The sequence below is a fragment of the Snodgrassella sp. ESL0323 genome, assembly GCF_013346865.1.
GTDB classification, from domain to species: Bacteria; Pseudomonadota; Gammaproteobacteria; order Burkholderiales; family Neisseriaceae; genus Snodgrassella; species Snodgrassella alvi.
On sequence record NZ_JAAEDT010000019.1, the window covers coordinates 1 to 57,671 of the forward strand.

The 57,671-nt window shown below is 39.6% G+C and carries 51 protein-coding genes, 2 tRNA genes and 1 pseudogene; 30 read left to right on the plus strand and 24 right to left on the minus strand.

What is annotated here, in order from left to right; translation table 11 throughout:
• A partial coding sequence (locus GY065_RS07340) for a calcium-binding protein (RefSeq protein ID WP_305852052.1) occupies positions 1–2,768 on the plus strand: 2,768 nt, incomplete at its 5' end.
• A 127-nt stretch (positions 2,769–2,895) separates the two neighbouring features.
• Here the strand turns inward: GY065_RS07340 and GY065_RS07345 are convergent.
• Both GY065_RS07345 and GY065_RS07350 read right to left on the minus strand, forming a co-directional pair.
• Positions 2,896–4,101, minus strand: coding sequence for an acetate kinase (locus tag GY065_RS07345; RefSeq protein WP_025330927.1), 1,206 nt, complete (start codon positions 4,099–4,101; stop codon positions 2,896–2,898).
• A 55-nt stretch (positions 4,102–4,156) separates the two neighbouring features.
• Complete coding sequence (locus tag GY065_RS07350; RefSeq protein ID WP_174833642.1) at positions 4,157–4,687, minus strand: C40 family peptidase; 531 nt, start codon at positions 4,685–4,687, stop codon at positions 4,157–4,159.
• Between the two features lie 339 nt (positions 4,688–5,026).
• Between GY065_RS07350 and GY065_RS07355 the strand changes: the two genes are divergently transcribed.
• Positions 5,027–6,196, plus strand: coding sequence for a nitronate monooxygenase family protein (locus GY065_RS07355; protein ID WP_025330929.1), 1,170 nt, complete (start codon positions 5,027–5,029; stop codon positions 6,194–6,196).
• 153 nt (positions 6,197–6,349) lie between these two features.
• Complete coding sequence (dapC, locus tag GY065_RS07360; protein WP_174833643.1) at positions 6,350–7,537, plus strand: succinyldiaminopimelate transaminase; 1,188 nt, start codon at positions 6,350–6,352, stop codon at positions 7,535–7,537.
• A gap of 104 nt (positions 7,538–7,641) precedes the next feature.
• On the opposite strand, the gene GY065_RS07365 is transcribed toward dapC, so the two are convergent.
• Positions 7,642–8,514 carry a YicC/YloC family endoribonuclease gene (locus tag GY065_RS07365; protein WP_174833644.1) on the minus strand — a complete coding sequence of 291 codons (873 nt, stop codon included), beginning with the start codon at positions 8,512–8,514 and terminating at the stop codon, positions 7,642–7,644.
• 162 nt (positions 8,515–8,676) lie between these two features.
• Here GY065_RS07365 and rph point away from each other — a divergent pair, with 162 nt between their 5' ends.
• The 8 genes from rph to xerD all read left to right on the plus strand — a co-directional run bounded on the left by rph (position 8,677) and on the right by xerD (position 15,432).
• Positions 8,677–9,414, plus strand: a complete 738-nt coding sequence (gene rph, locus GY065_RS07370; protein ID WP_174833645.1) for a ribonuclease PH — start codon at positions 8,677–8,679, stop codon at positions 9,412–9,414.
• Between the two features lie 203 nt (positions 9,415–9,617).
• On the plus strand, positions 9,618–10,859 hold the full coding sequence (locus GY065_RS07375) for an aspartate kinase (protein ID WP_174833646.1): 1,242 nt from the start codon (positions 9,618–9,620) through the stop codon (positions 10,857–10,859).
• 109 nt (positions 10,860–10,968) lie between these two features.
• On the plus strand, positions 10,969–11,898 hold the full coding sequence (gene ttcA, locus GY065_RS07380; RefSeq protein ID WP_041880387.1) for a tRNA 2-thiocytidine(32) synthetase TtcA: 930 nt from the start codon (positions 10,969–10,971) through the stop codon (positions 11,896–11,898).
• Between the two features lie 11 nt (positions 11,899–11,909).
• Entirely contained in the window at positions 11,910–13,148 is a 1,239-nt protein-coding gene (locus GY065_RS07385; RefSeq protein WP_202984073.1) for an MFS transporter, read from the plus strand.
• Between the two features lie 73 nt (positions 13,149–13,221).
• Positions 13,222–13,605 carry a hypothetical protein gene (locus GY065_RS07390; protein WP_084547264.1) on the plus strand — a complete coding sequence of 128 codons (384 nt, stop codon included), beginning with the start codon at positions 13,222–13,224 and terminating at the stop codon, positions 13,603–13,605.
• A gap of 36 nt (positions 13,606–13,641) precedes the next feature.
• Positions 13,642–14,088 carry a peroxiredoxin gene (locus GY065_RS07395; RefSeq protein WP_084550013.1) on the plus strand — a complete coding sequence of 149 codons (447 nt, stop codon included), beginning with the start codon at positions 13,642–13,644 and terminating at the stop codon, positions 14,086–14,088.
• On the plus strand, positions 14,081–14,539 hold the full coding sequence (locus GY065_RS07400; protein ID WP_174833647.1) for a methylated-DNA--[protein]-cysteine S-methyltransferase: 459 nt from the start codon (positions 14,081–14,083) through the stop codon (positions 14,537–14,539). The genes GY065_RS07395 and GY065_RS07400 overlap by 8 nt, the downstream gene beginning before the upstream one ends.
• Entirely contained in the window at positions 14,533–15,432 is a 900-nt protein-coding gene (gene xerD / locus GY065_RS07405; RefSeq protein ID WP_174833648.1) for a site-specific tyrosine recombinase XerD, read from the plus strand. The genes GY065_RS07400 and xerD overlap by 7 nt, the downstream gene beginning before the upstream one ends.
• A gap of 337 nt (positions 15,433–15,769) precedes the next feature.
• On the opposite strand, the gene GY065_RS07410 is transcribed toward xerD, so the two are convergent.
• Positions 15,770–15,985: a hypothetical protein gene (locus tag GY065_RS07410; RefSeq protein WP_037473124.1), complete on the minus strand. Its 216-nt coding sequence runs from the start codon at positions 15,983–15,985 to the stop codon at positions 15,770–15,772.
• Positions 15,978–16,193 carry a DUF4177 domain-containing protein gene (locus tag GY065_RS07415; protein WP_174833649.1) on the minus strand — a complete coding sequence of 72 codons (216 nt, stop codon included), beginning with the start codon at positions 16,191–16,193 and terminating at the stop codon, positions 15,978–15,980. Before GY065_RS07415 ends, GY065_RS07410 begins: the two co-directional genes overlap by 8 nt.
• 394 nt (positions 16,194–16,587) lie before the next feature.
• Between GY065_RS07415 and GY065_RS07420 the strand changes: the two genes are divergently transcribed.
• The 3 genes from GY065_RS07420 to GY065_RS07430 all read left to right on the plus strand — a co-directional run bounded on the left by GY065_RS07420 (position 16,588) and on the right by GY065_RS07430 (position 20,343).
• Positions 16,588–17,790, plus strand: a complete 1,203-nt coding sequence (locus GY065_RS07420; protein ID WP_174833650.1) for a hypothetical protein — start codon at positions 16,588–16,590, stop codon at positions 17,788–17,790.
• 304 nt (positions 17,791–18,094) lie between these two features.
• A complete protein-coding gene (locus GY065_RS07425; RefSeq protein ID WP_174833651.1) occupies positions 18,095–19,321 on the plus strand; it encodes a hypothetical protein in 1,227 nt (408 codons plus the stop codon).
• Positions 19,322–19,611: 290 nt separating this feature from the next.
• Positions 19,612–20,343, plus strand: a complete 732-nt coding sequence (locus tag GY065_RS07430) for a hypothetical protein (RefSeq protein ID WP_174833652.1) — start codon at positions 19,612–19,614, stop codon at positions 20,341–20,343.
• A 170-nt stretch (positions 20,344–20,513) separates the two neighbouring features.
• Here the strand turns inward: GY065_RS07430 and argH are convergent, their stop codons facing one another.
• Together argH and tgt are read right to left on the minus strand one after the other, a co-directional pair.
• Positions 20,514–21,896, minus strand: coding sequence for an argininosuccinate lyase (gene argH / locus GY065_RS07435; protein WP_174833653.1), 1,383 nt, complete (start codon positions 21,894–21,896; stop codon positions 20,514–20,516).
• Positions 21,897–22,019: 123 nt separating this feature from the next.
• Entirely contained in the window at positions 22,020–23,135 is a 1,116-nt protein-coding gene (gene tgt / locus GY065_RS07440; RefSeq protein WP_174833654.1) for a tRNA guanosine(34) transglycosylase Tgt, read from the minus strand.
• A gap of 240 nt (positions 23,136–23,375) precedes the next feature.
• Between tgt and thrS the strand changes: the two genes are divergently transcribed.
• From thrS to GY065_RS07485, 9 genes are all read left to right on the plus strand, one after another.
• Complete coding sequence (thrS, locus tag GY065_RS07445; protein WP_174833655.1) at positions 23,376–25,283, plus strand: threonine--tRNA ligase; 1,908 nt, start codon at positions 23,376–23,378, stop codon at positions 25,281–25,283.
• Between the two features lie 22 nt (positions 25,284–25,305).
• The gene (gene infC, locus GY065_RS07450; protein WP_100116503.1) at positions 25,306–25,824 is read left to right on the plus strand and encodes a translation initiation factor IF-3; all 519 of its coding nucleotides are present in this window, start codon (positions 25,306–25,308) and stop codon (positions 25,822–25,824) included.
• Positions 25,825–26,111: 287 nt separating this feature from the next.
• A complete protein-coding gene (gene rpmI, locus GY065_RS07455) occupies positions 26,112–26,309 on the plus strand; it encodes a 50S ribosomal protein L35 (protein WP_025330522.1) in 198 nt (65 codons plus the stop codon).
• Positions 26,310–26,321: 12 nt separating this feature from the next.
• On the plus strand, positions 26,322–26,678 hold the full coding sequence (rplT, locus tag GY065_RS07460) for a 50S ribosomal protein L20 (RefSeq protein ID WP_025330521.1): 357 nt from the start codon (positions 26,322–26,324) through the stop codon (positions 26,676–26,678).
• 276 nt (positions 26,679–26,954) lie between these two features.
• A complete protein-coding gene (pheS, locus tag GY065_RS07465) occupies positions 26,955–27,944 on the plus strand; it encodes a phenylalanine--tRNA ligase subunit alpha (protein ID WP_037392933.1) in 990 nt (329 codons plus the stop codon).
• A 340-nt stretch (positions 27,945–28,284) separates the two neighbouring features.
• Positions 28,285–30,642, plus strand: coding sequence for a phenylalanine--tRNA ligase subunit beta (pheT, locus tag GY065_RS07470; RefSeq protein WP_174833656.1), 2,358 nt, complete (start codon positions 28,285–28,287; stop codon positions 30,640–30,642).
• Positions 30,643–30,745: 103 nt separating this feature from the next.
• The gene (locus GY065_RS07475; RefSeq protein WP_025330518.1) at positions 30,746–31,048 is read left to right on the plus strand and encodes an integration host factor subunit alpha; all 303 of its coding nucleotides are present in this window, start codon (positions 30,746–30,748) and stop codon (positions 31,046–31,048) included.
• Positions 31,032–31,358 carry a hypothetical protein gene (locus GY065_RS07480; protein ID WP_174833657.1) on the plus strand — a complete coding sequence of 109 codons (327 nt, stop codon included), beginning with the start codon at positions 31,032–31,034 and terminating at the stop codon, positions 31,356–31,358. Before GY065_RS07475 ends, GY065_RS07480 begins: the two co-directional genes overlap by 17 nt.
• A gap of 35 nt (positions 31,359–31,393) precedes the next feature.
• Positions 31,394–31,470, plus strand: a tRNA-Pro gene (locus GY065_RS07485).
• 118 nt (positions 31,471–31,588) lie between these two features.
• On the opposite strand, the pseudogene drt2 reads toward GY065_RS07485, so the two are convergent.
• Together drt2 and recO are read right to left on the minus strand one after the other, a co-directional pair.
• Positions 31,589–32,851: pseudogene (gene drt2, locus GY065_RS07490) on the minus strand (antiviral reverse transcriptase Drt2); the annotation flags it as partial.
• 702 nt (positions 32,852–33,553) lie between these two features.
• A complete protein-coding gene (recO, locus tag GY065_RS07495; RefSeq protein ID WP_174833659.1) occupies positions 33,554–34,285 on the minus strand; it encodes a DNA repair protein RecO in 732 nt (243 codons plus the stop codon).
• Positions 34,286–34,464: 179 nt separating this feature from the next.
• Here recO and yegQ point away from each other — a divergent pair, with 179 nt between their 5' ends.
• Positions 34,465–35,832, plus strand: a complete 1,368-nt coding sequence (gene yegQ / locus GY065_RS07500; protein WP_078474241.1) for a tRNA 5-hydroxyuridine modification protein YegQ — start codon at positions 34,465–34,467, stop codon at positions 35,830–35,832.
• Between the two features lie 72 nt (positions 35,833–35,904).
• On the opposite strand, the gene hemH is transcribed toward yegQ, so the two are convergent.
• Together hemH and thiE are read right to left on the minus strand one after the other, a co-directional pair.
• Positions 35,905–36,912: a ferrochelatase gene (gene hemH, locus GY065_RS07505; protein WP_174833660.1), complete on the minus strand. Its 1,008-nt coding sequence runs from the start codon at positions 36,910–36,912 to the stop codon at positions 35,905–35,907.
• Between the two features lie 213 nt (positions 36,913–37,125).
• On the minus strand, positions 37,126–37,752 hold the full coding sequence (gene thiE, locus GY065_RS07510; RefSeq protein WP_174833661.1) for a thiamine phosphate synthase: 627 nt from the start codon (positions 37,750–37,752) through the stop codon (positions 37,126–37,128).
• Between the two features lie 117 nt (positions 37,753–37,869).
• On the opposite strand from thiE, the gene GY065_RS07515 reads away from it, so the two are divergent.
• Both GY065_RS07515 and GY065_RS07520 read left to right on the plus strand, forming a co-directional pair.
• Positions 37,870–39,465: an inorganic phosphate transporter gene (locus GY065_RS07515; protein ID WP_100116511.1), complete on the plus strand. Its 1,596-nt coding sequence runs from the start codon at positions 37,870–37,872 to the stop codon at positions 39,463–39,465.
• A 301-nt stretch (positions 39,466–39,766) separates the two neighbouring features.
• Complete coding sequence (locus tag GY065_RS07520) at positions 39,767–40,744, plus strand: bile acid:sodium symporter family protein (RefSeq protein ID WP_025330957.1); 978 nt, start codon at positions 39,767–39,769, stop codon at positions 40,742–40,744.
• 290 nt (positions 40,745–41,034) lie between these two features.
• Here GY065_RS07520 and GY065_RS07525 read toward each other — a convergent pair.
• Positions 41,035–41,110, minus strand: a tRNA-Thr gene (locus GY065_RS07525).
• Between the two features lie 564 nt (positions 41,111–41,674).
• On the opposite strand from GY065_RS07525, the gene GY065_RS07530 reads away from it, so the two are divergent.
• Both GY065_RS07530 and GY065_RS07535 read left to right on the plus strand, forming a co-directional pair.
• A complete protein-coding gene (locus GY065_RS07530; protein WP_174833662.1) occupies positions 41,675–42,190 on the plus strand; it encodes an RNA polymerase sigma factor in 516 nt (171 codons plus the stop codon).
• 99 nt (positions 42,191–42,289) lie between these two features.
• Positions 42,290–42,622, plus strand: a complete 333-nt coding sequence (locus GY065_RS07535; protein WP_084562332.1) for a carboxymuconolactone decarboxylase family protein — start codon at positions 42,290–42,292, stop codon at positions 42,620–42,622.
• A 165-nt stretch (positions 42,623–42,787) separates the two neighbouring features.
• Here the strand turns inward: GY065_RS07535 and GY065_RS07540 are convergent, their stop codons facing one another.
• A complete protein-coding gene (locus tag GY065_RS07540; protein ID WP_174833663.1) occupies positions 42,788–43,723 on the minus strand; it encodes a hypothetical protein in 936 nt (311 codons plus the stop codon).
• A 142-nt stretch (positions 43,724–43,865) separates the two neighbouring features.
• On the opposite strand from GY065_RS07540, the gene GY065_RS07545 reads away from it, so the two are divergent.
• Positions 43,866–44,117, plus strand: a complete 252-nt coding sequence (locus GY065_RS07545) for a hypothetical protein (protein ID WP_174833664.1) — start codon at positions 43,866–43,868, stop codon at positions 44,115–44,117.
• A 77-nt stretch (positions 44,118–44,194) separates the two neighbouring features.
• On the opposite strand, the gene GY065_RS07550 is transcribed toward GY065_RS07545, so the two are convergent.
• Positions 44,195–45,850 carry an electron transfer flavoprotein-ubiquinone oxidoreductase gene (locus GY065_RS07550; protein WP_174833665.1) on the minus strand — a complete coding sequence of 552 codons (1,656 nt, stop codon included), beginning with the start codon at positions 45,848–45,850 and terminating at the stop codon, positions 44,195–44,197.
• Positions 45,851–46,828: 978 nt separating this feature from the next.
• On the opposite strand from GY065_RS07550, the gene GY065_RS07555 reads away from it, so the two are divergent.
• Positions 46,829–47,056 (plus strand): hypothetical protein, encoded by a 228-nt coding sequence (locus tag GY065_RS07555; protein ID WP_174833666.1) that lies wholly within the window; start codon positions 46,829–46,831, stop codon positions 47,054–47,056.
• Positions 47,057–47,162: 106 nt separating this feature from the next.
• Here the strand turns inward: GY065_RS07555 and GY065_RS07560 are convergent, their stop codons facing one another.
• From GY065_RS07560 to gshA, 10 genes are all read right to left on the minus strand, one after another.
• On the minus strand, positions 47,163–47,717 hold the full coding sequence (locus GY065_RS07560) for a hypothetical protein (RefSeq protein ID WP_174833667.1): 555 nt from the start codon (positions 47,715–47,717) through the stop codon (positions 47,163–47,165).
• Entirely contained in the window at positions 47,717–48,370 is a 654-nt protein-coding gene (locus tag GY065_RS07565; protein ID WP_174833668.1) for a DUF484 family protein, read from the minus strand. The genes GY065_RS07560 and GY065_RS07565 overlap by 1 nt, the downstream gene beginning before the upstream one ends.
• Positions 48,367–49,224 carry a diaminopimelate epimerase gene (dapF, locus tag GY065_RS07570; protein WP_174831922.1) on the minus strand — a complete coding sequence of 286 codons (858 nt, stop codon included), beginning with the start codon at positions 49,222–49,224 and terminating at the stop codon, positions 48,367–48,369. Before dapF ends, GY065_RS07565 begins: the two co-directional genes overlap by 4 nt.
• A 294-nt stretch (positions 49,225–49,518) precedes the next feature.
• A complete protein-coding gene (locus tag GY065_RS07575) occupies positions 49,519–50,436 on the minus strand; it encodes a LysR family transcriptional regulator (protein WP_084553453.1) in 918 nt (305 codons plus the stop codon).
• 27 nt (positions 50,437–50,463) lie between these two features.
• A complete protein-coding gene (locus tag GY065_RS07580; RefSeq protein WP_174833669.1) occupies positions 50,464–51,396 on the minus strand; it encodes a DMT family transporter in 933 nt (310 codons plus the stop codon).
• A 163-nt stretch (positions 51,397–51,559) separates the two neighbouring features.
• A complete protein-coding gene (locus GY065_RS07585; protein ID WP_084585699.1) occupies positions 51,560–52,486 on the minus strand; it encodes an AEC family transporter in 927 nt (308 codons plus the stop codon).
• 147 nt (positions 52,487–52,633) lie between these two features.
• A complete protein-coding gene (locus tag GY065_RS07590; protein WP_174833670.1) occupies positions 52,634–53,041 on the minus strand; it encodes a diacylglycerol kinase in 408 nt (135 codons plus the stop codon).
• Positions 53,042–53,091: 50 nt separating this feature from the next.
• Positions 53,092–54,063 carry a glutathione synthase gene (gene gshB, locus GY065_RS07595; RefSeq protein WP_174833671.1) on the minus strand — a complete coding sequence of 324 codons (972 nt, stop codon included), beginning with the start codon at positions 54,061–54,063 and terminating at the stop codon, positions 53,092–53,094.
• A 70-nt stretch (positions 54,064–54,133) separates the two neighbouring features.
• Positions 54,134–55,144 (minus strand): tryptophan--tRNA ligase, encoded by a 1,011-nt coding sequence (gene trpS / locus GY065_RS07600; protein WP_084562248.1) that lies wholly within the window; start codon positions 55,142–55,144, stop codon positions 54,134–54,136.
• A gap of 94 nt (positions 55,145–55,238) precedes the next feature.
• Positions 55,239–56,597 (minus strand): glutamate--cysteine ligase, encoded by a 1,359-nt coding sequence (gene gshA, locus GY065_RS07605; RefSeq protein ID WP_174833672.1) that lies wholly within the window; start codon positions 56,595–56,597, stop codon positions 55,239–55,241.
• Positions 56,598–57,671: the final 1,074 nt, after the last annotated feature.

Below are 57,671 nucleotides of genomic sequence, written 5' to 3' on the forward strand. Positions count from 1 at the left end.
AAAGTGAGAAAAATACTTATAATGATGTTGTGTTCAAAGACGCCCGTTTTGCCGATGCTCAGTTCATCCGTTCCGGTAATGATCTGATTATTAAAGCTTACGGGGATTCAGACTCTGTAACCCTGCCTAATTATTTTAATTATTATAGTAATAATTCCCGCGGATTTAACTTTATTTTTGAAGACAGAACCATCGATGCACAGGATATTAAAAAAGAGATTACATTCACCCTGAATGGCGACGATGGTGATAATGTCATTCATGGTTGGGATTCCAAGGATATTATCAGCGGCGGCAAAGGTAATGATACCTTGTATGGGGAAGCCGGTGATGATGAATTATACGGTGATGAAGGTAATGATGCGCTTTATGGCGGCGATGGTAATGATATCCTTGTCGGTGGCGACGGGGATGATTACCTTGAAGGCGGTCTAGGCTATGATATTCTGATTGGCGGTCCCGGTAATGATACTCTTAAAGGCGGTAACGGAAATGATCGCTATGAATTTGCAGCCGGCCATGGTCAGGACATTATTTATGATGGGGCATATGAAAGTGAGAAAAATACTTATAATGATGTTGTGTTCAAAGACGCCCGTTTTGCCGATGCTCAGTTCATCCGTTCCGGTAATGATCTGATTATTAAAGCTTACGGGGATTCAGACTCTGTAACCCTGCCTAATTATTTTAATTATTATAGTAATAATTCCCGCGGATTTAACTTTATTTTTGAAGACAGAACCATCGATGCACAGGATATTAAAAAAGAGATTACATTCACCCTGAATGGCGACGATGGTGATAATGTCATTCATGGTTGGGATTCCAAGGATATTATCAGCGGCGGCAAAGGTAATGATACCTTGTATGGGTATGCCGGTGATGATGTATTATACGGTGATGAAGGTAATGATACGCTTTATGGCGGCGATGGTAATAATATCCTTGTCGGTGGCGACGGGGATGATTACCTTGAAGGCGGTCTAGGCTATGATATTCTGATTGGCGGTCCCGGTAATGATACTCTTAAAGGCGGTAACGGAAAGGATCGCTATGAATTTGCAGCCGGCCATGGTCAGGACATTATTTATGATGGGGCATATCAAAGTGAGAAAAATACTTGGGGTGATGTTGTGTTCAAAGGCGCCCGTTTTGCTGATGCTCAGTTCATCCGTTCCGGTAATGATCTGATTATTAAAGCTTACGGCATTACAGACTCTGTAACCCTGCCTAATTATTTTAATTATTATAGTAATAATTCCCGCGGATTTAACTTTATTTTCGAAGATAAGACTGCTGGCGAAGAGGATATTAAAAATAATCTTACGCCAATTTTAAATGGCGATGATGATGATAATGTGATTACCGGCTCTTCAAAGCACGAAATTATCAATGGAGGTAAAGGTAATGACACCTTATATGGCAATGCCGGCAATGATATCCTGAATGGGGATGAAGGAGACGATACACTAGACGGCGGTGATGATAATGATATTCTGATTGGCGGCCCCGGCTACGATATCCTGATTGGCGGTCCCGGTAACGATCAGCTTTATGGCGGCGATTATGAAAAAGACCGCTATGAATTTGAAGCTGGCCATGGACAGGATATTATTAATGATGCTGCATCTTCAAGTGAAAAAAATACATTTAATGATGTTGTATTTAAAGATGCCCTGTTTGCTGATGCTCAGTTCATCCGTTCCGGTAATGATCTTATTATTAAAGCTTATGGCAATTCAGATTCTGTAACTCTGCCTGACTATTTTAACGTTAACAACGTTAACAGCCGTGGATTCAACTTTATTTTTGAAGATAAAACTGCTGATGAAAAAGATATTATAAATAATCTTATGCCTATTTTAAATGGCGATGATAATGATAATGTGATTACGGGTTCTTCAAATAATGAAATTATCGATGGTGGTGCCGGTAATGATAAATTATATGGCCAAAACGGTGATGATATCCTGATTGGCGGTGAAGGTAATGATTACATGGAGGGTGGTTATGATAATGATACTTATGTGTTTGCCAAAGGCCATGGACAGGACACTATTTATGAAGTTAGCGGTAATGATACCATTCAGTTTACTGATGTTAATTTTTCTGAAGTAAAATTCAGGAAAGAAAACTATGATTTAATTATTTACGGCTACAACGAAAATGATTCAATTCGGGTCGAGAACTTTTTCTATGGTAGTTTTGATTCCAATGTAATAGAAAATTTTGTCTTTAAGGATCAAACCATTACTTTAGCTGATTTTCGTAAAAACGGTATGCAACTATTTGGTACCAGCGGTGATGATATCATTACTCTTACTAACGGTCGTGCTCTTATATATGGCGGCGACGGTAACGATACCATTACTACCGGTAGCACTAACGATGTTCTGGATGGCGGTGCCGGTGATGATAAATTATATGGCCAAAACGGTGATGATATCCTGATTGGCGGTGAAGGTAATGATTACATGGAGGGTGGTTATGATAATGATACTTATGTGTTTGCCAAAGGCCATGGACAGGACACTATTTATGAAGTTAGCGGTAATGATACCATTCAGTTTACTGATGTTAATTTTTCTGAAGTAAAATTCAGGAAAGAAAACTATGATTTAATTATTTACGGCTACAACGAAAATGATTCAATCCTGATCAAGGACTTTTTCTATGGTGGTTATGATAATAATGCAATAGAAAATTTTGTTTTTAAGGATCAAACCATTACTCTAAAAGATGTGCATAATATTATCAGCAAACAGTAATAATATTCGGCAACTGAATAAGATAAGGTTATGTCTATTTATTATTCATACATCAGATAATGTTTAATATCAAAAACTGGCTTTGTAATAATACAAAACCAGTTTTTCACTATTCTGAATCACCTATTTAAACATGCATCCCTGTTAAACGGGCAGTATCCTGAGCAATCATCAGCTCTTCATTAGTCGGAATAACCAAAACTGCTGCTTTACTATCTTTTGTGCTAATCACACCCGGTGTACCGAAGCAGGCTTCCATATTGGCATCATGATCCAGAATCATGCCAAATACATTCAGATAATTAACTACTTTTTCGCGCATTGTAGTTGAGTTTTCACCAATACCACCGGTAAATACCAATGCATCCAGACTGCCGCAGGCAACCATCATACCGCCTACATATTTAGCCAGACGATAGGCAAATACATCCAGAGCAAGCTCGGCACCTTTGTGTCCGTTAGCAGCAGCTTCTTCCAGCATACGGCAATCGTTAGAAAGATTAGATAAACCCAGCATACCGCTTTCTTTGTTCAGCATTTCGGTGATTTCATCAATGCTCATTTTGGCATTCGCGGCCAGGAAAGAGAAAATACTCGGATCGATATCGCCGCAACGGGTACCCATAACCAGACCTTCCAGCGGAGTCAGCCCCATGCTGGTATCCTGTGAACGACCGTTTTTAACAGCGGTGATAGAGGCGCCATTACCCAGATGAGCAATCACCATGCTCATTTCATTAATATCACGGCGCAAAAATGCTGCGGTTTCCTGAGCAACATAACGGTAGCTGGTACCATGCGCACCATAACGGCGTACACCGTAACGGGTATACAGTGTTGACGGTATAGCATAATGATAAGCATGCGGTGGCATAGTCTGATGGAATGCTGTATCAAATACTGCTACCTGCGGCAGCTCGGGAAACGCCTGCTGTGCTGCCTGAATACCCAGAATATGAGCAGGATTATGCAACGGAGCCAGTACAATACAGGCTTCAATATCACGCATTACTTCAGGAGTAATCACTGTAGACTGGGTAAATCGTTCGCCGCCATGTACGACACGATGGCCGATAGCTTTGACACGGTCATATAAACCCAGATCTTTTAACTGTTCCAGCAAAGCCATTACAGCTGCAACGTGATCATGATTGCCGGTTAGGGCGTGTTTATGTTTTTCACCATTGATTTTAAAGGTGATAAAAGCATCAGTATTACCTACTTTTTCAGCCAGACAGCTCATTAAAACTTCTTTTTCGGCTAAATCCATGACTGCGGCTTTTACTGAAGAACTGCCACAGTTAAGTACCAATACTAAATCCTGCTCACTCATGTTGTTGTCCTGTTATATCGTGATTATTAAATTCAAAATGAATAATTAATTTTATTCAGCGGGCAAACAGCGTGCGTGCACCTGTAAAACGCTGGCTAAAATAGGGCTGGTCCAGTCTGGCCGTGCGAATAACACCGCTGCTGGAAGGCGCATGAATAAATTCACCGTTGCCAATATACAGCCCCATATGTGAATAAGCCTGTCCCGAAGTGTTGAAAAACACCAAATCCCCAACCTGCAAATCTTTTGTGCGGATCGGGGCGGAAACAGCTGCTATATCACGTGCGGTACGAGGCAGATTTACCTGCAATGCCTGCTGGTAAACGTATTGCACCATACCACTGCAATCAAATCCGCTACCCCGGCTACTGCCGCCATAACGGTAGGGTGTACCTATCAGACTCATGCTATGCAACAGCAATTCCTGACTCCCTACCTGATGACTGACTTTAGTAATCCGAATAGGAGCCAGACGGGGTTGGGTACCAGACTGTACTATTATTTTTCGACTACTAATTCTGCAGGCAGAAAGAAATAAAACAAGCGCACCTAAAACAGCACGCCGCTGTGCATTACATGTAACCATTAGTTATTTACCCTGTTGTGATTACCTGAATCATGCTTACTGAGTGAATATAACATGAGTTGGTAATAATTTCTCTAAGCATTAAGGCTTAAATGACAATCATTACATTAACTAACCTTGTCGTACAAATCATACAAATTTTACCACTTTGTGAAAGCTATATCGCTCTGAGAAGTTTTAATCTCTTGACAGTGTCCTTGTGCAAGAATAGAGTAGAAGCACTAATTGATAAAAGCCAACCGAATGAAAGTGCTTTCCAGATTTTTTACTGTAATTACAGGCTTTTATTATAAGCAATACTTTAAAGCATCGCTTACTAAACAAAATACAGGAAGCAATATGCAGGAATTTGCACCACTAGTTATTCGCAATCATCATCTCATTCCGATTGTTCAGGGCGGTATGGGCGTAGGTGTTTCTGCCTCAAGTCTGGCCAGTGCAGTAGCACGAGAAAATGGAGTAGGAACGATTGCCAGCGTGGATTTACGTCATTTGCATCCCGATTTACTTGAGCAGTCCAAAGAAAATCCTACGCAGGAAAAATACGATACCTTAAACAGGATTGCACTTGATCGTGAAATTAAATCCGCACTTGCCCAGTCTGAAGGACGCGGAATGATCGCAGTTAATGTGATGAAAGCGGTTAAAGACCATCATGCGATGGTACAGCAGGCTTGTGAATCCGGTGCACACGCAATTGTAATGGGAGCAGGTCTGCCGCTGGACCTACCGGATATGACTGAAAATTTTCCTGATGTTGCTTTACTGCCTATTTTGTCTGAATCACGCGGTATTGGTATTGTGCTTAAACGCTGGATGAAAAAGAACCGTCTGCCTGATGCAATTGTAATCGAACATCCCGCCCATGCTGCTGGGCATCTTGGAGCAGCAACTGTTGCCGGTGTTAATGATGAACGTTTTGAATTTAAACGGGTACTGACTGAAACATTCGAATTATTTAAAAAACTTGATCTGGAACGGGAAAAAATTCCTTTGATCATTGCTGGCGGGATGGCCAATTTTCAGAAAATTACCGTAGCCTTACAAGAATGGGGTGCAGCTGCTGTACAAATCGGTACAGCATTTGCTGTGACTCAGGAAGGTGATGCACATATCAATTTCAAAAAAACTCTCGCCGGTGCCGAAGGCGAACAAATTGTAGAATTCATGTCGGTAGCCGGCTTGCCGGCACGTGGCGTTAAAACTAAATTTCTGGATAGCTATCTGAAACGTGAAAGCGTATTACAGGCTAATGCCAAAGCAGACCCGCGGCGCTGTACGCAGGGGATTAATTGTTTGTCCGTTTGCGGCTTACGAGATGGTTTGGAAAAAGTCGGACAATTCTGTATAGATCTGAAACTTGCTGCAGCCTGGCGCGGAGAAACTGACAAAGGTTTATTTTTCCGTGGTAAAGATCCGCTGCCATTCGGTTCAGCTATGCGCACTGTTAAAGAAACCATTGAATATTTACTGACCGGCGAAATTCAGGCTGTCCAGAAATCTGCCTGAAATTGCTGAACAATTTCATAAGCCACATGCATGCATGTGGCTTTTTATTTGTCTGTAACCGGTATTTTTCGGAGCTAAAAATGAATACTTACTGCCGCAGTAATTTGAATGGTGGTAGTATCAAAGCATTTACAATAATTTGTATTTACGATTATGAATCCGAAACTGGAATTGTTACAGCCCTATCCTTTTGCCAGACTACGTAAATTAATGGATGGTCTGGAACCACCGGCTGATCTCCAGCCTATATCATTACATATTGGTGAACCCAAACACCCTACCCCGTCGGTTTTAACTGATGCACTGATTCAGCATCTGGATGGACTTGCAGCCTATCCGGTTACTGCCGGCATTCCTGAGCTTCGTCAGGCTTGTGCTCAATGGCTTATGCGCCGCTACTCAGGAGTAAAAATTAATCCTGATACTGAAGTATTACCCGTGTTGGGCAGCCGGGAAGCATTATTTGCATTTACTCAAACCATCATTGACAGCAGTACTGAATACCAGCCCGTAGTTGTCAGCCCGAACCCTTTTTATCAGATATATGAAGGTTCAGCCTTGCTGGCTGGCGCGCGGGTAGAATATGTCAATTGCCGCGCTCCGCATTTTATGCCGCAATGGCAGGAAATCGATCAGAATACATGGCCAAAGGTACAATTGGTTTTCGTTTGTTCTCCGGGCAACCCTAGTGGCGCGGTAATGAATCTGGACGAATGGAAAAAACTATTTGATTTACAGGACAAATACGGATTTGTGATTGCGTCAGATGAGTGCTATTCAGAAATTTACTTTGATGATGATAATAAGCCTCTGGGTGCATTACAGGCGGCTAGTCAATTAGGCCGGACATTCGACCGTCTGATTATGTTTACCAGCCTGTCAAAACGTTCTAATGCACCCGGTCTGCGTTCCGGTTTTGTAGCAGGTGACAGTAAACTACTGGCTGATTTTCTGCTCTACCGCACCTATCATGGCAGTGCCATGAGCCTGCCCACACAATACGCCAGTATTGCTGCATGGAATGATGAAGAACACGTCATTACTAATCGTAATCTGTATCGGGAAAAATTTGATAAAGTAATTCCGATATTACAGCAAAAATTTGCCCTGCATAAACCTGATGCTTCATTCTATCTGTGGCTGAATGTTCCCGATTGTGATGATTTGGCCTTTACACAGAAATTATGGCAAAAAGCAGCGATTCGTGTACTACCGGGACGTTATCTTGCCCGTAATACACCATACGGTAACTCCGGAGCAGGCTTTGTGCGGATCGCACTGGTATCCAGTGTCGAAGAATGTGTTGAAGCTGCCAATCGTATGATAAAACTGGCTTTTTAGAATTGGTCTCAAACAGATACTTGAATTAAAACTAAACCAGAATTGCCGGCTTCAATTTGAATAGTAATTCTGGTTTTTAATAGTATGGCATAAACAGCTATTGTTTATTCTACGTTCTGTACCTGCTCGCGCATTTGTTCAATCAGTACTTTAAGCCCTACTGATGCCTGTGTACATTCAATGGCTATTGCTTTACTGCCAAGCGTATTGGCTTCGCGATTTAGTTCCTGCATCAGAAAATCCAGACGTTTACCCACACTGCCGCGATGTTCTTCTATCAGACGTCGTGCTTCAGCTATGTGCGTATTTAAACGATTCAGTTCTTCATCTACATCGGCTTTTTGCATAAACAATGCGAATTCCTGTTTCAGGCGCTCTGCATCTACCTGAGCCACTGCCTCGCGCAAACGGGCTTCAGCCTTATTCATATAGTCCTGCAATAATTGCGGGAACAACTGCTGCATAGCTGCCACGATATCTGTCATATCATTCAGACGATCCAGCAAATGCTGCTGCAGTTTTTCACCTTCCCGAGCCCGCGCTGCTTTAAATTCGGTGAGGACTTGTCCCAGTAAAGTCTGTACACCGTTATGTAATATTTCCTCGTCTTCCGTTGGCGCCACAATAACACCGTGGAAATGCAAAATATCTGCAACAGTTAATTTACCTAAATCTTTATACTTGCGACGCAACTGTTGATTAAATGATGCCAGTTGTTCTACCAGTTTGTGATTAACCGGTAAATCATCAGTACTTTCGCTGGGCAGAGTTTGAATCTGAATACGGCATTCCAGTTTACCCCGTGTCACCTGAGAACTGATTAATTCACGCATCTTGCCTTCAAACGGACGTAATTCTTCTGCAATTTTAAACTGGATATCTAGATAACGATGGTTAACTGCTCTGAGCTCAATATTGATTTGGCGATTTCCACATTGTTCTGAAGCATTTGCATAGCCAGTCATACTGTATAACATATATATTTTCCTTAAACCGTTTATTCCTGCCGGGTTATATTCAAACTGGCAATTAAATTAAGTATAACGAAAACAGCTTAATCCATAAAAGGTTTAATTGATATGAATCGCAACACACTGGTTATATAATTCTGCATTCATCTCCCGACAAAGTCTCTAAATATGAAAAACACACCTCTATCCAATCGTTCCGAACGTGCTGACGATGAGCCACGTCATCTTAGTATCGTGCCTGATTTCCTCGCTCAGGCAGACGGTTCTGTACTGATTTGCTGCGGTAATACTAAAGTAATTTGCACAGCAACTATTGATGAAAATGTACCAGGTTTTTTAAAAGATCAGGGTCGTGGCTGGGTAACAGCAGAATATGGCATGCTGCCCGCCTCTGCCAATGGCCGTATTCGCCGCGAAGCAGTAGCAGGAAAGCAATCGGGGAGAACTCAGGAAATTCAGCGCCTGATTGGCCGCTCCTTACGGGCAGTCGTTGATTTAGAAAAACTGGGCAGCCGCCAGATACTGATTGACTGTGATGTTATACAGGCCGACGGAGGCACACGCACCGCCAGTATCAGCGGCGCTTATGTTGCACTTGCTCTGGCAGTCAGAAAATTACTGGAAAAAGGGCTGATCAGTGAAAATCCGATTCGTGAAGCTGTAGCTGCTATCTCAGTCGGCATGATTGACGGTAATCTCCTGCTCGATTTGGATTATCCGGAAGATTCTTCCTGTGATGCAGATATTAATGTAGTGATGACCGCCTCACAACAGCTGGTTGAAATTCAGGGTACAGCCGAAGGAGCTACTTTCAGTATCGGTCAGTTAAATGATTTAATCACCTTGGCACAAAAAGGAATTAAACAAATTCTTGCTGCTCAGCAACAAGTACTGGCTGAAAATTAATTCACAAAAATACAATCACCTATTTTCCGAATTTAAACATTATTTAAAACAAGCTGCCTGAACCTGACAAAATACTCACTCAGCAGCTTGTTTTTGCATGATAAAAATGCTAAAAAGAATGTCCGACAGGATATTTAAGCAGGCAGGGTTAACACAACCTGTCCTTTTTTGACATTATAACAACCCGGAAAGCAAGCAGTATTATGGCGTTAATCGTACAGAAATACGGCGGTACATCAGTTGGAACAGTTGAACGTATAAAAAATGTAGCTCGTCGTGTAGCACAAGCCAGAGCCAATGGTGATGATGTAGTAGTGGTTGTATCCGCTATGAGCGGAGAAACCAACCGTTTGGTTGCACTGGCACATGAAATTCAGGAAAAGCCCAATCCGCGTGAACTGGACGTTGTTTTATCAACGGGTGAACAGGTCACTATCGGTCTGCTTGCCATGGCTTTGCACAGCATTGGCGTAGACGCAAAGAGCTATACAGGCTGGCAGGTAGCCGTTAAAACCGATTGTGCTCATACCAAAGCACGCATTGATGAGATTGATGAGATACGCATCCGCACAGATCTCAATGCCGGTAAAGTTGTTATCATAGCCGGTTTTCAGGGTGTTAATGCCAACAATGATATTACCACTCTGGGTCGCGGCGGTTCGGATACCTCAGCAGTAGCACTGGCAGCAGCACTGAAAGCAGACGAATGCCAGATCTATACTGATGTGGATGGCGTATACACCACCGACCCGCGTGTTGTACCGGAAGCGCGCCGTCTCAATACCATTTCATTTGAAGAAATGCTTGAACTGGCCAGTCTGGGCAGTAAAGTATTACAAATCCGCTCAGTAGAGTTTGCCGGTAAATATAAAGTGCGGCTGCGCGTATTAAGCAGTCTGGAAAACAGCGGTAATGGCACATTAATCACATTTGAAGAGGATCAGAATATGATGGAACATGCGGCAGTATCCGGTATTGCTTTTGATAAAAATCAGGCACGAATTAATGTGCGCGGGGTACCGGATACGCCGGGAATGGCTTCACTGATACTGGGAGCTGTCGCCGATGCCAACATTGAAGTGGATATGATTATTCAGAATGTCGGCTCAGCAGGAACCACAGACTTTTCCTTTACCGTACCACGCAGTGATTATCAGAATACGCTGGATATTCTTCATGAAGTGCAGAAAACAATAGGAGCGCGTGAAGTCTGCGGCGATGATACCGTATGTAAAGTATCAATAGTCGGCATGGGCATGCGTTCACATGTTGGCATTGCTTCTACCATGTTCCGTACTCTGGCTAAAGAAAATATCAATATCCAGATGATTTCTACTTCTGAAATCAAAGTGTCTGTGTTAATTGATGAAAAATATCTGGAGCTGGCCACCCGTGTACTGCACCAAGTGTTTGAGCTTGATAAAGAACCAATAAAAAAAGGCTGAAAACTCCTTTTTAATTCATGTAAAAATTAACACAGGCCGGCTAAGTCACATCAGCCGGCCTTTAATTATTGTACAATTGCAGGTATTTGCATAAATTAGTGCTGTATCCATGTCTCATACACCAAAACGCGAATACGAAAACAATAAACTAATTAAAAGACTTCGTCATCAGGTTGGCGCTGCTATTAATGATTTTCAGATGATTGAAGACGGCGACAAAATCATGGTTTGCCTTTCCGGTGGTAAAGACAGCTATGCATTATTGGACATCCTGCTCAGATTACAAAAATCTGCACCAGTACAATTTGAAATTCTTGCAGTTAATCTTGACCAGAAACAACCGGGTTTTCCTGCACATATACTGCCGGATTATCTGCAAAGTCTTGGCATTCCGTTTCAAATTATTGAAGAAGACACCTATAGCGTAGTCAAACGGGTAATAGATGAAGGCAAAACTACCTGTGGTCTGTGCAGCCGTTTGCGTCGCGGTATTTTATACCGGGTAGCCAAAGAAAATAACTGTACCAAAATTGCTTTAGGTCACCATCGCGATGATATTCTGGAAACCCTGTTTCTGAACATGTTTTACGGAGGCAAACTTAAAGCCATGCCGCCCAAATTGCTGTCAGATAACGGTGAGCATATCATCATCAGACCATTAGCCTATGTTAAAGAAAAAGATCTGATCCGGTATGCACAAATGCTGGAATTTCCAATTATTCCATGCAACCTGTGCGGCTCACAGCCCAACCTGCAACGGCAGGTTATCAAAGATATGCTCCAGCAATGGGACAAACAGTTTCCCGGGCGCATTGAATCCATGTTTTCGGCCATGCAAAACATCGTACCCTCTCATCTGGCTGATTATCATTTATTCAATTTTGCCGGCTTGCAACGTGGACAACAACTGCCACATGGCGGCGATATTGCCTTTGACCGTGAACATTTTTCTCCAATTACAACACCAGCACAGACTGGTGATATTAATCAGCCTGCCGGTGCAGGCAAAACTGTTATTAACATTTTAGATTCTCGATAGTAAGTCCCCTTATGAAACAACCAAGAAAAAAATTAACTCCTGCAAAAGCTATGGTTGCCGCTATCAGTGGCTATGCCATGGATGGTTTTGACCTGCTGATACTCGGTTTTATGCTCAGCGCCATCAGTGCTGATCTCGGACTGAATCCTTCTCAGGCAGGTTCACTGGTAACATGGACATTAATCGGTTCTGTTGTCGGCGGTATCGTTTTCGGACATTTAAGTGATCGCTTCGGCCGAATACGCATGTTATCGCTAACCATTCTCATGTTTGCCGTTTTTACTGGTCTGTGTGCGGTTGCACAAGGTTATTACGACCTGCTTATTTACCGGGCTCTGGCAGGTATGGGGCTGGGCGGAGAGTTCGGTATCGGTATGGCAATGATTGCAGAAGTATGGCCTGCATCAAAACGTAATCGCGCATCAGCTTTCGTCGGTATTGGCTGGCAGCTGGGTGTATTGGCGGCTACTTTTATTACACCATTCCTGCTTCAGCATATCGGTTGGCGTGGCATGTTTGTCGTAGGATTATTTCCGGCTATCGTATCCTATTTTATTCGTCATGATACCAACGAACCGGAACAATTTACCCGCGAACATAAAGCAAATGGTGAGTTGTCATTTTCTGCACGTCTTAAATTACTGGTTAAAGACCGTCAGACAGCTAAAACCAGTCTAGGTATATTTATTCTTTGCGCTGTACAAAATTTCGGTTATTACGGTTTAATGATTTGGATGCCCAGTTATCTTGCCAAAAAACTCGGATTCAGCCTTACAGATTCCGGCAACTGGACTGCGGTCACCGTTATTGGCATGATCATCGGTATCTGGCTGTTCGGTTTTCTGGCCGACCATTTTGCCCGCTGGAAAATCTTTCTGATTTACCAGATTGGTTCTTTTATCATGGTGGCACAATATGCACAGTTGCAGGACCCCACTGCATTACTGATATGCGGCGCCATTATGGGCTTATTTGTCAATGGCATGATTGGCGGCTATGGAGCACTGATTTCTGATAACTTCCCCCCGCATGTGCGTGCAACTGCCCAGAATGTATTATTTAATCTGGGTCGTGGCATTGGCGGACTAGGGCCGCTGGTTATCGGTTTTCTTGTTAAAGAATGGTCATTTTATGTTGCCTTATGTTTACTGGCATCTATTTACCTTCTGGACATCATTGCCACTTTATGGCTGCTTCCCAAACACAATAATACCTCGTCCAATGATGACAATCTTGGTGTTATAGGGTGATTTATTATTCTTTCAGTGCAGATATATATCTATCTGCACTGATTTTTTTACCATTAGGCCATGAGTAGAAATTATGACAACATTCACTAAAGTAATTTTATATACCGGAAGTGATGGTTTTGCCCGCTTCAAAGAAGAAAAAATTGAATTAAACGAAGGTAATGAAAAAAGCCAGTTATCACCTTGGTTTAATGCAGAAGGGTTACAATTACGTTACAGTCCGGTGGGTTTTAAAAGTGATTTTCACTGCACTGGTAAACCGCAATGGCTGATAGTATTACAAGGAGTGATGGAAATCGGACTACGCGATGGTAGTACCCGCCGCTTTAGTGCCGGAGAACATTTTTATTCTGCCGACACTTTACCTGAAGGCATTACCTTCGACTCAAATATTCATGGACACTGCAGCCGTCTAATTGGCGATGTTCCTCTGATTACGGCGTTTATTCGCGATTAAACCAAAGTAATCAATATATACAAAGGAAAATAAATAATGTCTCAATCTATGCTGTTTACACTTCCGGATACCGAAGGAAATAACTTTAATATTGCAGAACATTTACCAGCTGTGGTTTATTTCTATCCGAAAGACAGCACACCAGGCTGTACAACCGAAGCACAGGAATTCAGTGCTTTACTGCCCCAATTCAAACAACTTGGCTATAACGTGATTGGTATTTCCCGTGATAGTATGAAAAGCCATCATAATTTTATCTGCAAATATGAACTTAACGTTACCCTACTTTCAGATAGTGAAGAAACAGTATGCAGACAATTTGATGTACTTAAAGAGAAAAACATGTATGGTAAAAAGGTATTCGGTATTGAAAGAAGTACCTTTATCCTGAATCAGGACGGGCAAATTACACAGGAATGGCGTAAAGTTAAAGCGGCCGGTCACGCCCAAATTGTTTTAAATACACTGCAACAGCATGCCTAGTTACTCATATCAAGCGCCCTGCTGCTCATTAAAACTGGAATTCAGTCCTGAGCAAAAATTAAAGGCTATCCATTGGCAAAAACCCTTTTCAGAAGCCTTACCTGACCTGACTGGATTCTGGGCAAAACAGCTTGACTCCTATTTTAATGGCAGCCTGCAAAAATTTAACTATCCTCCTTCCACTGACGGCACTGCATTTCAGCAAAAAGTTTGGCAGGTTATTGCCGATATCCCCTATGGTCAGATTGCCACTTACGGAGATATCGCGCGTGTGCTAAACAGCTCACCCAGAGCCGTAGGTCAGGCCTGTGGTAAAAACCCGTTACCAATTATTATTCCTTGTCATCGGGTTGTATCAGCCAGTGGTCTGGGAGGGTTCAGCCTCAGTACCAATGCTTTTGAACTAAATATAAAGCGTTGGCTGCTTAAACACGAAGGAGCAACATGGTAAATGATACTTTACCGGCAGAACTACTCGAACCAATCGAGTCATTACTCGAACATCTTTGGCTTAGCGAGCAGCTGGCATTCAATACACTGGAAAGTTACCGGCGGGATTTGAATAAAATTGCTCGTCGCATACAAGCCGAACATCTGAACTGGCTGAATGTAGATCCTTTGTCACTTGCATCTGCTGTATTTATTCCTAGTGAAAAACCATCTTCACAGGCACGTGCATTATCAGCCTGTAAACGTCTGTTCAGTTGGATGCATGAATATAACCGCCGTCAGGATATACCTACCGAACAGCTGCAAATGCCTAAAAAAGGGCAATACTTGCCGGATATTATTTCCGAAACACAGATAGATGCTCTATTAGCAGCCCCTGATACCAAAACCTTTCTGGGTCTGCGTGATAAAGCCTTACTGGAACTTATGTACGCTACTGGATTGAGGGTTAGCGAAGCTGTTAACTTACGAATCAATGAAATCGATTTACAAAACGGCCTGTTAAGTACCATCGGAAAAGGAAATAAACAGCGTATGGTTCCATTAGGGGACGAAGCAACCGACTGGCTGGAAAATTATTTTACAGATGCCCGCCCTGCTTTACTTAAAGGACGTGCTTGTGATGCAGTATTTGTCAGTCAGAAAAAAACAGCCATCACTCGGCAGCTGGCCTGGATGATTGTGACCAAATATGCTAGTGCAGCCGGCATCCATCATCTTAGCCCGCATGGTTTGCGTCATGCTTTTGCTACGCATCTTGTGAATCATGGTGCAGATTTACGTGTAGTGCAATTGCTTCTGGGACACGCTGATATCGGCACAACACAAATTTACACACATGTTGCCAATGAACGCCTAAAACAGATTGTGCATCAGCATCATCCGCGTGGATAAAAAATTATTTGGTTATTCTGCTTTGTATAGAGTAAAAGATTATAAATCCAGAAATTTTGTTTTTATTTATTGAAGATGTAATAAAAATTTATGATAATTTGATATATACTGGACAAATAAATAACACTATATATTCAAACAACTAAATGTGACAAGGTTATTTTATTTTAAAATAAAAATATTAACCACTTAGAAAAAAACAACTAAATGAAATAATAAATCACCTAATACTTATACTTAATTTAAAAAATTCGAAATCATTTAAATTTTTAACTACTATTTATTTAATATTAGATTTTTATTTTCAAGAATAAAATAACCTCATTCAGAATAAATATTATTCCAAATAATCTTTATCTTTTAGCTTTTTATCTGAGTTCAGCTGATCAAAAACGACAGCAACTGCTAACAATATAAAGAATAAAATTGCTAAAGATATAGATATTTTTAGAAAAAATTCAGCAGAAAAAATGTCCCACCATAATTCCAGTATCAGTAAAACACACCAGAATATGAAAATGCAAAGGCATCCTAATCCAGCTTTTTTAATCAACGTCTCTCTCCATAATAACTACATAAGCTTCTCTTGCCCAAAATAAAAACAGTCGACGCATATCTTTTTGCATAGTCACTACACGCCAGCCTTCTTTAGCATTTCGGTTTAAGAAATCTGAAAATTTTATAGGATTTGCATTTGCCGCCCCCAAAAACATAGTTGCCAAAGCACCTTCCTGATAGATAACTACTTTATATTCTTTCATAAAAACTCCTAAATTTAAATTAAATTTATAAATTTTTTTTAATGAATTATAAATTATTAATTTTAACAAAACAATTTTTTATTTACATTTATTATCATACCTTTAATTTATTTTTGCAATGACCTTTTTAGAATGATTTTAACAGATGTTCAGCTTAAAACTTAGAAATAGGCTGAGTATATCATCTAAAACAATGATTAAAAGATTATAAATTTTATAGAACAAATGTAATGTAAATTATTCACATAGTCTAATCTAAATATTAATAAGTAATAATGTTTTCTTTATAATATCTGATTAGAATTGTAATTTGTTAATTTTTTTCTGGTCATTTTATTACAATTAAAATACAATTATTAACAATACACTTTAGCTTATTGAATAAAGGGCTCTTATGAGATTGAAATTTACAAAAATAATATTAGTGCTGGCTGTTGCCGGTATGGTTTCGGCATGTAATAATAAAACCGAAAAATCCCCTGACAAAATGGTGCGAACTGGTATTCAGCGCATTATGACTGAAGACAATCAGTTTAATTTTAGTGGTTCTTATCAGGCAGAATTTATTATTCAAAATAATGAGAATAAAAGTCCTTCAGAAATAACTGAACCAACAATTGCATCTGAAGTTTCTGCATCAGAAGCCTCTGTATCAGAAGAGTATGATGATACTCCAGAATTAACAGAGTATCACCGCAAAGAAATGGATTTGTACAACAAATCTTTAGGGCAATTTTTAGGACAATTGAGTAAATCTTTTTCCGTACCTTTCACTGGTGCAGTAGATATGAAAAAAGGGGTGATGGAATTTATTCCTGAAGTCCGTTATGAAGATAAAAACGTACTGATTTCTTTTAAATTTCCTACCTATTTAGATTTTAATAATTTGTCCTTATATCTCGATGGTTCTGCAATTACCCATTTGTCAGACATTATGCCTTACAATGAAATGGTAGTTGGTGATAAATATATGCAATTCACTGTACCGCAGGATAAAGCACAACACTTACCTGTTTCAGATTTACTAAAAAGCTTACCTAAATCTATAGATGATGGTTATGCATCTATTGATCCCAGTGCATTCAAAAAAGTAAATGTCGACGAATTCGGAAAAACGCTGGAAGCAAAATATCAGGTTAATCTGAATACAGACTATGCTTCAAGCCTTAAATATGATACTGTAATTCTGCAAAGTCTTTCCAAGGCTCTAAAAGAGACAGCAGCCAAGGCTGATCAGAATAATAAATATAAACCTGAAGATTACGCTATGCTAGAAAATATAATTGATGGTGTGGCTTCAATTTATTCTGATAGTAATAATGCTCTTGCAGACACTCCTATGGGTGCTTATATGAAGCAGCTCAAAAATCAATCTAATCTACTAATAGTAAGTAATTTCTACTTTGATTCAAAAGGTCGCATTATAGGTATTCGCATTAAGACTGACCTTCCAATGGCAATAACAGGTAGGGAAGAGCCAAAAGGAACAATCAGAATAGATTATAAATTTCGGATGGATTACACCGGAAGCCCGAAATTTACCATGAAGCCTACACCACAAAACTCTATCAATATGGGATCTCGTCTTGGTTGGTAATGATTAATTTTCTTATTTGATTTAGATTTTTCAGCCAGTATGTTTTACATACTGGCTTTTTTCATTAATAAGTTATTTATTACATATTATTTCAAAGCATAAATCCAGACAGAATTAATCCCAACAGGTATATTCTGGCTGATTTTTTATAATTATTGTCATAACAACTATTTTACTCATTTGATATATACCAAACTGTCTGCAAATACAGATACCATTAATTTTACTATCTATATATTTGCAATTAAAATACAATAATTAATAATTTGATTTGTTAATTTGGTTATAAAGGGGTTTATGTTTTATGCGGTTAAATTTTAAAAAATTAATATTAACATTGACTGTAGCCGGGATAGTTTCAGCATGCAGCCACATAAATGACAATTCGCCGGATAAAATGGTGCGGACTGGTGTCCAGCAAATGATTTTAAAAGATAACCGCTTGAATTTCAGTGGTTCTTTTCAAGGAGAATATCATATTAATCCTAATACAAACAATGAAGATGAAATTTCTTCCGATACATCTGATATAAACAAAACTAATGAAACACATAACAAGCTTCTAAATACTGCATCAAAATCACTACCTCAAACAGAAGCAGATGATGATGATGATGAATCAAAACCAAAAAATTCTCTGGCACCTTTTTTTGAGCAATTCAGTCAATCATTTTCAGTACCCTTTACTGGCGCAATAGATATCCGAAAAGGGCAAATGGAAATAATTCCAGAAGTTCGTTATGAAAACAAAAATGTGCTGATTTCTTTTAAATTTCCTACCTATATAGACTTCAAAAATCTATCTCTATACGCAGATGTTTCAGCTATTACACATTTGCTAGATAAAATACCTCATACTAGAATGGTAATTGGTGACAAATATTTACAATTTGCTGTACCAAAATCCCAGATAAAAAACATGCCTATATCCGATCTGTTAAAAAGCTTACCAAAATCAATTGATGATGGTTATGCAGCAATTGATCGCGATGCATTCAAAAAAGTCAACGTTGATGAGTATGGAAAAACCCTAAAAGCAAAGTATCAGGTTAATCTGAATATAGACTATGCCCTAATGCAAAAAATTGATAATACAATGCTTGAAAGCCTTTCAAAGGCTTTAAAAGAGGCTGCAGACAAAGCTGATCAGAATAGTAAATATAAACCTGAGGATTATGCTGCATTACAGAATAAAATTGACGAATTCACTTCTACTTTTAATTCTTATTTTTTTGATGAATATGATTCTGATGATGACAGCGGTGTTTTTAAAAATCCCTATTTTGGACTTATAAAGCAATTCAAAAATAATCACATTCCTATACAATATAATTATTACTTTGATTTAAAAGGAAGAATTATAGGTATGCGTGAACAGCTAGCATTTCCTAAGGAGGTAGAAAGTATAGCTGGAACAGTAAAAACAGATACCAAAATCCACTTAAAATACACAACAAACCCTAAATTTACTATGCAGCCACCTACGCCGCAGAATTCAATTGATATAATGTCTCGACCTGAACTCAATTAATTAAAATTCAATTTATCAGTTTCAAGTATTTTTAGCCAGTATACTAAAGCATACTGGCTATTTTATATTGATAAATTTTTTACTGAATATAATGTACAAATATAAATTCATATATAAATGTACTAAGCAGATTATTCCATTATCTTACGTGATAACATATAATTTAATATACATTAAAAATTTTGTGAATATCAAGATAATACATAAATGTACGGATTTTAAAAACATATGTTTGTATTGTGATAATTAAAATACAAATAGAAAAATAAAATTTTAATTTAAAGGTTTGTATGCGGCTTAAATTTTTTAAAATGGTTTTAATTTTCTTGGTTTCCATTCTTACAGCTTGTAGCCACTTTACTGAAAACTCACCGGATAATAAGCCGTCTACTGATTTGTCAGATACCATACCTGACAATAAACTGACAATATATAACAAGGATATTCAACCACCAATATCACAGGAAACCATATCTGATATCTCTGTATCAGATTTATTAAAAAATTTACCCGATTATACATCTGATAGCTACGCCGCCGATCGAGGTGTCTTCAAAAAAGTAAATATTTATGACAGTTATGCAGCAATTAATCCCAGTGCTTTCAAAAAGGTAAATGTTGACAAGTACGGCAAAAGGCTAAAGGCAACATATCAGCTCAAGCTGAATACAGATAATATTGCAAGCTTGAAACATAATACTACATATCTTGATAATTTGAATATTTCTACGATATTAAAAGAAAGGTTATACAAAGCATATCCTGATAGTAAATATAAACCTGAGTTAGACGCTGCTGTAAAGAATATAGCTGCTTCATTATCTGATAGAAATAATTTTTTTATAAATAACTCAGATCAATTCGAATATCAATTTCTTCCAATGGTAAGCGATTTCTATTTTGATTCAAACGGAAAATTCATTAGTACAAGCTATCGTATTAAGATTAAAATAGAAATCAAAAATATAAACAAACCAATAAAAATAATTGTACCAATAGTATTCAGAGCCAAAAAAATATAATTATCTGAATTAATACTTTAAGCCGGTATGCACTGCATACCGGCTGTTTGATCCTGACAAATTATTCAGAGGAAATAATCTGAATTTAAATCCAATAATATAAATCAGACAAAAATATCTGACCCGTTTTTTTAATATCCTCATAACCAGCTAAGCTGGTTTAACAAACGCTAAACCGCCTGCAAATACTGACGCCAGCGAGCAACCTGTGCGCGTACCTGAGCCGGCGCAGTACCGCCAATATGATTACGGGCATGAAGACTGCCCTCAGGAGAAAGTACCTGATAAACGTCTTCTTCTATCAAGCCGGAGAAAGACTGTAATATATCCAGCGGTAACTCACTTAATTCCCTTTGCTGCTCTTCTGCCAGTCGGACAGCACGTGCAACGACCTCATGACTATCGCGAAAAGGTAAACCTTTTTTAACCAGATAATCAGCCAGGTCTGTTGCTGTCGCAAAGCCTTGCAACACTGCCGCACGCATATTTTCAGGTTTAACGCTAACACCTCGCATCATCTCTGCGTAAATACGCAAAGTATCTGTCAAAGTATCAACTGTATCAAAAAGCGGCTCCTTATCTTCCTGATTATCTTTGTTGTATGCCAGTGGCTGTGATTTCATTAAAGTAATCAGCCCCATCAAATGTCCTACAACTCTTGCGCTTTTTCCACGTACAAGCTCAGGTACATCGGGATTCTTTTTCTGCGGCATAATACTGGAACCTGTACAGAACCGGTCGGCAATGTCAATAAAGCCAAAACGCGGACTCATCCAGTAAATTAACTCTTCACTCAGACGGGAAAGATGTACCATCAGAACGGATGCTGCAGCAGTAAACTCAATGGCAAAATCGCGATCAGACACTGCATCCAGAGAATTCTGGCAAATCTCTTCAAAACCAAGTAATTGAGCAGTTATCTCGCGTTGAATAGGAAATGTCGTTCCGGCTAAAGCAGCCGCACCCAATGGCATACGGTTTACACGATGACGGCAGTCCAGCATTCGTTCACTATCACGTCCCAGCATTTCCACATATGCCAGCATATGATGGCCGAAGCTTACAGGCTGAGCTACCTGCATATGAGTAAAGCCTGGCATCACCACTTCTGCATTTTTATCTGCCAGATCAACCAAAGCAGATTGTAAATCTTTAATTAACAGAACAATACTGTCTATTTCATCACGCAACCACAAACGAATATCCGTAGCAACCTGGTCATTACGACTACGTCCTGTATGTAAACGTTTACCGGCATCCCCTACTTTCTGAGTCAGTAAATGTTCTACATTCATATGAACATCTTCCAGATCTACTGACCAGTCAATTTTACCGGCAGCAATTTCTGCCAGGATTTCCTGCATACCGGTTTTAATTGCTGCAAGATCTTCTGCACTAAGCACCCCAGACTGATGCAGCATCTGTGCATGCGCCAGAGAACCCTGAATATCAAACTGTGCCAAACGTTTATCAAAAGTTATTGATGCTGTGTACTGTTTAACCAGTTCACTTACCGGTTCATGAAAACGGCCTGACCAGGCTTTTTCACTCATACTTGCTCTCCACTATAACTCAACAATATTCAAAAAATATACTAACTGCAGATTATAACCACTAGCCTGACATCATTTGCCTCTGTCATTTAAAGACAATAGTCGCTACCGTGCTTTTTCTGATCACAATACACCCCGGGCACGCTCAGCATGAAAGCGTGTTTGAAAATCTTCGAATTTACCAGCTTCAATAGCCAGACGCATTTCTGCAGTCAGTATCTGATAATAGCGCAAATTATGTATCGTATTTAACTGTGCACCCAGAATCTCACCCACACGCTGTAAATGATGCAGATAAGCCCTGCTGAAATTGCGACATGTGTAACAGTCACAGCTTTCGTCCAGCGGACGCTGGTCATGCCGGTATATGGCATTTCGGATTTTTACATCACCAAAACGGGTAAACAGCCAACCGTTGCGCGCATTGCGGGTAGGCATAACACAATCAAACATATCAATGCCGCATGCCACACCGTATACCAAATCTTCAGGTGTACCTACTCCCATCAGATAATGTGGTTTATGTGCCGGAAGTTTAGGGCCGATAGCACGCAAAATACGGTACATTTCAGGTTTTGGCTCACCCACAGACAGCCCGCCTACAGATAATCCGGGGAAACCAATTTCTTCCAGTCCGGCCAGTGATTGTTCTCGCAGATCCTCGTACATTCCACCCTGAACAATACCGAATAAAGCATTCGGATTATTCAGGCGTTCAAACTCATTTTTACTGCGTTCAGCCCAGCGCAAACTCATTTGCAGGGATTTTTCAGCTTCTCTGGCACCTACATTTCCGTCAGGACATTCATCCAGCTGCATGACAATATCTGAATTGAGTACCGTCTGAATCTGCATAGAAATTTCTGGAGACAAAAACAGCTTGTCGCCATTAATAGGACTGCGGAAAGTACAGCCTTCTTCCGTTAACTTACGCATTTGTGCCAGTGAAAATACCTGAAAACCACCAGAGTCTGTCAGTATTGGCCGATTCCAGCCAATAAAATCATGTAATCCGCCAAAATCATGGATAACATCGAGTCCGGGTCTGAGCCACAGATGAAAAGTATTGCCCAGAATAATCTGTGCCTTGATTTCTTCCAGATTACGCGGCGACATGGCTTTAACTGAACCATATGTTCCTACCGGCATAAATACTGGTGTTTCCACCGTACCATGATTCAACTCCAGAGTACCACGACGCGCAAAGCCATCCGTGCGCTTTAAAGAAAATTTCAGCATATTAAATAATTCAAAGGCAAAAATTATGACAGAATATATCATTATAGCCTAAACCACCACATTTCGCCGACCAAGCATTGCCAAGCAAAATCCAAATCGCTAAAATAAATTATTTAACAGAAGCAAAAGTGCACTTAAGTAACTTTGGCTTCTATTTACCCTTATAAATATAATCAAAAGCAGCCATTTGATTTTCTCACTTGTATTAAGCGAGTCTGGTCTGTTGTTTGTGGAGTATGCATGCTGAACATCACCCTGCCTGACGGTTCTGTCCGTCAGTTTGAAGCGCCATTAAGCATAGCTGACATTGCCGCTTCCATAGGTGCAGGCTTAGCCAAAGCCGCAATTGCCGGAAAGATTAACGGCAAACTGGTAGATACATGTGATCAGGTAACAGAAGATGCTCAAGTCAGCATCATTACAGCCAAAGATAAAGAAGGTGTCGAAATCATTCGTCACTCCTGTGCACATCTGGTTGGTCATGCCGTTAAACAATTGTATCCGGAAGCCAAAATGGTTATCGGACCGGTAATTGAAGATGGCTTCTATTATGATATCTGGTACGAGCGTCCGTTTACACCCGAAGATATTGCTGCAATCGAAACTCGCATGAAAGAATTGATTGCACAAAATTATGATGTAATTAAAAAAATCACCCCGCGCGAAGAGGTAATTAATGTATTTAAGCAGCGTCATGAAGATTATAAGCTGCGCCTGATTGAAGATATGCCCGATGAAAAAGCTATGGGTCTGTATTACCATCAGGAATATGTAGATATGTGTCGCGGACCACATGTCCCTAATACTCGCTTCCTCAAAAATTTCAAACTGACCAAGCTTTCAGGTGCCTACTGGCGCGGCGATGCTAAAAATGAACAGCTGCAACGTATTTACGGTACAGCCTGGGCCAGTAAAGAAGATCTGAATGCTTACATCCAGCGTATTGAAGAAGCAGAAAAACGCGATCACCGCAAACTGGCAAAACAAATGGATTTATTCCATTTGCAGGATGAAGCACCGGGTATGGTATTCTGGCATCCCAAAGGCTGGTCACTGTGGCAGGTTATTGAACAGCATATGCGTCGCGAGCTGTCTGCTGCCGGCTATCAGGAAATCAAAACACCCATGATTATGGATCGTACATTATGGGAAAAATCCGGTCACTGGGATAACTACAAAGAAAACATGTTTATTACTGAATCAGAAAAACGTGTTTATGCTGTAAAACCCATGAACTGTCCTGGTCACATCCAGATTTTTAATCAGGGGCTGCGCTCATATCGTGATTTACCGCTGCGTCTGGCCGAGTTTGGTTCTTGTCATCGTAATGAACCTTCCGGTGCCCTGCATGGTCTGATGCGCGTACGTGGTTTTACTCAGGATGATGCGCATATATTCTGTACCGAAGATCAGATTGTCAGTGAAGCAAAAGCATTCAATGAGCTGGTAATGCGTATTTACCGTCAGTTCGAATTCAATGATGTAGCGGTTAAATTATCCTTGCGTCCGGAAAAGCGCGCAGGCTCTGACGCCATCTGGGATAAAGCTGAACAAGGACTGCGTGATGCACTGACAGCCTGTGGTGTAACCTGGGAAGAGCTGCCTGGAGAAGGCGCTTTCTACGGACCTAAAGTAGAGTACCATATTAAGGATGCATTAGGCCGCTCATGGCAATGCGGTACCATTCAGCTGGATTTCGTTCTTCCGGAGCGTCTGGGTGCAGAATATGTAACAGAAGAAAACGGACGAGCCCGTCCGGTAATGCTGCATCGCGCCATTCTGGGTTCACTGGAACGCTTTATCGGCATCCTGATTGAACATCATGCAGGTGCATTTCCACTGTGGCTGGCACCTGTACAAATGGTAATCATGAATATTACTGAAGCACAAACCGAATATTGTCAGCAACTTGCCACGCGATTAACCGCAGAAGGATTCCGCGTGCATTTAGACTTGCGTAATGAGAAAATTGGATACAAAATCCGAGATAACAGTACGCAACGCCTACCCTATCAACTGGTTATAGGCGAGAAAGAAAAACAGGACAACAAGGTTGCCGTTCGCAAACGCGGCGGTGAAGATCTGGGTCAGATGGATATTGAAACATTCATTAGCCAGCTGAAACAAGAAGCCTTGTCTCTTCATTAAACCGTGAATAAGGAGTACGACCATCGCTCAAGAACGCGAAGCACGCATCAACGGTGAAATCACCATTAAAGAAGTGCGTTTGATTGGTCCAACTGGAGAACAGTTGGGTGTAGTATCGACTCAGCAAGCCCTGAAACTGGCCGAAGAGCACGATGTGGATCTAGTGGAAATTGCCCCCACTGCCAAACCGCCCGTCTGCAAATTAATGGATTTCGGTAAATTCAAATACGAACAATCCAAAAAACGCGACGAGCAACGCAAAAAGCAGAAACAGGTACAGGTTAAGGAAATTAAATTCCGGCCTGGTACCGATGAAGGTGACTATCAGATTAAATTGCGTAACATTGTTCGCTTTTTGACTGACGGTGATAAAGTAAAAGTTACCTTACGTTTCCGCGGACGCGAAATGGCACATCAGCATCTGGGCGCAGAACTACTCAAGCGCATTCAGGCTGATTTAATCGAAATTGGTACCGTTGAGCAGTTTCCAAAAATGGAAGGTCGCCAGATGGTAATGATTATTGCAGCGAAGAAAAAATAATCATTAACCGGAATTTCAGCCTGTCTTAAAAAAGTCTCATTTTATCTCAGTAAAATGAGACTTTTCATTTTATTAAAAACACAAATAATAACTTAACAAATCCGGGTATATCTGGTCATAAGTTATTATCGCTATATTGTCTTAGCAGTACAGGTATATTATAATCCGCTTCTTGTGCATCGCCGCTGTGCATGAATCAAATTTTAAGCGGCAAAAACCGTGGTGTGCGGGTTAAAGTGCTGAATTCAGCCACCCCTCGCCTGATCAAACAACAATGGAGTTTTCCCATGCCGAAAATGAAATCCAAATCAAGCGCGAAAAAACGCTTTAAAGTATTGGGTAACGGTGGTGTAAAACGCGCTCATGCGTTCAAACGTCACATTCTGACGAAAAAAACCACCAAAAACAAACGTCAATTGCGTGGCACCTCTATGGTGAATGAACGCGATATGGCTTCTGTTCATAAAATGTTACCCTACGCTTAAGGAGTTTAAACTATGCCTCGCGTAAAACGTGGTGTTACCGCTCGTGCACGTCATAAAAAAGTTTTAGCGTTAGCCAAAGGCTATCGTGGTCGTCGTAAAAACGTCTATCGTATTGCCAAACAGGCAGTAATGAAAGCCGGTCAGTATGCTTACCGTGACCGTCGTCAGCGTAAACGTCAGTTCCGTCAGTTGTGGATCGTTCGTATTAATGCAGCAGCCCGTCAGAATGGTTTGTCTTACAGCAAATTCATGAATGGCCTGAAAAAAGCTGCCATTGTTATTGATCGCAAAGTACTGGCTGATCTGGCTGTGTTCGATCAGGCTGCATTTGCTCAATTGGCAGCACAGGCAAAAGCTGCTTTGGCCTAACTGACAAAAAGCTTAGCAAAAAGGAAACTTCGGTTTCCTTTTTTTGTATTTCTGCTTTAGTAAAAAATTTCCTTCATTGTTCCATCAATATTTAGCATTGTTGAACAGATGAATTTCGCGCTAAAATAATCTTTTAGTACATATTTTATTATAAATTGTTATATAGCTCATTTAAGATCTGATATACGGTAATCGATAAAATACAGCTGCCATATTCAGCAAAACTAAAGAGCATCAAAACATTTTTTCATTATATTTTAAGTAAAGAATCTTGTTATGGAAAATGCCAACCGCATCGTTGCCGAAGGCATCGCTGCTGTTAATTCAGCCATTGATTTACCTGCATTAGAATTAGTAAAAGCCCGCTATCTCGGTAAAACAGGTGAACTGAATGCTTTATTAAAAACATTGGGTAAAATGTCGCCAGAAGAACGCAAAACAACTGGCGCACATATCAATGAGTGTAAAAACCAATTTCAGGAAGCATACAACCGACAACGTGATGCATTAAATGAAGCAAAACTTCAGCAGCAACTGGCGGCAGAAGCGCTGGATGTCACCCTGCCCGGACGCGGACAAAATCTCGGGGGATTGCATCCGGTTACTCTTACTTTGCAACGTATAGTAGAACTGTTTCATAGCATGGGTTTTACTGTAGCAGACGGACCGGAAATAGAAGATGATTTTCATAACTTTCAGGCTTTAAATATTCCGCCAAATCATCCGGCCCGTGCTATGCAGGATACTTTTTATGTAGAAAATGGTAACGTACTGCGCACCCATACATCTCCTATCCAGATTCGTTACATGCTGGATAAAAAAGAGCCTCCGATTCGCATTATTGCTCCCGGACGTGTATACCGCGTCGATTCAGATGCAACACATTCTCCCATGTTCCATCAGGCTGAAGGATTATGGATAGAAGAAGGCGTTACTATGGCCGATCTGAAAGCAGTCTTTACAGACTTTATTCGCCGTTTCTTTGAACGCGATGATTTACAGGTACGGTTTCGCCCTTCCTTCTTCCCGTTTACAGAACCTTCAGCAGAAATTGACATCATGGGTGAACGCGGCTGGCTGGAAGTAGGCGGCTGCGGCATGGTACACCCCAATGTATTAAAAAATGTCAATATAGATGCAGAAAAATATACAGGTTTTGCCTTTGGCATCGGTCTGGATCGCTTTGCCATGCTTCGCTATGGCATTAATGATTTACGCCTGTTTTTTGATAATGACCTGAATTTTCTTAAACAATTTCAGGATTAAGATTACTGATCATGTAACTGACAGGTAATATTGAGCGGACTAAATCCCGTAAATATAGCGATTAAGTAGTTAGATTTTACATTCAGCCAGTTATCAATTACTGATTGTACAGAACACCGGATAGCACACTGAAAATAAATTTCTCAGATTTAACCGACCGGAAACTGCCAGAAAATTATTTAGTCCAATTAAGTAACCTGAACTAATTTCATTAATCAAAGACATCAATTCCAAAAGTAAAAAAAGCGTTTGAAGGCTTTATAATCGTGTCACTAAGCATGCCTGAATCAGCCTCCGAACTTTTGGATTAAACCGAAACAGAATATATACTGGAAGCATCATGCAATTTTCTCAAAATTGGTTATATTCATGGATTAACCCTGAATTATCTGCACAAGAGCTGGCACATTTATTAACCATGGCCGGACTGGAAGTAGAAGAAACCACCCTGGCTGCCCCTCCATTTCATGGGGTGGTCATCGCCGAAGTTAAATCTGTAATCAAACATCCGGATGCAGACCGTCTCAATATTACACAGGTTGATGCCGGTACAGGGGAACTGATACAAATCGTTTGCGGTGCTCCTAATGTACAACCGGGAATCAAAGTACCTTGTGCATTAGCTGGTGCTGTCTTACCGGGTGATTTCAAAATCAAACCAACAAAAATGCGCGGACAAGTCTCTAATGGAATGCTGTGTTCTGCCAAAGAATTAGGTTTACAAGATGAAGTAAACGGCTTACTGATTCTGCCTGCCGAGGCACCAGTCGGCAATAATATCCGCGATTATCTCAATCTGGATGATGCTCTGCAAACCTTAAAAATCACACCTAACAGAGCAGACTGCCTGAGTATAAAAGGCATAGCACGTGAGGTAGGTGCTTTAACCCAGAAACCACAAAATCCAATAGAGATTGTTACTAATCCATCAACACTGGATGCCAGCCAGCCTGCCATCATCGAAGCACCAGAAGACTGTGGCCGCTTTATTAGCCGGATAATTCGCGGAATTAATATTAATGCTGTAACGCCTGCATGGTTAAAACAGCGGCTCGAACGCAGTGGCCTGCGTAGCATTAATCCTCTGGTTGATATAGGTAACTATGTCATGCTTGAGCTGGGCCAGCCAATGCATATGTTTGACGAAGATAAAATCTCCGGCAAACTGATCGTGCGCCGTGCCCATGAAGGTGAAACACTTGAATGCCTCAATGATAAAACCGTAACTCTAAGCAGTAACACACTGGTAGTAGCTGATGAAAAACAAGTTCTGAGTATTGCCGGATTAATGGGTGGTGTTGACAGCTCAGTAACAGACAGCACGCGTAATGTCGTGATTGAAAGCGCATGGTTTACCCCGGATATCATTGCCGGAAAAGCACGGCAGTATGGATTCGGTTCAGATTCATCATTCCGTTTTGAACGCGGAGTAGACTTTAATTTACAACAACAAGCCATTGAACGGGCAACTACGCTGATAAAAGAAATCTGTGGTGGTGAAATTGGTGCAATTACAGAAGCAACCGGTAATCTGCCTGCAGTTAAACAGGTAAAAGTACGTACAGCAAGAGTAGCAAAAGTATTAGGCGTTGCCATTGATTCAGCCAGAATTGCCATCATCCTGCAGCATTTAGGGCTGGAGCCGCAAGCTTGTGAAGATGGCTTTATCGTTACCTCACCCAGCTTCCGTTTTGATATTGAAATCGAAGCTGACCTGATAGAAGAAATTGGTCGCGTGTATGGTTATGAAAATATTCCCAATGATCATACCAATGGCAAATTGAACATGGTAGCTTTGCCGGAAACACAAAAGCCACTGTTTAGTGTTTACCATCAACTGGCAAATAGCGGCTATCAGGAAGTAGTCAGCTATGCATTTGTAGAAGAAGCATGGGAACGCGATCTGGCCGGTAATACTGATCCGATTCGTTTACAAAATCCGATAGCCAGTCAGCTCAGCGTTATGCGCTCTACTCTGTTTGGCGGTCTGATTGAAATATTACACAACAATCTGAACCGTAAACAAAACAGAGTAAGATTATTTGAAGTAGCACGTGTATTTCAAAAACAAAATCAGCAATATACACAAACCACAAAAATTGCCGGTCTGGCTTATGGTTCTGTCTTTCCTGAGCAATGGGCAGTACCCACTCGCAACACCGATTTCTATGATGTCAAAAATGATGTTGCAGGCCTATTAAGTGCGCATAAAGTAAATTATCGCGCAGCACAGCATCCTGCACTTCATCCGGGCAGAACTGCTGAAATTATCATTGATAATAAAGTAGCTGGTGTTATTGGTGAATTGCATCCGCGCTGGACACAGAAATACGACCTACCCTTGTCGCCTATTTTATTTGAGCTTGATTTAAGTGCTGTTCTGGCACAAGCCAGGATTACTTATCAGCCAGTATCTAAATTCCAACCAGTACGGCGTGATCTGGCCTTTATCATCTCCGAACAAACTACTGCTGAAGAGCTGATCAATGTGCTGTCTACTGTGAAACATCCAGCCATTCAGGAAATATCTGTTTTTGATGTTTATCGCGGTAAAGGCATGGCGGAAAATACGAAAAGTCTGGCGGTCAAAATTATTTTACAAAGTACAGAACAAACCTTAACTGATGAAGAAGTTGAAGAAATAATGACAAAACTCATTGATACAGCAGCCACAATTGGTGCACAATTACGTACTTAATAAATTCAAACTAGGCAATTTGCCTGGCTAAAAAATTTACATACTTGAAAACAAAAACTAATTTAGGGATAATAACGCCCTCTTTAATGAAAGAAATTCTGATATGACGCTGACAAAAGCTGAACTTGCTGATATCCTGGTTGAAAAAGTTGCCGGCATGAGCAAACATGATGCCAAAGAAATTGTTGAACTATTCTTTGAAGAAATTCGCAGTACTCTTGAAAAGGGCGAACAAATTAAAATTTCCGGCTTTGGTAATTTCCAGTTGCGTGATAAACCACAACGCCCGGGACGTAATCCAAAAACTGGAGAAGAAGTACCTATTTCTGCCAGACGCGTTGTTACTTTCCACGCATCACAAAAATTAAAGGGTATGGTTGATCACTATAATGGAAAACAAGCCTAAGCAGTTGTTATCCATACCAGCACAGCGGTATTTTACCCTCGAAGAGCTATGCCGCCTTGCAGACATCAGTGCCGAGCAATTCTCTGTCTGGCAACAGACACATGGCATTATTGTAGGCTATGGCGGTAAGCACTATACCCGTGCTGATGTGATTAAAGTCAGACAATTGCGCGACAGCTTTACACCATATATAGACCCATTTACACGTAATCAGGTAGATGCTGATGGTAACCCTGTCATTAATGCACTGGAAACCCGTCAGCAAATTGAAAAAGTAGTAGATAACCTGAATAGTGTACTTGCTAAGTAATACGATTACTTTTATAATCGCTTCCTTTACAAAGTCGGAGTGTGGCGCAGTCTGGTAGCGCACTTGCATGGGGTGCAAGGGGTCGAAGGTTCGAATCCTTTCACTCCGACCAATGAAATCAAAGACTTAGAAAAATTTCTGAGTCTTTTTTATTTGCATGAAAAATACAGTGATCTATCTAATTTTTGCCAATTGATTATTTAATCAAAAATATCATTTACCCATTTTATTTAATCATTTTTTTTTATTATATTAATTTTTTCTATATCGGTTTTATTACTTATATACTTGAAATGTCTTCTCACCTGCTTTTTAATTCTGGTTTCATCCATTATTTCTGAAGCACGATAAGTATATGAAATAAAATTTTCCTTACCTAAATGTGAATACCGCTCGTATAGTTTTTTTCTGAATAGAATCGTTGATTTATTTTTTAATTGTGATTTTTCAGCTAATCGACGAGATTTTCTAAGTTTTTTATAATATCTTGATATAGAGCTTGGACGAATTAGTGTTTTTTGCCCATCAAAAATAAATCCTAAATATTGCAGATATCCTTTTCCGCTATTATCAACAGACTGAATTTTAAGCGTTCCGTCTGCACAAGTATTAAAAATCAATTTTTCGGTTTTACTATCCTGAATTTCCAGTTTAAGTTCCCAAATCTTTTCTTTTACAAAATTAGCAATATTTTCTACCAGTTCTAAAGTATCTTCGGGAGCTATAATTAATATGTCATCACAATATCGAAAATATCTAGCATTCTTCTCATCTAAAAAATTTTTACATGCTAGATCGAAATCAATCATATAAAGATTAGATACAATTCCGCTTATCGGGGAACCTTGAGGAATTCCTTTATGATAATTAACCCTTATTGCATTATTTTTGACAATTTTTTCTCTGAATTCTGCCATATTTGAACAAAGTGACAATAATCTGGAATCAGTATATTTACCCTCAACCTTTCGTTTCTTTTTCCTGAACATAGTTTTAGAAATATTTAAATTAGATAAAGCATCATCCAGCTTTACATAAGAATAACGTGTAATACTTTTAAAAATAGCATAGTGGTCATCTGGTAATTTTTCCCAGCCCAAAAGCTTTTGCCAGGCCTGTTTAAGCAAGGTATGATTTAAATTATCAAAAAAGCCTTTAATATCAAAACATAAACAAGAGCAATTTTTAAAGCTCTTAATTACATCAAAAGCCTCTTTTGCAAAATTAATATTGGATTTACCACCTGCACTACCAGCTATTTCTATTTTTCTGAAAGCTAATACGTTTTCGGACAATTTTTTATTTTTGAGGAATTCTTCGTACTTTTTATTCAACAAATCAGCATAATAAGAATAGATAAAACTATCTAAATGCGATGCGTATGCAATATATCTGATTTTTTCTTTATGACAAATAACGGACTTATTCTCAGGTAGTGAATATGTTTTCCGAACTTTAGTTTGGCATTGAATAAACGGAAGAAATTGATGCTTTGCAACTTTTTTGAATAATTATTCTAATTAGTGGATATATCTGCATCAATGTAAGAATTAAAAATTTTTTTAAGTATACTTTTATTCTTTTTTAATACACCTTTTTGCAACTGATGACCATCTTTTTCCCTTCGCAATACGGGTTTAGTTAAAGGTTTATCAAAGTGTAAATACGACCTGTCTTTAAACCATGAAAAAAATGTCTTATTATATGGATTATATTTTTTTGGCATTTTAGGTATACATAAACTACAGAATGAGATTCAAAATCAAGGGATGGGGGCTAATAGTGGCCCATCGATACTGCCCACCACCACATTGAAATTGCACGAATGCAATTTATAAAAAAGCCACACTATGTGAAATATACCTTATGATATTGTTCACACAGGATAAAGCAATGAATTTCATCACACTCACCCTGCTGTCAGTGGTAGTGTTACCACTTGACATTGAAACAATATGCCCAAAGCTCAGATAGCTTTAGTAAGCTATATAAATGTAAACATTTAGCTAAATTTAGTATAAATGATTTAATATAATTTGAAAATAGTGCACGGGCTTTGCAGTTAATTAGTGTTGTTTTTATTTCAAACTTTAAATCAACCCTTTTGTTAACATAACAAAAACCCTTGTAAAACTTTATAGTGTCCATACATCTGAAATAAGCGGATCAAATCAAAGCCATCTACAACCTGCATTTTATCCGGTATATTGCTGCAATTGTTTTAATACTCGCCGGCTAAGGATACCTTCAGGCAGACGAAAATCCAGAAGCATACGTGTCAGCCGTATGGCCTCGGTATGCCATTCAGGTTGTTCAGCTAGTGAGCGGTTATTTAATGCATTCAGAGTGTGCCCGTGAACAACAATACCATTTTCCTGCGCTGTCATCTGTGCCTGCATCAATAAAACAGGAGCATGTTCGGCGCGCAGCCAGTAGCGTTCATGATTAATGATCTCCTTCCCCTGACTATCCTGACTAATATCAGGAGCAATACCTAAAGCACGCAGTAATGACCACTCAAAATAACGCAGTGCAGATAAGTGTTCGCCGTTTGAAATATGTTGTAGTACGGTATGTAGTGCCGCGTGAATATCAGGTAACGGATCCTCCCGGGCTGTTAGTTTTAGTACCAGCTCATTTACATACATGGCACTGAATAACGCCTGATTCTGAGGCTGAGGCCAGCCGCCTATCCATTCTGCCCGGTGCAGAGTTTTCAATTCATTATTCCCATACCATGATAGCTGTAGGGGCACAAAAGGAACGAGTACACCTCGCAATTCACTTTGCCGGCGCCTCGCACTGCGCGCCAGCATCACTACTCTGCCATAATCCCGGGAAAATACTTCAATTTGCAGACTGCTTTCACTCCATGGACGGGAGGTGAGCAAAAAAGCAGGTTGATGATTGATGCGATTATTAGACATAGCCGTTTTATGTCAGATGTAGATTTTTCAATTATAGCCGGTTATGGCATGCAATTGACCATGTACAGGAAAAAGCGGATAATTCTATTAACAATATAGACTATATTTTTCAGGCAGCCGGCTATTTTAAAGCCGGCTGCCTGAATGTATTCGAAATAATCAGGAAAGTTTAAATACCCATGAAAGCACCAGAATTATTATTGCCCGCTGGTGGACTGGAGCGGATGCGCACAGCCTTTGATTATGGCGCAGATGCTGTTTATGCCGGCACACCGCGTTATTCTCTGCGCGCACGTAATAATGAATTTGCACATCTGCCAGTACTGGAACAGGGTATTACTGAAGCACATGCACGCGGAAAGAAATTTTTTCTGGCCAGTAATATTTTGCCACATAACGCAAAATTGAAAACTTATCTCGCCGATATGGAACCGATTATTGCTATGCAGCCAGACGCGCTGATTATGGCTGATCCGGGTCTTATTATGAAAGTGCGTGAAAAATGGCCGGAAATACCGATTCATTTATCCGTCCAGGCTAATACCACCAATGCATGGGGGGTACAGTTCTGGCAGAGCATCGGCATAGAACGTATTATTCTGTCGCGCGAACTCAGTATTAATGAAATTGCCGAAATCAGGCAGCAATGCCCGGATATTGAGCTGGAAGTATTCGTTCACGGAGCTTTGTGTATTGCCTATTCAGGCCGCTGCCTGCTTTCCGGTTATTTTAATCATCGTGATCCTAATCAGGGTACTTGTACTAATGCTTGCCGCTGGGATTATAAAGTACATAATACGGCTGATAGCGACAGCGGCGATGCTCAATTATTACCCGATTTTGACTTTAATCAGGCGAAAAGTCTCGCTGATAACGCATTATACGGCTTAAATGACCAGCAACGTCACCCGCTGGCAAATAAAGTCTATCTGATTGAAGAAGCAAACCGGCCTGGTGATATGATGCCTATAATGGAAGATGAGCATGGCACCTATATCATGAATTCCAAAGACTTACGCGCGGTAGAACAAGTCGCCAAACTGGCAGAAATCGGTGTAGATTCTTTAAAAGTAGAAGGACGGACTAAATCAGTCTATTATGTAGCGCGGGCAGCACAGGTATACCGGCGTGCTATTGATGATGCAGTTGCAGGTAAACCTTTTGATTATAGCCTACTGGCAGAACTCGAAGGATTGGCTAACCGGGGTTATACCACAGGTTTTCTGGAACGGCATCAGACACAAGAGTACCAGAATTACCTTTCCGGACATTCTTTATCAAAACAAAGTCAGTATGTAGGCAAAGTTACGGCTGTTGATTCTGAAGGATGGGCAACCATTGAGGTAAAAAATAAATTCAGCCTTGGTGACCAGCTGGAAATTATTCATCCGGGCGGTAATCAGATTATCCGCCTTGAAGCAATGACTCGTAAGGGCTATCCGGTAGAAGTGGCTTCCGGAAACGGAATTGAAGTAAAAATTCCACAAATGCTTGGCAAAGATAATGCACTGATTGCACGCATTATTCCCCAGGCAGAAGCTAATTAAATTAGCTGCTGAAAAAGCCATAGTGATATTACACTATGGCTTTTTTATTATCCGTTTCTATATTTGTGTAATTTATAGCCAGCCTTGTAAATGCTGCTTCACAAGCGGAGCCAGTATTTCAACCCATTCATGCTCACTATTCATACAGGGAATATACTGAAACTGTTTTCCGCCATGCGCCAGAAAGTCTGCTTTACCGCGAATATTGATTTCTTCAAGTGTTTCCAGACAATCGGTAACAAAACCCGGACATACGACATCAAGTCTGCTGATTCCGGCCTGAGGAAGCTGGATAAGCAAATCCTGAGTACTTGGTCCGACCCAGGGTGCATAGCCAAAACGGCTCTGAAATGCCAGCCGGTATTCATCTGCTTGCAGCCCAAGCTCTTCAGTAAGTAAACGGGTCGTGGTTTTACAATGCTCAACATAACTATCGCCAGCCTGATGCTGAGCCTCTGGTATACCATGAAAGCTTATTAATAAACATTGCCCTCTACCATGCTTTTGCCAGTAGGTCTGAATATGTCTGGCCAGTGTTTTTATATAATTGTTATCTGCATAAAAACCGGTGATACTTCGTACTGCCATTTGTACACGTTGCTTAAGCATTACCCGCCAAACCTGATCCAGTGCAGCACCACTACTGGAACCCGCATATTGCGGATACAACGGCAACACCAGTAAATTCTGCACGCCAAGCTGCTTCATTTCTTGCATAACATCAATTACGCTGGGCTGTCCGTAGGTCATAGCAAAACGAGTAATAACACCGTCTGGCATAGTACTGGCTAAAGAAGCGCTAAGTAGTTGTGTTCCAGTCAATAAAGGGGAACCGGCTTCCTGCCAGATGGTGCTGTACGCGTGGGCACTTTTACGTCCGCGAACAGGTAAAATAATCCCGCGTAATATTAACTGCCATAAAAAACGCGGTAATTCGACTACACGCTGGTCGGATAAAAATTCGCGTAAATACGGGCGTACAGCCTTAGGTGTAGGTGCAGCAGGTGTACCAAGATTCAGCAATAAAACACCAATTGCCGGTTTAGAAGTTTTTGGTTCAGAAAGAAAAATTTTTGACATAATATTTGGCAGTAATCGATTATCAGTCAATCAGATAAAAGTGCTGCGAGTATAGCCTATATCCTCTGCTTGTTAGCAATTCGACAGTTAATACTTTACTGACATCAGGCATTACCTCTACAAACAGACCTAATACAGCGATTATCTGTGCTCTAACTAATCCCTGCTCACCCAGATAAAACTACTTTAGTTTACAGACCGACTGGTAAATCTTTATTTATCCCAAAGCGCCTGAAAAGCTTTTACTACTTTTTCAGGATCAGATGATTCAGTAACAGCACGAACTACAGCCAGAGAGCTTACGCCGGTAGCCAGTACATCGCGTGCATTATTTAAATCAATTCCACCAATAGCAACTGTAGGTGTATTTCCGGCTTGAATAACGTATTGCTTTAATTTGTCCAGTCCCTGAGGTTCAGTAGGCATAGTTTTGGTTGTAGTAGGAAAAATTGCCCCGCAGGCTACATAGCTTGGCTTTACTGCTAATGCTTTACTCAGCTCTGCTGATGAATGTGTACTTACCCCCAGCCTTAAGCCTGAATTCTGAATCATTACTAAATCAGCACTGTCCAGATCTTCCTGTCCAAGATGCACTCCATAGGCACCGCAATCTACGGCTTCCCACCAGAAATCATTGATAAATAGTTGTGTTGGTGTATCTTTTGCATAAGCGACACTGCGTTGAATTTCACGGTACAATGCTGAACCAATCTGAGTTTTATTACGCAGCTGTACAGTATTGGCTCCTGCATCGACCATCCGCGCTACCCAATCCGCAGTAGGAACAACAGTATAGAATTTCAGCGGAGCAACTATAGGTAAAAACGATTTTGCATACATAAAATATTCCTTTTGAAATAAAAATCTTTATAATGATAGTTTTTTCACGCAGCACTGCATACACACAATAACGTTTGCAAGTGTCTGTACTGAATTTTCCACTTTTAAAAATATATTATGGCCTCAGACACATCCTCTGTTCGCTCTCCCCTGATCACTCGGGTTAATTATACTTTTGCTGCATTATTATTCGGCACAATTGCATACTTTATTTATTGGGGGCTTGGGTATACCAACCATCATTCTCCATTATTATTTGTTATTGCCACTTTGTTTGGTGCCTTCATGGCATTTAACATTGGTGGCAATGACGTTGCCAACTCCTTTGGTACCAGTGTAGGTGCCGGAACCCTTACAATACCGCAAGCATTGGGTATAGCGGCTGTTTTTGAGGTTTCTGGTGCAGTCATTGCCGGTGGCGAAGTAACAAAAACAATTCGTCACGGTATTATAGACCTTGGTGCCATGCATTTAACACCTTCACAATGCATTAATGTCATGCTGGCAGCATTACTGGCGGCGGCAATCTGGTTGTTAATTGCTTCCAAAAAAGGGTTACCGGTTTCAACAACACACTCTCTGATAGGCGGACTGGTAGGTGGCGGATTATGTCTAGGATATCTGATAACGGGTAATGGCAGCGCTTTAGATTTAATCCAATGGAACAAAATGGCAGAAATTGGTCTGTCCTGGGTTATCTCACCTGTTTTAGGAGGTGCGTTTTCTTATATCCTGTTCAGCCAGATAAAAAAGCATGTACTGGACTACAATGACCGGATGGTTATAGCACTGAAAGAAATTAAACAGGAAAAAAAAGCATATAAAGAAAAACACAAAATCTGGTTTGAAAAGCTAAGCGAAACCGAGAAAATTCGCATTTCCTCTGCTATAGCCCGTGATGCCGAAAATTACAGTGATCCTGATTATGGTGTCGAAGAGCTAGAATCAGATTACTATAAAGGCCTGGCAAATATCGAAAGCCGTAAAAACAACATCGACGCATTTAAAGCACTGCATAGTTGGGTACCTTTAATTTCGGCCTGTGGCGGCATGATGATTACCGCTATGATGTTATTTAAAGGGCTGACTAATCTGCATCTTGGTTTATCTGTGATTACCAATTTCCTGTTAATCATCATGATTGGCGCACTAATCTGGATGGCCACATTTATTTACGCCAAAACCTTAAGGCGCAAAGATTTAAGCAAATCAACCTTTCTGATGTTCAGCTGGATGCAGGTATTTACGGCTGCCGGCTTTGCTTTTAGTCACGGCGCTAATGATATTTCCAATGCGGTTGGCCCGTTTGCCGCCATTATGGATATCATCCGTACTGGTGATATTGGTATAGATGCCAATGCCATGATTCCGGCACCAGTGATGATAACATTTGGTGTGGCACTGATTGTTGGTTTATGGTTTATCGGCAAAGAAGTTATCCAGACTGTTGGCACCAATCTGGCCAAAATGCATCCTGCATCCGGCTTCACAGCAGAGCTTTCCTCTGCAGCTATTGTGATGCTGGCAACACTGATGGGGCTGCCGGTATCCAGTACACATATTCTGGTTGGTGCCGTTCTGGGTATCGGACTGGTTAATCGTAATGCCAACTGGAAATTGATGAAACCAATTGCACTGGCCTGGGTGATAACCCTGCCCTCTGCTGCAGTTTTATCTGTATTGATATTTTTGGGACTCAACTCATTTTTTTAAATTAACAATTATCTTAATGAAACCGGATAAGTATGTTTATCCGGTTTTATTATGATTAAAGCGATTGTCTAAAGTAAATTTTCCCGGATTTTATAGAATAAATTTAACTCTGTTTTGAATGACACTACAAATAGTCGTTATTAAATTTCGTTTAATACTTTTTTCCAGATTTCTTAAATTTAAAAAGTAATTTTAAAATCAAATTAAATTTTTTAACTTAATCACCGGCTGTTTTTTATTCAACCATTTAAGCTAAAATGATGACTTTTGTCACAAACTCAGCACAAACTGGTTGTTGCCAATGAATAACCTGCTTAAAAAATTTTATATAGATCCCTTTTTGCTGGCAATGTTAACGGTTGTAGGTACAGCTACTGTTTTGCCTTGTCAGGGCAGCACAAAAACATTCTTTAGCTATCTGACCACAGTTGCCATTGCCTTACTATTTTTTATGCATGGTGCAAAGCTGTCACGGCAGGCGATTACAGAAGGTATCAGACACTGGCGATTACATTTAGTTGTATTTTGCAGCACATTTATTTTATTTCCGCTAATCGGTTTAGGTTTGCGTATTCTGGTTCCCCACTGGCTCTCTCCCGAACTGTATCTGGGCTTTCTGTATTTGTGCGCATTACCGGCTACAGTACAGTCCGCAATTGCTTTTACTTCTGTTGCCGGCGGAAATGTTGCAGCAGCAGTATGCAGTGCATCTGCTTCCAGTATTCTGGGCGTTTTCCTGTCACCTGTACTGGTCGGTCTAATGATGCCCACCAGTGGCAACAGCGTGGACACAACAGCTGCTATCGAATCGATTTTATTACAGCTAATGCTGCCGTTCGTTTTAGGCCATCTGGCCAGACCATTAATTGCAAATTGGATTCATAAACATAAAGTATGGATAAACCGGACTGATCGCGGTTCGATTCTTTTAGTCGTTTATGTAGCATTCAGTGATGCTGTTGTTGAAGGACTATGGCACAAAGTTAATCTAGGCTCAATTGGTATGATTGTGATTCTGAGTCTGTTGATTCTGTTTCTGGTTATCAGCATTAATACACTGGTTGCCCGTTCATTGGGCTTTAACCGTGCTGATGAAATTACTATTGTCTTTTGCGGCTCTAAGAAAAGTCTAGCAAATGGCGTACCCATGGCCAATGTACTCTTTCCTGCCAGCATAGTAGGCATTATGTTATTACCACTGATGATTTTTCATCAGTTACAACTAATGATCTGTGCAGTACTGGCGCAACGCTATGCACGTTTGAATAAAACGGAATAGATTACCTTCGAGTGTAGGTTTTATTTCTAATAAAGCTTGCTATTTGTTTTTTATAATATCTGCATCATAGTGCCAGAAATAAGATTTGCTGGCACTTAATCTATTTGCATCAAATCACTCAATAATGCTGCAAATATCGTATTTACTTGATTTTGATACAATGGCATAAATCAAAAATATAGATATACTATAAGCTGAAACAATTAGGTTTAAAAGTAGCTGCTGTGAATAGACTGGTAGTCACGAGTTAGGGATAAAATATTTGTAACTAATTGATTTATTTTATCTTATGGTGCCAGTAATAGGAATCGAACCTACGACCTTCGCGTTACGAGTGCGCTGCTCTACCAACTGAGCTATACTGGCTTCCAATTCAGAATACTCTGAATGGCGCGCAGTATAGCATAATCGCTTTATACTCACCATTGCTATCCAATTTTATTTATTAATATAATATTTTGGTCATAAATATAATATCTGTTTAATTAAGCCTTAAGTTATTTCTGCGCTTTATACCTGAAATTTTTAATCGGGCTTTTAATAATTGAATTGAATATTAAAAATATTCAGATTTTATCTAAAATAGTTTATATTTTATTTTCTTCTTCGAGATTAATTTTTTTATCTCAATAAATTAATAGAAGATTTAAAAATTGATATTAGCCGCATTTCAATCAAACCACATAATCAATTATCTTCTCTTAAATTTATTTTTAATCAGATATTTATTAAAAATTTTTAATAATCAATGTTCTTTCAATATTAGATTTTTCCAATTCAGTTTGACTAATAAACTTTGTTCTACAAATTTAATCAAATATTTTGAATCCATTCTGTATATTTAGCACTCTATTCAGATGTGTTGATAAAAATAGATATTTATTCAGGCTTATTCAGCATTAATTTTAAGCCGGAAGCAGTGGATAAACAATGAAACAAAACAGAGAACAACTTATTAAATATGCCTGTCTGGGTGATACACATGCACTTAATCAGTTATTGTTAGTATGTCAGCCAGACATCAGAAGATTTGCCAGACGAACATGTTCTACAACAGAAGATATTGAAGATGCTGTGCAGTTCACATTATGGCAGTTACATAGAAAAATCGGTACGCTGAAAACTATCTCTTCTTTTACAAGTTGGTTATTTCGAATTATAGAACGAGAATGTTATCGTTTATTTAAAGTCAGACAATCCAAAAACATTGAAGCTCGGGCAGATATTGATAAGCTGTCTGCATCTTCTGCAGATATCGATCTTAAAATAGATCTAACTAATGCAATTATTTCTTTACCTTTGATTTACCGGCAGGTGTTGATTTTGCGAGATATTCAGGAGTACTCCACGCCGGAAGTAGCTGAAAAGCTTGGCATCACAGTTGAAGCAGTTAAAAGTCGCTTATACCGTGCCAGATTAATGGTAAAAGAAAAAATTAATTTATAAAAACTTAAATTCAATAATTTATAGACAACATAATAGCTTTGATCTTTTCGCAGAGAATTTATCAGGAATATTAGTTTTAATTTTAAACTGGGAGATAAAATGACTAATCAATATCAATCAAGCAATGATTTTAAATACACTGCTGCATTATTAAAATATGCACCCGAAGAAACACAGGCATTTATAGATTTTGACCATAAAACCATCAAACGCAGAGAAGGAAATATTCCGATAAAAACAAGAGAGTTAATTGCTTTAGCCGTAGCACTCACTACACAATGCGCATATTGTATTGATGTTCATATTAAAGGAGCAAAACAAGCAGGAGTAAGTGAAGAAGAATTAGCAGAATTAATTTCAATTTCAGCTTCTGTAAAAGCAGGCGCAACCATGGCACATGGTTTGCTGGCAATGCGTTTATTTGAGCAATAAAATAGTTGATTCAGTAAAACAGTAATAAATACTTATGCATATAATTTGTAGGGCAGCTATTTAAATTTTCTGGATTTCTAACTAGCTTATTAAACTGAGTACACTCGAATGGCTAGTGTACTCAGTTGCATTATCGATAAATATTAGATTAAAACAAAACCTGAGTTAGCGCTGTTTTTTCTTAAAATTATTCATAACCTGTGTCAGATTATGCTGTAGTACATCCTCTACTGCTCCGGGTACTTCGACCATTAATTCACGCTGTAATGTGGTTACTAAACCAGCTGTATGCTTTTGTATTGCAACACGAACCATACCGGCTAATACATCAGCAAGATGCGGACGTAATTTTTCAGTTAACTGTTGCAGTAAAGCCTGCTCGGAAATACAGGTTACGGCCCTGTTAGCTGTACCACGCGGTTCTATGACATGCATATGTACATGAATGATCGGCTGGCCATTATCGCTGGTAGCAGAAAGCTCATCTTCTGTATTTTGCCGGCTTACTTCTGTTGGTATAACAGTAGACTGTTTACCTTTTAGCTGGATAGTACAGTTTGAGGGCAGATTTTCATCAACAGGAGCGCTTTGTAAACAGTTTTGTGCGGCCAGCCAGTCTTCCTGAATAAGCAAGGCTGTATCATTTAATGCAGATTCCTGCTTTTGCGCTTCTAGTGTACTTTGCTGCTGCCATTGTTTCAGATAAGCCCGATAAACCCGCTCACGCTGTACTGGATCAAGTAAAACTTCAGCAGGCTGGGATGTAGATACCGTTTTAGGCTCTGGCTCAGGTTGTCTGCTACGATTTTTTATCGTATTGGTAACTATCGGAGGCACATTGAAATCATGCGGGCGTCTTCTGGTTTTAGGTATAGATAACGGCGGTGCATCTGATATGACTTCTTCCTGACTGTTTGACCGGCTATCTTGCTTTTTTTTGTGCTGGCGCAACTGCTCAAGACTTCGCTCCCATTCAGGCATAGTCTCTGTAGCCATTTTTGTGGGACTAACAGTTGAAGTAGCGACAGATTGCTGTTCAGGCAGATCATCACTCAAAGTAAAAACAAATTGATTTTGTTGTTCATACTGATTTTTCACCATGCCCTCACTTATGATCAATCCGGTATATTTTAACTAGCTGTACATATTTTTATGTAAGCCATATCTGAGTAATTATAGCAACTTTTATAGGTTAAAATGCTAAAATAAACTACATAGTGTTCAATTAAATTAGGAATAACGCATGAGTACCATTGAGCAGCAAATAGAGTTTCTGGAAGAAAGCAACGAGGCTCTGATTATGCAAAACCGGGTACTGGCCACCGCAATTAAAGGTCTGCTGCGTGCCCTGCCTGCAGACATAGCTGAGCTGGCTACTGAATCCATACGCGCGGCTTTTGATAATGAAATTGCGGAATTACAGTATGAGGAAAATCCGCAAATAGAATTATTTCACGATGCCACTTATGCATTTTTTCACGAACGTGAACATTAAACCTAAACAGGCTGGCAATAGTATAATTGCCAGCCTGTTTAATTAAATAGATTCAGTTAAAATAAATTATTATTTTCTTACATCTCTGCATAATTAGGCCCGCTTCCACCCTCAGGACAAACCCAGTTAATATTCTGCTCAGGGTCTTTGATATCACAGGTTTTACAATGTACGCAGTTTTGCGCATTAATCTGTAAATGCGGTTCACCAGCCTGATCTACAATTTCATAAACACCAGCCGGACAATAGCGTGTTTCCGGACTGGCATATTCACGATAATTGACAGATATCGCCAGCTCAGGATTATTCAATTTTAAATGTACGGGCTGATTCTCATCATGGCTGATACTGGCAAGATAAACACTACTCGTACGGTCAAAGGTTAATTTACCATCCGCCTTGGGATAATCAATAGGTCGGCATTCTTGTGCTTTACGTAAAGATGCATAATCCGGACTCCGATGACGTAGCGTCCATGGTGCCTTACCTCTGAAAATGTATTCTTCAAGTCCGCTATAGGCCATACCGCCAAACAGCCCCCATTTAAATGACGGCCGGATGTTTCGTACTTTATGTAACTCATGATACAGCCAACTGTCTCGAAACAATTCACTATATTTCACTGCTTCAGTATTACTATCATCACTGACATGTTCCTCTTTTAACACCTCAGCAATAGCTTCTGCGGCCAGCATACCTGACTTCATTGCTGCATGAATGCCTTTGATTCGGGGAACATTCAGAAAACCAGCAGTATCACCGACAAGCACGCCACCCGGAAAAGTCAGTTTAGGCAAACTTTGCAATCCACCTTCGCTTAATGCACGTGCCCCATAAGCAATACGGGTACCACCCTCAAGCACCTCACGGATAGCTGGATGGGTTTTATAGCGTTGCATTTCAGAAAATGGTGACAAATATGGATTCTGATAATCCAATCCGACCACAAACCCGATAGCAACTTTATTATCATTTAGGTGATAAAGAAATGAACCACCATAAGTTTTCCGGTCTAGCGGCCAGCCAATTGAATGAATGACTGTGCCCGGTTTGGATTTTTCCGGAGCAACAGACCACAATTCTTTGATACCGATTCCATAAGTCTGATTCTGACAATTTTTATCCAGCTGAAACTGCCGAATTAAAGTTTTGGTAAGCGAGCCTCGACATCCTTCAGCAAATATAGTTTGTTTTGCCAGTAACGCCATACCCTGCTGATAATTACTTCCCGGTTGTCCGTCTTTATTCAGTCCCATATCACCGGTAGCAATTCCGCGTACAGAACCATCAGGATGATAAAGAACTTCTGCAGCTGCAAAACCGGGATAAATCTCTACTCCCATTTCCTCAGCCTGCTGTGCCAGCCAGCGACAAAACAACCCCAGACTAATAATATAATTACCATGATTATTAAAGCTGGACGGAGTAAGTAAACGATAAGCTTTTTTTTCAGTCAGAAACAGCAGCCGGTCTTCTTTAACTGCACAGGTTAAAGGTGCGCCTTTTTCTTGCCAGTTTTCAATCAGTTCAGATAATGAACGCGGGTCAATGACGGCTCCTGAAAGAATATGCGACCCCACTTCAGAACTTTTATCGACAATGCATACACTAATGTCACGTTGCTCTTTAGCTGCAAGTTGCTTTAATCGTATGGAAGCAGCTAATCCAGACGGTCCAGCACCAACAATCACTACATCATAATGCATGCTTTCACGTTCTATGGATTCTGTCATGATCGAATTCCTGCATTGAAACAATGGTAACTAACATACGGCTGACATACCCAAAGTACACATGCCGAAAAGTTGAAATCAGATATTATAGCGAATAATAGTCACAAACATCGACTACACTAATTAACATACCATTTAATAAACAGAATAATTGGACAAAAAAATATGTAAAATAGATTAATGTAACAGCTTGAATAAAGAATCGATGAGAGCAATTAGTTTAATTTAACCAAACCCCAATATAACTATATTACTGCTGAACTTAATGTAAATATGTAAATCCTGATTAGTATGAGAGTGTTTTTATACCAATGCAATTTTTAATTATCTGACATTATTTTATTAATTTATAATTTATAATTAATTAATAATTAATATCTAAATAAATACATATTACGCTAGAAAATTAAGTTATTTATCTTAAAAATAAACAGATAATTTTTATTTATATCAAATAAATAAAAATAGAAATTTGACTATTAAGATGATCTGTAAAGATACAGCTATTTTTTATAATACTTTTTCTTAACATTATTATCAGTTACATTAACCATGCACATAATAAATGTGAGTGAATAATACAACAAACAGATATAACTGTTGTAAAAAAGCAACTTCTGCAAATCTCAACAATTAAACCCTGCAGGTACTTTTTTCTAACATTATCGTTATCTATTATTTATTTTTATTAAGTTGTATCAATAATTTATACTTTAAATAACTACAGTATATTGTTGACTTGCAATGAAGTGAATGCGGTATTAGTCAGGACTTGCAGCCATGCAGAAAAATTGATCAAAATGCTTATTTAACGAAAATACGCACTTGGCTGATTGCATTAGTTGGCAAGGCGGGGCATAATTCGCTTTGCACAAGTTATGCGCACTATTGCTATTTATTGACGAATGATATGGTGCGCAAAAACTGGATTTCCATCACTAAAGTAATACTTTTTGATACAGATTAAGGTACATAATCATGAAAAAATCTTTGTTAGTAGCTGCTGCCCTGATGTCTTTGTTCTTGGCTGCATGTAAAAATGACAACCAAACTCCAGCTTCTTCTGAAGCTTCTGCTGCATCTGAAGTTTCTGCTCCTGCAACTTCTGAACCAGTTCAGACTTCTGAACCAGCTCAGGTTCCAGCTCAGGCATCTGAAGTTTCTGCTCCTGCTGTAGCTTCTGAAGCTTCTGCTGCTTCTCACTAAGCACAAAAAATCAAAAAAGCCAGACTGGAAAGTCTGGCTTTTTTGTTGCTTAATCTAAGCATTAATAATAAAAATTATTATAGCAACCTGTACTGATTAAACTTTTTTACATTTTGCCCCTGAAACTCATTATCAAATACAATAACTGTTCAAATAAACAGAAAAATAATACAGTTCGTACACTCCAGACAGGGTTTTCAGTTTCAGTACTGCGCAGAAATAACAGAAGCATTATTATTCCCTGGCTACCTATCCAGAAAATCGGCTGCCAGATAATCATCTGAAATAAACTGGCCAGAAACGGAATCAGCAAAATAGTGTTTTTCACCAGGTATAAAACCAAAACCAGACAAATTATATAAGTAACAAATTGCAGCAACCCACTGTATCGCAACGTAGTTAAATACAAGCTTTGTTTCATCCGGTCACGCTGGTAAAAGGTAAAACATGAACCCAGTAAGATGTACATTGGCATCAAAAACAGATTTAATGGCTTAAATAAGCCAGCAATACCTGGTAATACCAGACTACTCATTCCTGCCAGAACTATCCAGAGTACCAGTGAAATAACCAGCCAGCCATAAACCCGATATTTACAGCATTGCCAGACAAATACTCCTGCATATGCCAATACTACTGCATAACTGATTAGCGTACCCATTAACGCACCAGTTTCAGCAAACGTGCAAGCACAGCCGCCATATTATCAGCTATAGCAGCGACCCATTCAGTAGACATATCAGGGGAAAAATGTGCTTCATCTTCATGCCCAATTACCAGAATAGCCAGCGTCTGTTCTTTCCAGCGTAAAGGTAATTGCAAAAAACTTTCCAGTCGTGGTTGTTCAGGCAATAATTCCAGTAGAGCAGCAACCGGTAAAGTGCCACAAGCAGGAGCAGTTAATTTTTTACCAATAACCTTAAATTTCTCATTCACATGTAAATTTACAGGTACACGAACATTTTTAGGAATATCTGCAGTGATGATTAGTGCATGATAAGGTAAAGTAAATTCATTGTTTAATCCATCGCTGATGGCTCGCTGCCATTGTGCCAGAGTATTGACGATAAGCAGACGCTGAGTAAATGCCATAAATTTGGCCATTAATGTATGGTTAGCATCAGCATCGCCCAGCATTTGAATAAGCTGTGAGGCCATTTTTTCAGTTTTTTGCTGCATTACCTGCATTTTGCCCTGTTGAAACGACAATATTTTGCTTTCAATCGGACGCAGATTAAATTCAGTAGCATGCTCGTATAACCACTGTGGCTGTGCATGTAAAAATTTTAGTACTTCAGCTTCCTTAATACTCATAAGTAATTAATCTCTCCTTCAAATACAGTTTCTGCCGGCCCGGTCATCCAGACATGCGCATCAGGTTTCTGCTGCCAGCTTATTGATAGCTGTCCGCCGGGTAAATTCACTTGTACTGGTTTATCATCACCCAGTAAGCCCAGACTGATTCCGGCTACAACCGCAGCACAGGCACCGGTACCGCATGCCTGTGTTTCTCCAACACCTCGTTCAAACACACGCAAATAAATCTCTCGTGGCGCTTTTATCTGCATAAATCCGACATTAACCCGCTGAGGGAACTGTCTGTGACTTTCAATTGCTGCACCAAGCCGGTGCACAGGCGCATGATTAATATCTTCTACAACCATCACTGCATGCGGATTACCCATATTGATACAGGTCACACTAACGGTATCAGCTCCGACAACCAGTTCATGGCTGATACTCTTGGCATCATTTTCATCAATAGCCGCAAACGGAATCTGTTCCGGTGCAAACAGCGGTATACCCATATCCACTGTTACCAGCCCATCTTCATTCAATCGCGGCACAATTATTCCGCCGGCAGTTTCTACCACAATCTGTTTTTTGCTGGTTAATCCTTTATCATAAACAAAACGGGCGAAGCAGCGTGCACCATTACCACATTGCTCTACTTCGGAGCCATCTGCATTAAAAATACGATAACGAAAATCAGCGTTCGGTGTCTGCGGTGCTTCAATCAGCAGAAGCTGATCAAATCCCACCCCTGTATGGCGCTGAGCCCATGCAGCGATTGGTGCTGTATCCGGATAAAATTTCTGGCTAATTCCGTCTATCACCATGAAATCATTACCCAAACCATGCATTTTAGTAAATTTTAGTTTAGTCATATGCCATTCAGTCTGTCATCACAACTGGTTTAAGCAGCTATGATACCGATTTATCACCGTAACGATAAGTTCTGCACTGAACTAATTAGCAAATATCTTTATCCGGAAAAAATACAATTATCTTGAAAACAGGCGTTAATGATCACTAAACCAGCTATTTTATTTACAATTAACCCAAATAGTCCGATTATTTTGCCGGCAAGAGAAAACAGCAGCAAAAGATTTTGTCAATTTATCAAACAGAACCTATCCAGATAAATAAATCTGTTTATATAAATTATGCAGAAAAACTGATTATTTTATTTGTTTACTGAAATAATCAATAAAAACCCGTAGTTTTGCCGAATTTTTATTGCTTTGCGGATAAAGAAAACAAAACTCCCATTGATTATCCTGAGAACATTCCGGTAATATTTCGACCAGCTTGCCGGATTGTAACTCTTCCTGAACAGCAAATCGAAAAAGCTGAACAATACCATTGCCATTAATGGCCAGAAATTTTGTTGCCAGCATACTGTCAAATACGTGTATCTGATCAGTTCCATTACTGTGTGCTGTGCTTTTATCTATATATTTCCATGAAAATTTTTTATTATTCTGGCTGATACTGAAATTGATACACTTATGATTTTGAATATCAGCCGGTTCATATATTATATTATTCTCAGACAAATATTCAGGACTGGCAAACAAACCGGATGTGGCACAATATAATTTCCTTTTAACTAAAAATGGTTCCAGTCTGGTATCCGGCTGAATCAGTCTTACAGCAATATCATAAGTTTCCGTTACAAAGTCAATATTGCGGTTTGTTACATGAAAGTCAAGCTTAAGCTGCGGATACTGTGCACAAAAGCATTTTACATAGGGTATTATTTTATAATTAAAAAAAGTTTCCGGAACGCTTATTTTCAATTTACCGGAAATTGCCTCTTTGTTTACTTTCAGTGCCTTTTCGGTACTGATTAATGACTCCAGAACTTCAGTACATTTTGTATAATAAATTCGTCCTTCTGGCGTTAATTTTGTTTTACGAGTATTGCGACTAAATAATTCAACCCCTATTCTTTCCTCAAGACGCTTAATTGAACGACTGACTGCTGCCGGTGTAATATTCAGATATTGTGCAGCTGTAGAAAAATTTTCATTTTCAGCAGCCGTCAAAAACAATTCAAGACTAGCTATATGCATGCTTTTTAAACGTTTTTTCATTCTGATAATGCTTTAAATCATTTGAATCTAATCATTAGTCTGTTGATTATTTCGCATAAAAATATTATTTAGCACCAACGCGACCAAAGTTATAGCCATACCGCACATTTCCACTACAGAAATTTTATGCCCCTGAAAAATACCGATAACAGACGAAATAATCGGTACCAGATTAACAAATAAAATACCATTAACTGCACCCAGACCTTTAATACCGGCATTCCAGCTAATGATAACCAGCGCAGTGATAATCAGTATAAAAATATCCAGTCTGCTTGCTAATATGGCTTTCATTTCCGGTCTGCCGGCATATCCCAGCAAAGTCGCAATCATAGTTATTGCTATGATGGTTAACATTCCTAATGAAGAGCTCAGAGCGGTTATACGCAATGCACTCCAATCATATTTTGAAATCATCGTATTGGCAAAATAAGTATATATTACCCAGCAAACAGTTGCTGTGAGTAATAATATGTCGCCGATAAAACTTGATGAGGCAAGTAAATGGTTAAAATTTCCATCGGAAATAACCAGAACAATACCAGTAAAAGCCATTAGCATGCAGATGATTGTGCGAAAATCCGGCAAAATGCGATGAATTATTGAAAATAAAATCAGGGATAATAAAGGCATTAAAGCCAGAATAATCGTTGCATGTTCGGCTGATGAGAATCCTATACCGATAAATGTAAAAAAATTCAATCCGGCAAAACCGATGCTACCGAAAAACCAAAGCTGCAAAGTTTTATTTTCTGTTCGAAAACTCTGTTTTCCTTCCTGAATAATCAATACCAGACTAACCAGCAGGGCACCAGGCACATAGCGAATACAGGTAAGATAATAACCATCAATACCAGAAGAAACAGCATGTTTTGAGGCAGGATACATAATTCCCCAGCCTGCAACCGTGATTAATAAATACAAGATACTTTGATAATTTTGCTGCTGACTGACTTTCATATCATTAAACCTGATTCAGTATTAAATTTTTTATTTTTATAGCAGTTCTCAAGTAAAAGTGCATTACAGCAGCCGTAATAACAGTTATTACATCAGGTAATAACTGTTATTAAATACAGATATCTCAACCAGGAAGCATTTGTAAGAATTTTATTTATATTATTTATAAATGCATAACCGGAGGCTGAACCAGCATCAGAACAACAGGCAAAGTAATTAAACTTAAAACCGTGCTGATAAAGGTAGCTGTAGACACAAGCTGTGGTCTGGTATTGAACTGGACTGCCAGTAATGTTGTGTTAGCCGCGGTAGGCATTGCCGCCAGCACTATAAGCACTTTTTTAGCCATCAGATCTATTGGCATAAAATATACAAGCAGCATTGCCCACAGAGGTGAAATCAGTAATCGGATAACCAGCGCAAAACTGATTTTGGCTGTTTCAATCTGCCTGATATGCAATGTAGCCAGCTGCATGCCCAGAATCAGCATAATTACCGGAATAGATGAATCCCCGATCATGCCCACTGCCAGCATAATTTCCTTACTTAAAGGAATATGCAGTAATTGAAATATTAATCCGAACAATGCGCCATAAATAATCGGCATTCGTAAGACTTTTTTCAGTACGGTATTCTGGCTAATACCATCAACATCACTACTGCCTTTAGCAGCATAATAAGTGCCGATGGTGCTCATAATAAATTGCTGTAATACCATCAGAATAACAGCAATATCAAAACCAGCACTACCAAAAAATACCAGAATTACCGGAGTGCCATAATTACCGTTATTCATAAAGCATGAAGCCAGAATCAGAGCACAATTATCCTGATTTTTATAATGACAAAATGCCGACCAGAGATAAACCAGTACAATCAGCCCGACACACAATGCCAGAACATAAAAAGCATAATAAACATAAGCACTGGTTAGCGGGTGATTATAGAAAGTTTTGAAAGCCAGAAAGGGAGACAGAATATACAAAGACATTTTTGATAAACCAGCAATATCAAATTTCAATGTCTTCTGAGCGATAAAACCAGTGACGAAAATACCAAACACCGGTAATAAAATCAGCAAAAAATGCATTGTCTGCCCTTTCCTTCTCAGTATATCTGCCAGATATGTATATATTCTGCTATATGAAGAAAATGTAAATAGTTTGGCAATATTTTTCAGAATCAGGCTGTCATTATTATCTAATTATTCTGCCCTGATCCTAAATTTAATTGTGACTTAAAACCAGTTTACAAAATAGTCGCGCCACAATGCCATTAACCATAATATAGCCAGCAATAGCATGGTTAACAATTGAGCGGCTGAAGCCGTATCTTTGGCTCGCTTTGCCAGAGGATGCTTTTCCAGCGAAGTATGATCTACTGCAGCTTCAATAGCAGTATTAAATAATTCCACAATCCAGCTTAAAAACGATGCCATGATTAATACCATTCGTGTCAGGCTACCAAAATCCAGTACAAATACAAGTACAATCAATACACTATTTAATGCCAGCAGCTGGCGAAAAGCCGATTCACTGCAAGCTGCCTTCAAACCCGCCAGAGAATAACCATAGGCATTGAATATACGGCGTAAGCCCTTTTTACCTTTAATCGATGTTGCAAACGATTGATTATTTTCAGGCATGATCAGATATTATCCTTGTTATATTGAATTTTTAACTGAGTTTTTAAGTTTCAAACCGGATAGCCATATAAGCGGACGGCTTCTTCCACTGCATCAGCAAAAAGTGCCGGTACATTACAATCAGTCTGACTGGTAATTTCCTGAAAACCTGTCGGGCTGGTTACATTAATTTCAGTGAGGTAATCACCAATAACATCCAGGCCGGCAAGTAAAATCCCTCTGCGTACCAGTTCCGGAGCAAGTGTTTCTGCAATCTGCTGATCTCGTTGACTCAATGGCTGAGCCACACCCTTTCCTCCGGCAGCCAGATTTCCGCGCGTTTCACCATGCTGCGGAATACGAGCCAACGCATACGGAACGACTTTTCCGCCAATAACCAATATACGTTTATCACCATGCACAATTTCCGGAATATAACGTTGTGCCATGATAGTTCGACTATCCAGATGCATCAGCATTTCCAGAATACTGCCGATATTGGGATCACTTAGCGTCAGACGAAAGATACCCATTCCTCCCATACCATCCAGAGGCTTAATAATAATGTCATGATGCCGGGTTAAAAATTCACGTATGTCTGCAGCGCGGGTAGTAACCAGTGTTGGTGCGGTAAGCTCAGGAAAATTCAGAATAGCCAGTTTTTCATTAAAATCACGCATAGCCTGACCACTGTTATATACATGCGCACCCTGATTAGCAGCCAGTGTCAGCAAATGAGTTGCGTACAGATACTGCATATCAAAAGGCGGATCTGTACGCATGATTACTGCATCAAAACTATTTAAGGTATATTGCTGCTGAGATAAAACATTAAACCATGCATGGTCATATTTATCTTTTGCTCCAATAAAATCAAATTCATCTGCCTTTGCTGTCACATACTCATTTTGCACACTCAAGTCACCGGCTAATGTGTGAAACAGTTTCCAGCCCCGCTGAGACATTTCGCGCATCATGGCATAAGTCGTATCTTTATAAGTCTTGAAACTCGCCATCGGGTCTGCAATAAATAAGATTTTCATTGAATTTACCTGTTAGAATTTTTATCCGGCCAGGATAAAATTATTCCCGTCCGGATAATTACCACGTTATTTATTTGAGTGAGCGGATACCCACAGCTTCACGTACAGCTTCCAGCAAAGGTTTTGCTGTCTGACGTGCTTTTACTGCTCCAGCCTGCAAAATATCCTCAATTAAGGATGGTTGTGCGTTAAGCTGCTCGAAACGTTCACGTTTTTCAGCCAGTTCTTCATTAATTTTTGCAGCCAGAATTTTTTTAGCCTCACCCCAGGCCAGCCCGTCAGCCAGCATCTGAGTAAACTGTAAAGTTTCTGCCGGAGTCGCAAATGCCTTATAAATATCAAACAGCGGACTTTCATCCGGTTGTTTGGCTTCACCGGGTTCTTTCAGATTGGTAACAATTTTATTAACAGCTTTCTGCAATTTTTTCTCAGACTCAAATAATGGAATGGTATTACCATAACTTTTGCTCATCTTCCGGCCGTCCAGCCCTACCAGAGTTTCAACGTTGTCATCAATTTGAGCTTCCGGTAACGTAAATAACGGTTTATAACGATGATTAAATCGACCGGCAATATCGCGCGCCATTTCAAGATGCTGAATCTGATCACGTCCTACCGGTACTTTATCCGCATTAAACATCAGTATATCCGCACTCATCAGCATCGGATAACAGAACAGCCCCATTTCAACTCCGTGATCCGGATCTTCCTGCCCTTTTTCTGCATTTTCCTGTACCGCAGCTTTATAGGCATGTGCCCTGTTCATCAGGCCTTTGGCTGTATTACAGGTAAGTATCCAGTTCAACTCCATTACTTCAGGAATATCAGTCTGACGATAAAAAGTTGTCCGTTCCGGATCAAGACCGCAGGCAAGCCAGGTTGCTGCTACTGCTTTGGTAGATTCATGGACTTTTTCAGGCTCATGACATTTAATTAGTGCATGATAATCAGATAAAAACAGAAAAGATTCTACTTCTGAGTTCATACTTGCTTGTATTGCCGGACGAATTGCCCCTACGTAATTACCCAGGTGAGGAACTCCGCTTGGCGTTACACCAGTTAAAACACGAATTTTTTTCATTATAAACACTTACTTTAAAAATAAATTTTTATTAATACTGAGGCCGGTTTTCATACTTTGATATTCAGCGAATCATATAATCGATCCGGATAAATTAAACCGCCGGTTCAGACATATTTTCCAACTCAATGGCAGCGGCCAGAAGTGACAGTCTGGCCAGCACTCCGTAAACATATAAACGAATACTTTCGCAATCTCTGGCCTGAGTGACATTTTCTGTTTGCGGTATGCCCAGCTGTTCCCATGGTTTAAATTCCCGTTTACTGGCTGCTTCTTCAGCGCTCTGAGTATCCAGAGAAGCAATATTGCATTGTAATGGTACAAAATGCATACCAACTGCATTCAGATTTTCATCCGGTCCGCGATCCTGATGTACCCGGTAAAAACCACCAATGACAAACCGGTCCATCATATATACCACAGGCTCGGCTGTTGCCCCATTCAGCGTTTCATAAGTATAAATTCCTTCCTGTACAATTACTTCGCTTACTTCCAGGCCCTCTTTAATTTTAGCCATTTTATTACGTTTTTTACGATTTAAACTGCGTACTTCTTCAGCAGAATGCACACTCATTACACCCATACCATAAGTACCGGCATCGGCTTTAACAATAACAAATGGTTTATCCTGAATACCTAACTCATCGTATTTATGCTGAATACGCTGCAGTAGCCTCTCTACAGTTTCAGCGAGCCGGTTTTCTCCTTCATGACTGGTAAAATCCAGACCACTGCAAACTTCAAAGTAAGGATTAATTGTCCATTCATCTATACCTACTAACTGCGCAAACTCAGAAGCTACCTGATTATAGGCCTGAAAATGAGTACTCTTACGCCTTGTGGTCCACCCAGCTTTTAACGGAGGCAATAATGTTTGCTCCAAACCCTGCAATATTTCCGGCACACCGCCAGATAAATCATTATTTAAGAGAATCATACAAGGAGTGAAACCGTCAGCCAGTTGTAAAAGATTGCCCTGTCGCTGTACTGGCTCAAGTCTTATGTGATCACCCAGTGCAGTTTCCAGTGTGGTAACCTCTGTAATTTCAGGATTCAGGGTTCCGATACGGACATTTAATCCAACATTGCGCAAAATGGAATACAGCGCATAGACATTTTGTAAATAAAAAGTGTTGCGCGTATGATTTTCCGGGATCAGTAAAACAGATTGTGCATCTGCACAGGCACGTTCTACGGCATTCTGGGCTGCTACTGATGCCAGCGGAAGAAAAACAGGATTCAGATTATTAAATCCGCCCGGAAACAGATTCATATCTATGCTGGCTAATTTATATCCGCTGTTACGAATATCCACAGAACCGTAAAAAGGAGCGTGGTGATGTCGCCATTGAGCTCGAAACCATGATTCAATCTGTGTTTGACTGGCTAAAATTACACGTTCAAAATCCTGCAATTCTTCACGATGCGCTGAGGCTACATCAGGTAAACTCATATTTCATTCCTTTCTACATTCATACCCAGCATTTTTGCTGCACATGCGGTATTCTATATAATTTTGCCAGTTCAGAGGGTATTCTTTTTAAGTTTGGCTGAACTAAAGGTTTTATTTTTAGACAGATTCAAGCGGCAACCATAAATATAAATCTAAATACCAGCCGCGAGAATAGTCTCAAAATTTTTCTATAATAGTTTTTCAAACCTTCAGCAAATTCTCCCCAGTAGTTTTTCTTTCAATATTTTATTTATTTTCTTTTGCCTGTTATAAAACCATAGGACATCACTTGGGATTTTTTCATAATTCCCATATAGGTTTACTTATACTTACAGCAGATAAATAGCTAGTTCTAATTCACATAACAAACAGATATAGTGAAATTTAGGCATTCTGGAATTAATCAGATAGTTTTCCCAGATAAATAATTTTCGTATGCTATCATCCTTAGTATTGCAATTTATACCCATATCGAAAGTTACCTTACTTTGTTTAACCTGGGAACGTGATTTACGTCCAGTATGTTCTACTTTACATATACTGGTATTGTCCCAAGGCTTATTGTAATTATTTCCGGCTTTGCTTTTTGTACCTGAATTACTATCTTTTTGATAAACAATAATGTAATGTAGTTATTAATAATTCATGAAAGTCATACAGACTCTCAAAATGTTATTATAATTTTTTTAGAATATACATAAAAAATATACATAATAGAACAATAACTAAAAATATAAATAAATTATACTTTAATAAATTCTTTATTTTAAATGTATGTATTATTATTTTTACAAACATCCATGAACTCAACCCTGCCATAAAAGGGTATATATTTAAGGCTATCCATTCCCCGTAAGAAAATCCACCAAAATATAAAAAAAACAACATAAAGGATATTATGAAAATGATTAATAATTCTAGCAAGCTCTTTTTAGTAAGCAGATAAAAAATTACTTTCATACTATTAAAATTTACTGGTAAAAAACTTTGATTATATTTGATTATAAAAGATTTATTATCTCTAAATTGTGGTAAAACAAATTAGGTTATATATAATTTAATGAAATATTAATT

What these genes read in the sequence shown, in the direction of transcription:
- GY065_RS07345 (WP_025330927.1), bottom strand. Translation starts at nt 4,101, where the DNA reads ATGAGTGAGCAGGATTTAGTATTGGTACTTAACTGTGGCAGTTCTTCA.
- GY065_RS07350 (WP_174833642.1), bottom strand. Translation starts at nt 4,687, where the DNA reads ATGGTTACATGTAATGCACAGCGGCGTGCTGTTTTAGGTGCGCTTGTT.
- GY065_RS07355 (WP_025330929.1), top strand. Translation starts at nt 5,027, where the DNA reads ATGCAGGAATTTGCACCACTAGTTATTCGCAATCATCATCTCATTCCG.
- dapC (WP_174833643.1), top strand. Translation starts at nt 6,350, where the DNA reads ATGAATCCGAAACTGGAATTGTTACAGCCCTATCCTTTTGCCAGACTA.
- GY065_RS07365 (WP_174833644.1), bottom strand. Translation starts at nt 8,514, where the DNA reads ATGTTATACAGTATGACTGGCTATGCAAATGCTTCAGAACAATGTGGA.
- rph (WP_174833645.1), top strand. Translation starts at nt 8,677, where the DNA reads ATGAAAAACACACCTCTATCCAATCGTTCCGAACGTGCTGACGATGAG.
- GY065_RS07375 (WP_174833646.1), top strand. Translation starts at nt 9,618, where the DNA reads ATGGCGTTAATCGTACAGAAATACGGCGGTACATCAGTTGGAACAGTT.
- ttcA (WP_041880387.1), top strand. Translation starts at nt 10,969, where the DNA reads ATGTCTCATACACCAAAACGCGAATACGAAAACAATAAACTAATTAAA.
- GY065_RS07385 (WP_202984073.1), top strand. Translation starts at nt 11,910, where the DNA reads ATGAAACAACCAAGAAAAAAATTAACTCCTGCAAAAGCTATGGTTGCC.
- GY065_RS07390 (WP_084547264.1), top strand. Translation starts at nt 13,222, where the DNA reads ATGACAACATTCACTAAAGTAATTTTATATACCGGAAGTGATGGTTTT.
- GY065_RS07395 (WP_084550013.1), top strand. Translation starts at nt 13,642, where the DNA reads ATGTCTCAATCTATGCTGTTTACACTTCCGGATACCGAAGGAAATAAC.
- GY065_RS07400 (WP_174833647.1), top strand. Translation starts at nt 14,081, where the DNA reads ATGCCTAGTTACTCATATCAAGCGCCCTGCTGCTCATTAAAACTGGAA.
- xerD (WP_174833648.1), top strand. Translation starts at nt 14,533, where the DNA reads ATGGTAAATGATACTTTACCGGCAGAACTACTCGAACCAATCGAGTCA.
- GY065_RS07415 (WP_174833649.1), bottom strand. Translation starts at nt 16,193, where the DNA reads ATGAAAGAATATAAAGTAGTTATCTATCAGGAAGGTGCTTTGGCAACT.
- GY065_RS07420 (WP_174833650.1), top strand. Translation starts at nt 16,588, where the DNA reads ATGAGATTGAAATTTACAAAAATAATATTAGTGCTGGCTGTTGCCGGT.
- GY065_RS07425 (WP_174833651.1), top strand. Translation starts at nt 18,095, where the DNA reads ATGCGGTTAAATTTTAAAAAATTAATATTAACATTGACTGTAGCCGGG.
- GY065_RS07430 (WP_174833652.1), top strand. Translation starts at nt 19,612, where the DNA reads ATGCGGCTTAAATTTTTTAAAATGGTTTTAATTTTCTTGGTTTCCATT.
- argH (WP_174833653.1), bottom strand. Translation starts at nt 21,896, where the DNA reads ATGAGTGAAAAAGCCTGGTCAGGCCGTTTTCATGAACCGGTAAGTGAA.
- tgt (WP_174833654.1), bottom strand. Translation starts at nt 23,135, where the DNA reads ATGCTGAAATTTTCTTTAAAGCGCACGGATGGCTTTGCGCGTCGTGGT.
- thrS (WP_174833655.1), top strand. Translation starts at nt 23,376, where the DNA reads ATGCTGAACATCACCCTGCCTGACGGTTCTGTCCGTCAGTTTGAAGCG.
- rpmI (WP_025330522.1), top strand. Translation starts at nt 26,112, where the DNA reads ATGCCGAAAATGAAATCCAAATCAAGCGCGAAAAAACGCTTTAAAGTA.
- rplT (WP_025330521.1), top strand. Translation starts at nt 26,322, where the DNA reads ATGCCTCGCGTAAAACGTGGTGTTACCGCTCGTGCACGTCATAAAAAA.
- pheS (WP_037392933.1), top strand. Translation starts at nt 26,955, where the DNA reads ATGGAAAATGCCAACCGCATCGTTGCCGAAGGCATCGCTGCTGTTAAT.
- pheT (WP_174833656.1), top strand. Translation starts at nt 28,285, where the DNA reads ATGCAATTTTCTCAAAATTGGTTATATTCATGGATTAACCCTGAATTA.
- GY065_RS07475 (WP_025330518.1), top strand. Translation starts at nt 30,746, where the DNA reads ATGACGCTGACAAAAGCTGAACTTGCTGATATCCTGGTTGAAAAAGTT.
- GY065_RS07480 (WP_174833657.1), top strand. Translation starts at nt 31,032, where the DNA reads ATGGAAAACAAGCCTAAGCAGTTGTTATCCATACCAGCACAGCGGTAT.
- recO (WP_174833659.1), bottom strand. Translation starts at nt 34,285, where the DNA reads ATGTCTAATAATCGCATCAATCATCAACCTGCTTTTTTGCTCACCTCC.
- yegQ (WP_078474241.1), top strand. Translation starts at nt 34,465, where the DNA reads ATGAAAGCACCAGAATTATTATTGCCCGCTGGTGGACTGGAGCGGATG.
- hemH (WP_174833660.1), bottom strand. Translation starts at nt 36,912, where the DNA reads ATGTCAAAAATTTTTCTTTCTGAACCAAAAACTTCTAAACCGGCAATT.
- thiE (WP_174833661.1), bottom strand. Translation starts at nt 37,752, where the DNA reads ATGTATGCAAAATCGTTTTTACCTATAGTTGCTCCGCTGAAATTCTAT.
- GY065_RS07515 (WP_100116511.1), top strand. Translation starts at nt 37,870, where the DNA reads ATGGCCTCAGACACATCCTCTGTTCGCTCTCCCCTGATCACTCGGGTT.
- GY065_RS07520 (WP_025330957.1), top strand. Translation starts at nt 39,767, where the DNA reads ATGAATAACCTGCTTAAAAAATTTTATATAGATCCCTTTTTGCTGGCA.
- GY065_RS07530 (WP_174833662.1), top strand. Translation starts at nt 41,675, where the DNA reads ATGAAACAAAACAGAGAACAACTTATTAAATATGCCTGTCTGGGTGAT.
- GY065_RS07535 (WP_084562332.1), top strand. Translation starts at nt 42,290, where the DNA reads ATGACTAATCAATATCAATCAAGCAATGATTTTAAATACACTGCTGCA.
- GY065_RS07540 (WP_174833663.1), bottom strand. Translation starts at nt 43,723, where the DNA reads ATGGTGAAAAATCAGTATGAACAACAAAATCAATTTGTTTTTACTTTG.
- GY065_RS07545 (WP_174833664.1), top strand. Translation starts at nt 43,866, where the DNA reads ATGAGTACCATTGAGCAGCAAATAGAGTTTCTGGAAGAAAGCAACGAG.
- GY065_RS07550 (WP_174833665.1), bottom strand. Translation starts at nt 45,850, where the DNA reads ATGACAGAATCCATAGAACGTGAAAGCATGCATTATGATGTAGTGATT.
- GY065_RS07555 (WP_174833666.1), top strand. Translation starts at nt 46,829, where the DNA reads ATGAAAAAATCTTTGTTAGTAGCTGCTGCCCTGATGTCTTTGTTCTTG.
- GY065_RS07560 (WP_174833667.1), bottom strand. Translation starts at nt 47,717, where the DNA reads ATGGGTACGCTAATCAGTTATGCAGTAGTATTGGCATATGCAGGAGTA.
- GY065_RS07565 (WP_174833668.1), bottom strand. Translation starts at nt 48,370, where the DNA reads ATGAGTATTAAGGAAGCTGAAGTACTAAAATTTTTACATGCACAGCCA.
- dapF (WP_174831922.1), bottom strand. Translation starts at nt 49,224, where the DNA reads ATGACTAAACTAAAATTTACTAAAATGCATGGTTTGGGTAATGATTTC.
- GY065_RS07575 (WP_084553453.1), bottom strand. Translation starts at nt 50,436, where the DNA reads ATGAAAAAACGTTTAAAAAGCATGCATATAGCTAGTCTTGAATTGTTT.
- GY065_RS07580 (WP_174833669.1), bottom strand. Translation starts at nt 51,396, where the DNA reads ATGAAAGTCAGTCAGCAGCAAAATTATCAAAGTATCTTGTATTTATTA.
- GY065_RS07585 (WP_084585699.1), bottom strand. Translation starts at nt 52,486, where the DNA reads ATGCATTTTTTGCTGATTTTATTACCGGTGTTTGGTATTTTCGTCACT.
- GY065_RS07590 (WP_174833670.1), bottom strand. Translation starts at nt 53,041, where the DNA reads ATGCCTGAAAATAATCAATCGTTTGCAACATCGATTAAAGGTAAAAAG.
- gshB (WP_174833671.1), bottom strand. Translation starts at nt 54,063, where the DNA reads ATGAAAATCTTATTTATTGCAGACCCGATGGCGAGTTTCAAGACTTAT.
- trpS (WP_084562248.1), bottom strand. Translation starts at nt 55,144, where the DNA reads ATGAAAAAAATTCGTGTTTTAACTGGTGTAACGCCAAGCGGAGTTCCT.
- gshA (WP_174833672.1), bottom strand. Translation starts at nt 56,597, where the DNA reads ATGAGTTTACCTGATGTAGCCTCAGCGCATCGTGAAGAATTGCAGGAT.